The sequence below is a fragment of the Photorhabdus sp. HUG-39 genome (assembly GCF_963878365.1).
In the GTDB taxonomy this organism is placed as follows: Bacteria; Pseudomonadota; Gammaproteobacteria; order Enterobacterales; family Enterobacteriaceae; genus Photorhabdus; species Photorhabdus kayaii.
Window position 1 is genome coordinate 57672 of record NZ_CAWNWY010000014.1, and the last position, 53071, is coordinate 110742.

50 protein-coding genes, 2 pseudogenes and 1 other annotated feature are annotated in these 53071 nt (G+C 41.8%); of the genes and pseudogenes, 18 read left to right on the forward strand and 34 right to left on the reverse strand.

The window, feature by feature from the left end; all coding sequences use genetic code 11:
* Positions 1-307 precede the first annotated feature (307 nt).
* Together AAC155_RS11135 and AAC155_RS11140 are read right to left on the reverse strand one after the other, a co-directional pair.
* The gene (locus AAC155_RS11135) at positions 308-928 is read right to left on the reverse strand and encodes a beta/gamma crystallin domain-containing protein (RefSeq protein WP_113042195.1); all 621 of its coding nucleotides are present in this window, start codon (positions 926-928) and stop codon (positions 308-310) included.
* Positions 929-1421: 493 nt separating this feature from the next.
* Positions 1422-1913, reverse strand: coding sequence for a YbaK/prolyl-tRNA synthetase associated domain-containing protein (locus AAC155_RS11140; protein ID WP_113042196.1), 492 nt, complete (start codon positions 1911-1913; stop codon positions 1422-1424).
* A gap of 546 nt (positions 1914-2459) precedes the next feature.
* Here AAC155_RS11140 and yiaY point away from each other — a divergent pair.
* A complete protein-coding gene (yiaY, locus tag AAC155_RS11145) occupies positions 2460-3611 on the forward strand; it encodes an L-threonine dehydrogenase (protein ID WP_113042197.1) in 1152 nt (383 codons plus the stop codon).
* 76 nt (positions 3612-3687) lie between these two features.
* Complete coding sequence (locus AAC155_RS11150) at positions 3688-3918, forward strand: hypothetical protein (RefSeq protein WP_125026222.1); 231 nt, start codon at positions 3688-3690, stop codon at positions 3916-3918.
* On the opposite strand, the gene hisIE is transcribed toward AAC155_RS11150, so the two are convergent.
* From hisIE to hisL, 9 genes and pseudogenes are all read right to left on the reverse strand, one after another.
* Entirely contained in the window at positions 3893-4498 is a 606-nt protein-coding gene (hisIE, locus tag AAC155_RS11155) for a bifunctional phosphoribosyl-AMP cyclohydrolase/phosphoribosyl-ATP diphosphatase HisIE (protein ID WP_113042198.1), read from the reverse strand. The genes AAC155_RS11150 and hisIE overlap by 26 nt on opposite strands.
* Positions 4492-5268: an imidazole glycerol phosphate synthase subunit HisF gene (gene hisF / locus AAC155_RS11160; protein ID WP_113024900.1), complete on the reverse strand. Its 777-nt coding sequence runs from the start codon at positions 5266-5268 to the stop codon at positions 4492-4494. Before hisF ends, hisIE begins: the two co-directional genes overlap by 7 nt.
* Positions 5250-5987 carry a 1-(5-phosphoribosyl)-5-[(5-phosphoribosylamino)methylideneamino]imidazole-4-carboxamide isomerase gene (gene hisA, locus AAC155_RS11165; RefSeq protein WP_113042199.1) on the reverse strand — a complete coding sequence of 246 codons (738 nt, stop codon included), beginning with the start codon at positions 5985-5987 and terminating at the stop codon, positions 5250-5252. Before hisA ends, hisF begins: the two co-directional genes overlap by 19 nt.
* A gap of 5 nt (positions 5988-5992) precedes the next feature.
* Positions 5993-6598 carry an imidazole glycerol phosphate synthase subunit HisH gene (gene hisH / locus AAC155_RS11170; protein ID WP_113042200.1) on the reverse strand — a complete coding sequence of 202 codons (606 nt, stop codon included), beginning with the start codon at positions 6596-6598 and terminating at the stop codon, positions 5993-5995.
* Positions 6598-7665, reverse strand: a complete 1068-nt coding sequence (hisB, locus tag AAC155_RS11175) for a bifunctional histidinol-phosphatase/imidazoleglycerol-phosphate dehydratase HisB (RefSeq protein ID WP_113042201.1) — start codon at positions 7663-7665, stop codon at positions 6598-6600. The genes hisH and hisB overlap by 1 nt, the downstream gene beginning before the upstream one ends.
* On the reverse strand, positions 7665-8768 hold the full coding sequence (hisC, locus tag AAC155_RS11180) for a histidinol-phosphate transaminase (RefSeq protein ID WP_223121427.1): 1104 nt from the start codon (positions 8766-8768) through the stop codon (positions 7665-7667). Before hisC ends, hisB begins: the two co-directional genes overlap by 1 nt.
* Positions 8769-10088 (reverse strand): annotated as a pseudogene (hisD, locus tag AAC155_RS11185) (histidinol dehydrogenase); the annotation flags it as partial.
* 6 nt (positions 10089-10094) lie between these two features.
* Positions 10095-10994 carry an ATP phosphoribosyltransferase gene (hisG, locus tag AAC155_RS11190; RefSeq protein ID WP_113042202.1) on the reverse strand — a complete coding sequence of 300 codons (900 nt, stop codon included), beginning with the start codon at positions 10992-10994 and terminating at the stop codon, positions 10095-10097.
* 26 nt (positions 10995-11020) lie between these two features.
* Positions 11021-11144, reverse strand: a sequence feature (His leader region).
* Entirely contained in the window at positions 11120-11167 is a 48-nt protein-coding gene (gene hisL / locus AAC155_RS24475; RefSeq protein WP_109791964.1) for a his operon leader peptide, read from the reverse strand. Its footprint overlaps the feature before it by 25 nt.
* A gap of 278 nt (positions 11168-11445) precedes the next feature.
* On the opposite strand from hisL, the gene AAC155_RS11195 reads away from it, so the two are divergent.
* Positions 11446-12273: an SDR family oxidoreductase gene (locus tag AAC155_RS11195; protein ID WP_113042203.1), complete on the forward strand. Its 828-nt coding sequence runs from the start codon at positions 11446-11448 to the stop codon at positions 12271-12273.
* A gap of 7 nt (positions 12274-12280) precedes the next feature.
* Here the strand turns inward: AAC155_RS11195 and AAC155_RS11200 are convergent, their stop codons facing one another.
* Together AAC155_RS11200 and AAC155_RS11205 are read right to left on the reverse strand one after the other, a co-directional pair.
* Positions 12281-12901: a glutathione S-transferase family protein gene (locus AAC155_RS11200; RefSeq protein WP_113042204.1), complete on the reverse strand. Its 621-nt coding sequence runs from the start codon at positions 12899-12901 to the stop codon at positions 12281-12283.
* Positions 12902-12937: 36 nt separating this feature from the next.
* Complete coding sequence (locus AAC155_RS11205; RefSeq protein ID WP_146748090.1) at positions 12938-13180, reverse strand: hypothetical protein; 243 nt, start codon at positions 13178-13180, stop codon at positions 12938-12940.
* A 26-nt stretch (positions 13181-13206) separates the two neighbouring features.
* On the opposite strand from AAC155_RS11205, the gene AAC155_RS11210 reads away from it, so the two are divergent.
* On the forward strand, positions 13207-14412 hold the full coding sequence (locus AAC155_RS11210; RefSeq protein ID WP_191214838.1) for a serine hydrolase: 1206 nt from the start codon (positions 13207-13209) through the stop codon (positions 14410-14412).
* A 130-nt stretch (positions 14413-14542) separates the two neighbouring features.
* Here AAC155_RS11210 and AAC155_RS11215 read toward each other — a convergent pair whose 3' ends face one another.
* The 4 genes from AAC155_RS11215 to AAC155_RS11230 all read right to left on the reverse strand — a co-directional run bounded on the left by AAC155_RS11215 (position 14543) and on the right by AAC155_RS11230 (position 18231).
* Positions 14543-15160 carry a hypothetical protein gene (locus AAC155_RS11215; RefSeq protein WP_229015728.1) on the reverse strand — a complete coding sequence of 206 codons (618 nt, stop codon included), beginning with the start codon at positions 15158-15160 and terminating at the stop codon, positions 14543-14545.
* Positions 15161-15497: 337 nt separating this feature from the next.
* Positions 15498-15836, reverse strand: coding sequence for a hypothetical protein (locus AAC155_RS11220; protein WP_113042206.1), 339 nt, complete (start codon positions 15834-15836; stop codon positions 15498-15500).
* 1145 nt (positions 15837-16981) lie between these two features.
* A complete protein-coding gene (locus AAC155_RS11225; RefSeq protein WP_112894822.1) occupies positions 16982-17296 on the reverse strand; it encodes a Cro/Cl family transcriptional regulator in 315 nt (104 codons plus the stop codon).
* Positions 17297-18063: 767 nt separating this feature from the next.
* Positions 18064-18231: a hypothetical protein gene (locus tag AAC155_RS11230; RefSeq protein ID WP_158536552.1), complete on the reverse strand. Its 168-nt coding sequence runs from the start codon at positions 18229-18231 to the stop codon at positions 18064-18066.
* Between the two features lie 116 nt (positions 18232-18347).
* Here AAC155_RS11230 and AAC155_RS11235 point away from each other — a divergent pair, with 116 nt between their 5' ends.
* On the forward strand, positions 18348-18956 hold the full coding sequence (locus AAC155_RS11235) for a hypothetical protein (RefSeq protein WP_146748091.1): 609 nt from the start codon (positions 18348-18350) through the stop codon (positions 18954-18956).
* 77 nt (positions 18957-19033) lie between these two features.
* Here AAC155_RS11235 and AAC155_RS11240 read toward each other — a convergent pair whose 3' ends face one another.
* The 3 genes from AAC155_RS11240 to AAC155_RS11250 all read right to left on the reverse strand — a co-directional run bounded on the left by AAC155_RS11240 (position 19034) and on the right by AAC155_RS11250 (position 22769).
* Positions 19034-20332 (reverse strand): HAAAP family serine/threonine permease, encoded by a 1299-nt coding sequence (locus tag AAC155_RS11240; RefSeq protein ID WP_113042209.1) that lies wholly within the window; start codon positions 20330-20332, stop codon positions 19034-19036.
* Positions 20333-21363: 1031 nt separating this feature from the next.
* Complete coding sequence (ybjG, locus tag AAC155_RS11245) at positions 21364-21972, reverse strand: undecaprenyl-diphosphate phosphatase (RefSeq protein WP_113042233.1); 609 nt, start codon at positions 21970-21972, stop codon at positions 21364-21366.
* Positions 21973-22508: 536 nt separating this feature from the next.
* Positions 22509-22769 (reverse strand): GrxA family glutaredoxin, encoded by a 261-nt coding sequence (locus AAC155_RS11250; protein WP_113042210.1) that lies wholly within the window; start codon positions 22767-22769, stop codon positions 22509-22511.
* A gap of 190 nt (positions 22770-22959) precedes the next feature.
* Between AAC155_RS11250 and AAC155_RS11255 the strand changes: the two genes are divergently transcribed.
* From AAC155_RS11255 to rlmC, 3 genes are all read left to right on the forward strand, one after another.
* Positions 22960-23271, forward strand: coding sequence for a YbjC family protein (locus tag AAC155_RS11255; protein ID WP_113042211.1), 312 nt, complete (start codon positions 22960-22962; stop codon positions 23269-23271).
* A gap of 91 nt (positions 23272-23362) precedes the next feature.
* Positions 23363-23875 (forward strand): YbjN domain-containing protein, encoded by a 513-nt coding sequence (locus tag AAC155_RS11260; RefSeq protein ID WP_113042212.1) that lies wholly within the window; start codon positions 23363-23365, stop codon positions 23873-23875.
* Positions 23876-23899: 24 nt separating this feature from the next.
* Positions 23900-25033, forward strand: a complete 1134-nt coding sequence (gene rlmC / locus AAC155_RS11265) for a 23S rRNA (uracil(747)-C(5))-methyltransferase RlmC (protein WP_113042213.1) — start codon at positions 23900-23902, stop codon at positions 25031-25033.
* A gap of 53 nt (positions 25034-25086) precedes the next feature.
* Here the strand turns inward: rlmC and artM are convergent, their stop codons facing one another.
* From artM to AAC155_RS11290, 5 genes are all read right to left on the reverse strand, one after another.
* On the reverse strand, positions 25087-25755 hold the full coding sequence (artM, locus tag AAC155_RS11270; protein ID WP_113042214.1) for an arginine ABC transporter permease ArtM: 669 nt from the start codon (positions 25753-25755) through the stop codon (positions 25087-25089).
* Positions 25755-26471, reverse strand: coding sequence for an arginine ABC transporter permease ArtQ (gene artQ / locus AAC155_RS11275; RefSeq protein WP_113042215.1), 717 nt, complete (start codon positions 26469-26471; stop codon positions 25755-25757). Before artQ ends, artM begins: the two co-directional genes overlap by 1 nt.
* Before the next feature lie 14 nt (positions 26472-26485).
* Positions 26486-27220: an arginine ABC transporter substrate-binding protein gene (gene artJ, locus AAC155_RS11280; protein ID WP_113042216.1), complete on the reverse strand. Its 735-nt coding sequence runs from the start codon at positions 27218-27220 to the stop codon at positions 26486-26488.
* Between the two features lie 19 nt (positions 27221-27239).
* On the reverse strand, positions 27240-27968 hold the full coding sequence (artP, locus tag AAC155_RS11285) for an arginine ABC transporter ATP-binding protein ArtP (RefSeq protein ID WP_113042217.1): 729 nt from the start codon (positions 27966-27968) through the stop codon (positions 27240-27242).
* Positions 27969-28272: 304 nt separating this feature from the next.
* Positions 28273-29172 carry a lysine exporter LysO family protein gene (locus AAC155_RS11290; RefSeq protein WP_113042218.1) on the reverse strand — a complete coding sequence of 300 codons (900 nt, stop codon included), beginning with the start codon at positions 29170-29172 and terminating at the stop codon, positions 28273-28275.
* Positions 29173-29485: 313 nt separating this feature from the next.
* Between AAC155_RS11290 and macA the strand changes: the two genes are divergently transcribed.
* On the forward strand, positions 29486-30601 hold the full coding sequence (gene macA, locus AAC155_RS11295; protein ID WP_113042219.1) for a macrolide transporter subunit MacA: 1116 nt from the start codon (positions 29486-29488) through the stop codon (positions 30599-30601).
* Positions 30601-32544 carry a macrolide ABC transporter ATP-binding protein/permease MacB gene (gene macB, locus AAC155_RS11300; RefSeq protein ID WP_113042220.1) on the forward strand — a complete coding sequence of 648 codons (1944 nt, stop codon included), beginning with the start codon at positions 30601-30603 and terminating at the stop codon, positions 32542-32544. The genes macA and macB overlap by 1 nt, the downstream gene beginning before the upstream one ends.
* Positions 32545-32624: 80 nt before the next feature.
* Here the strand turns inward: macB and cspD are convergent, their stop codons facing one another.
* The gene (cspD, locus tag AAC155_RS11305; RefSeq protein ID WP_036814644.1) at positions 32625-32846 is read right to left on the reverse strand and encodes a cold shock-like protein CspD; all 222 of its coding nucleotides are present in this window, start codon (positions 32844-32846) and stop codon (positions 32625-32627) included.
* Between the two features lie 342 nt (positions 32847-33188).
* Here cspD and clpS point away from each other — a divergent pair, with 342 nt between their 5' ends.
* Entirely contained in the window at positions 33189-33509 is a 321-nt protein-coding gene (gene clpS / locus AAC155_RS11310) for an ATP-dependent Clp protease adapter ClpS (protein ID WP_113042221.1), read from the forward strand.
* Between the two features lie 32 nt (positions 33510-33541).
* Entirely contained in the window at positions 33542-35818 is a 2277-nt protein-coding gene (gene clpA, locus AAC155_RS11315) for an ATP-dependent Clp protease ATP-binding subunit ClpA (protein WP_113042222.1), read from the forward strand.
* Positions 35819-35902: 84 nt separating this feature from the next.
* Here the strand turns inward: clpA and infA are convergent, their stop codons facing one another.
* From infA to trxB, 5 genes are all read right to left on the reverse strand, one after another.
* Positions 35903-36121, reverse strand: coding sequence for a translation initiation factor IF-1 (gene infA / locus AAC155_RS11320; RefSeq protein ID WP_002211347.1), 219 nt, complete (start codon positions 36119-36121; stop codon positions 35903-35905).
* A 156-nt stretch (positions 36122-36277) separates the two neighbouring features.
* Complete coding sequence (aat, locus tag AAC155_RS11325) at positions 36278-36970, reverse strand: leucyl/phenylalanyl-tRNA--protein transferase (RefSeq protein ID WP_113042223.1); 693 nt, start codon at positions 36968-36970, stop codon at positions 36278-36280.
* Between the two features lie 6 nt (positions 36971-36976).
* Positions 36977-38725: a heme ABC transporter ATP-binding protein/permease CydC gene (gene cydC, locus AAC155_RS11330; RefSeq protein WP_113042224.1), complete on the reverse strand. Its 1749-nt coding sequence runs from the start codon at positions 38723-38725 to the stop codon at positions 36977-36979.
* A 2-nt stretch (positions 38726-38727) separates the two neighbouring features.
* Positions 38728-40497 (reverse strand): heme ABC transporter permease/ATP-binding protein CydD, encoded by a 1770-nt coding sequence (gene cydD, locus AAC155_RS11335; RefSeq protein WP_113042225.1) that lies wholly within the window; start codon positions 40495-40497, stop codon positions 38728-38730.
* Positions 40498-40631: 134 nt separating this feature from the next.
* The gene (trxB, locus tag AAC155_RS11340) at positions 40632-41591 is read right to left on the reverse strand and encodes a thioredoxin-disulfide reductase (protein ID WP_113042226.1); all 960 of its coding nucleotides are present in this window, start codon (positions 41589-41591) and stop codon (positions 40632-40634) included.
* A 498-nt stretch (positions 41592-42089) separates the two neighbouring features.
* Between trxB and lrp the strand changes: the two genes are divergently transcribed.
* From lrp to serS, 5 genes are all read left to right on the forward strand, one after another.
* On the forward strand, positions 42090-42584 hold the full coding sequence (lrp, locus tag AAC155_RS11345; RefSeq protein WP_011145896.1) for a leucine-responsive transcriptional regulator Lrp: 495 nt from the start codon (positions 42090-42092) through the stop codon (positions 42582-42584).
* 130 nt (positions 42585-42714) lie between these two features.
* Positions 42715-46116 carry a DNA translocase FtsK 4TM domain-containing protein gene (locus AAC155_RS11350; RefSeq protein ID WP_113042227.1) on the forward strand — a complete coding sequence of 1134 codons (3402 nt, stop codon included), beginning with the start codon at positions 42715-42717 and terminating at the stop codon, positions 46114-46116.
* A gap of 199 nt (positions 46117-46315) precedes the next feature.
* Positions 46316-46927 carry an outer membrane lipoprotein chaperone LolA gene (gene lolA, locus AAC155_RS11355; protein WP_113042228.1) on the forward strand — a complete coding sequence of 204 codons (612 nt, stop codon included), beginning with the start codon at positions 46316-46318 and terminating at the stop codon, positions 46925-46927.
* 7 nt (positions 46928-46934) lie between these two features.
* Positions 46935-48278 (forward strand): replication-associated recombination protein A, encoded by a 1344-nt coding sequence (locus AAC155_RS11360; RefSeq protein WP_113042229.1) that lies wholly within the window; start codon positions 46935-46937, stop codon positions 48276-48278.
* A 230-nt stretch (positions 48279-48508) separates the two neighbouring features.
* The gene (gene serS / locus AAC155_RS11365; RefSeq protein ID WP_112878978.1) at positions 48509-49798 is read left to right on the forward strand and encodes a serine--tRNA ligase; all 1290 of its coding nucleotides are present in this window, start codon (positions 48509-48511) and stop codon (positions 49796-49798) included.
* 95 nt (positions 49799-49893) lie between these two features.
* Here serS and AAC155_RS11370 read toward each other — a convergent pair whose 3' ends face one another.
* Complete coding sequence (locus AAC155_RS11370; protein WP_113042230.1) at positions 49894-50694, reverse strand: BPSS1780 family membrane protein; 801 nt, start codon at positions 50692-50694, stop codon at positions 49894-49896.
* A gap of 445 nt (positions 50695-51139) precedes the next feature.
* Positions 51140-51937 (reverse strand): BPSS1780 family membrane protein, encoded by a 798-nt coding sequence (locus AAC155_RS11375; protein WP_229015637.1) that lies wholly within the window; start codon positions 51935-51937, stop codon positions 51140-51142.
* A 303-nt stretch (positions 51938-52240) separates the two neighbouring features.
* Between AAC155_RS11375 and tssD the strand changes: the two are divergent.
* Positions 52241-52555, forward strand: a pseudogene (tssD, locus tag AAC155_RS11380) (type VI secretion system tube protein TssD); the annotation flags it as partial.
* 323 nt (positions 52556-52878) lie between these two features.
* On the opposite strand, the gene AAC155_RS11385 reads toward tssD, so the two are convergent.
* On the reverse strand, positions 52879-53010 hold the full coding sequence (locus AAC155_RS11385) for a hypothetical protein (RefSeq protein ID WP_262405141.1): 132 nt from the start codon (positions 53008-53010) through the stop codon (positions 52879-52881).
* Positions 53011-53071 lie beyond the last annotated feature (61 nt).

A 53071-nucleotide genomic window follows, 5' to 3' on the forward strand; every position in this document is an offset into this window, starting at 1 on the left:
TTTTTGACTTTTTGATTATAAATTTTTATAGAAAAAGGATAAATAACAATGAATGGCTAGCTAATGGTTAAGGATTTGTTGGCTGCACTCGCTCACCCTGGTCACATCGTTCGCTATGCTCCTGGGGATTCGCTCCCTTGCCGTCGCGATAATCTTGAAACCCATAGGGTATATAACCCCGAAATTTTTGCTGATTTATGAATACACCGTTGCGGTTTTTGATGATATTCCGCAACGGTGTTGCTTAAATTTTCAGAACGTAGCCTGTCTGAAAACGACGGTTAATTATTGTTACATTATGACCGGATTAGTGAGAAAAATCGGTACTGATAATATGAATATCAAAACGATTGCCACCTGCATTAACTATTCTGAGATTTTTAGGGAAATTAGCTTTCTCATCAATAGTAACAACACCATTTGCATCACGATAGAAATAGAATGATCCGTTATTGATATATACTCCAGTACTGGTATTTCTTATTGCAATGGCAGTGACTAACTCAGTCTCAAATGGCAATATACCAACCAGTGCATAATCATCATCAGTTGTTGTTTCAACTGGGCCCACGCAATGTGTATTCGTGAACATTGAGAATTTAATACCTGAATAAGTATCATCAATAAGTTTTAATGCAACCAAGCAGGTATCTTTTGGTGCCACTTTAAACTTAGATAATCCTCTAATTTCTCTATCAATATCTGGGTGATCGTATTCCCATTCACGATAGCGTTGACCTGGTTCACAATTACTCTGATGACGCCATGCATAGACTTTTGATAACGTTCCAATTCTTACTGAACGGAATCTATCGTTGAGATCATAAGGCAATGGAATAATGATATCGTTTTCTGGATAATAGTGCGCTTCACCCAGAAAGTATTTTCTATCGAAAAAAGTTGCACCTGTAACTAGCTTATTAGTCATATTTTTCTATTCCTTAAACTTTATTTTAAAAAAAACGTCATCTTTCTTGTTGAAAGCGATATGAGAATACAATGAGCGTGGGTTTTTGTATTTAATAAAATATAATGAATAGGCATATTAAATTGTTGTCAATACAACATTAATATAATTGACATGTCATTTTATACCGATATTTGAAATAAAGTTTCTGAAATTAAAAATAATTGAAAATTCCTATCAAGAAACACCTTTATTTGGGTGGTGAATTATCCCCTAATGTAATTGATAATTTTTTGTATATGGCTCAATAGTGAATAATTAGATATTCATGGTATTTGATAATTATACCTCTCTGTTTAATGTTTATATAATGTAGCAATAATAATGACTTTATCTAATGATATAAACTTATTGGGGCGGGATAGTTACTATTTAAATGAATATATTTTAAATATTATCTTAAATAGCCTATTTTTATAGGCTATTTGACAAATATCATTTTTCGCGATGGTATTTATTCTACCCGACGAAAACTCACCAATTCAGGTTGTGCAATTCGATGGTAATCTTGAGTGTTAAGAATCACTGAGCGTTCAAGGCTACCGGCATTAAAAGCCAGTTCATCAAAACGTTCAAATAATAAAGGGTCTGCAACCAGTTTCAGATCTGGATGAAAACTAAAAGGTGGAATAGCACCAAATACACATTGAGTCAGTTCAAAAACTTCTTTAGGACTTGCCAGTGAGGCGCGGCTGCCACCGATCTGTTTTGCCAGTGAAGAGAGGTCTGCTTGTTGATCCGCAGGCAGTACAGCGAGTACATATTGGCGGAATCCTTCCCCTTTAACATGGCAAACTAATCCTTTTGCCCCTTGTCCAAGTTGTGTACCACGGATTTTTGCAACTTCTTCAGAATGTCCGGCGGTTGAATGTTCCATCACCCGATAGCTAGCATGATGATTATCCAATAATGTGGTCAGGCGGTTAAATATTTCGTTAGAGGACAAAATAAACTCCTAAATAATGACTTGGTGAATTGATATATTAATCTTCTCGATTATTGTATTTATTATATTGCCAATGACATATATTACCAAGAGGAAAAATTATCAAATATCTATTTTAATAAACATTATCTAACTCTACCGAGATATATACCCTATGGATTTCAAGATGCATCGCGACGGCAAGGGAGTGAATCCCCGGGAGCATAGATAACTATGTGACCGGGGTGAGCGAGTGCAGCCAACAAAGAGGCAACTTGAAATATGACGGGTATATTTATATTTTTTGAATTGTATGGTTTAAATAGAGCTATTATTTATGTTTGTTGCAAGAGCAATGATCTGTAGTTCCATTAGGTGATTTTTCAAATTTTACTTTTTATACCTTAAGGATTTCAAGATGGATCGCGACGGCAAGGGAGCGAATCCCCGGGAGCATAGATAACGATGTGACCGGGGTGAGTGAGTGAAACCAACAAAGAGGTAACTTGAAAGACAACGGGTATATATATTTTCATTCTAAAACTATTTTAATATAAGGAATTATCAATGATGACTACGACTTTTTTTATGACATCGGTAAATATGTTTGGTGCGGGTTGTTTGGTTGAAGCGGTAAATACGATGAAAGGTGATGGTTATAAGCGAGCATTGATTGTGACCGATCGTGTTTTAAATGAAATTGGGGTGGCAGCAAAAGTTCAAGCTTTATTATCTGATGTTGATATTGAGAGTACGGTTTATGATGGTACTAATCCGAATCCGACGACAATTAACGTTGAGGAAGGTTTGGATATTCTGCGTCAGCATAATAGCGATTGCGTTATTTCTTTAGGGGGTGGTTCGCCACATGATTGTGCAAAAGCTATTGTGTTGGTCGCTGCTAATGGAGGCGATATCCGGGATTATGTCGGTATTGGGCGTTCATCTAAACCGTATTTGCCATTAATCTCAGTCAATACTACCGCGGGTACTGCGTCAGAAATGTCACGTTTCTGTGTTATTACCGATACTGAAAGCCATATTAAAATGGCCATTGCTGACAAGAAAATAACACCTGTTTTGTCTGTGAACGATCCGGAATTAATGGTAGGAATGCCGAAAGGGTTAACCGCCGCAACTGGAATGGATGCAATGACTCATGCGGTTGAAGCCTATGTTTCTCCTGAGGCTAGCCCAATAACGGATGCTTGTGCATTGAAAGCAATCTCAATGATTAGTCACTCTTTACGCCAAGCAGTTGCAGATGGGAGCAATATAGAAGCACGTGAAAACATGGCCTATGCACAATTCTTGGCGGGGATGGCGTTTAATAGTGCATTACTGGGGTATGTACACGCCATGTCTCACCAATTGGGCGGTACTTATGATTTACCACACGGCATATGCAATGCTGTTTTATTACCACACGTTCAAGAGTTCAACGCTAAAGCGGTTGCGGGTCGTTTGAAAGATATTGCCGCTGCGATGGGGGTAGATGTAAGCGCTATGAATGATCAGCAAGGGGCTGCGGCATGTATTGCTGAAATTCGTAAGTTGTCAAAAGATATTGGTATTCCGTCAGGTCTAGCGGAACTGAATGTCAAATTAGAAGATTTACCAGAGTTAGCAACTAATGCCTTGAAAGATATATGTTGTTTGACTAATCCCACTCAAGCTACCCATGAAGAAATTGTTTCGATCTTTAAAGCGGCCATGTGATTTATAAACGTTCATTTCGTGTAGATACCTATGCCTAATTGGGCGGGGAGCTGTCAAAAAGGCGACGTAGACGTCTATGTCGCCTGATAGTCGTTTTTCGTATGATTGGTTTTTGCCTTTTTATCTACCGGAAAAGCGCGGTGGATCACGGGCATATACCCAATGGATTTCAAGTTGCATCGCGGCGGCAAGGGAGCGAATCCCCGGGAGCATAGCAAACTATGTGACCGGGGGGAGGGAGTGCAGCCAACAAAGAGGCAGCTTGAAAGATGACGGGTATATCATCTTTCCCGTAATCGACGAATGACACAACTCAGATCCAGCTCTTGATCCTGTAGTAGAACCATCAGGTGATACATCAGATCTGCTGCTTCATTCGTTAGCTCTTCTCTATTATTCACTGCCGCGGCTAAAGCGGTTTCTAACCCTTCTTCACCCACTTTCTGAGCGATTCGTTTAGTACCGCTGGCATATAACTTCGCTGTATATGAATGGTCAGGGTCGGCTGTTTTGCGACTTGCCAGCAATTTTTCAAGCTGATAGAGAAATCCCCATTCAGTTTGTGCCGGAGCAAAACAACTGTGTGTACCAAAGTGGCAGGTAGGGCCGATTGGGTCTGCGAGTGCCAACAGGGTATCGTTGTCACAATCAGGATAGATATTGACCAAATTAAGAAAATGGCCGGAGCTTTCACCTTTGGTCCATAGACGTCGTTTACTGCGGGAAAAGAAAGTGATTTTGCCTGAACTGATAGTAATATTCAGTGCTTCTTTATTCATATAGCCCATCATGAGGACATCGCCGGATATAGCATGTTGCACAATAACCGGCATCATATAAGCGACTTTTTCCCAACCCAGTTTTTCGATTTGTTGTGCGGTTAGCAAGTTCTTATCTCCACGCCTTGTTGTGAAAGGTACTGTTTTAATTCACCGATATTAATAATGTGTTTATGGAATACAGATGCAGCGAGTGCACCATCGACATTTGCCTGTTTAAAGGCATCAAGAAAGTGTTCTGGTGCGCCTGCACCACCAGAGGCAATGAGAGGAACATGACAAACGTCACGCACCTGTTTTAGTTGAGTCAGATCGTAGCCATTGCGGACACCATCCTGATTCATCATATTGAGTACGATTTCACCTGCACCCCGGTGTTGCGCTTCTTTTACCCAATCGAGGGTTTGCCATTGAGTGGCCTTTGTGCGTTTTTCGTCACCGGTAAACTGATAAACTTGATAGCGGCCAGTGCTTTCATCAAACCAGGTGTCAATCCCTACGACAATGCATTGAACACCATAACGATCGGCCAAACGAGTAATTAAGGTTGGATCAGCCAGTGCAGGAGAGTTGATAGAGATTTTATCTGCCCCAAATGAAAGGATTTGCCCTGCATCTTCGACAGTTTTAATACCACCAGCGACACAAAAGGGAATATCAATCACCTCCGCAACTTTGGCGACCCAACTTTTATCGACTACCCGTCCATCAGATGAGGCAGTGATATCGTAGAAAACCAGTTCATCTGCACCTTCTGTTGCATAACGTTGGGCAAGTGGCACAATATCGCCGATAATTTCGTGATGACGAAACTGAATGCCTTTAACCACTTGCCCGTCACGAACATCAAGGCAAGGAATTATGCGTTTTGCCAGCATTGAATTGCCTCCTTCAGGGTAAATTTTTCATCAAGTAATGCGCGACCAATAATAACTCCGGCTACGCCGCTGGCGGGCAGAGAAGCGATATTATTCAATGTGCCGATGCCCCCCGAAGCCTGAAACGCGATTTGTGGATAGTATTGGCAAATTGCCCGATATAATTCGACATTTGAGCCAGTTAGCGTGCCATCGCGGGAGATATCTGTACACAGTACATATTTCAACCCGCAAGGCAGATATTGCTCAATAACCTGTTCCAGAGTGACGGAGGAATTCTCCCGCCAGCCATTGATGGCAACTTGTTTTATGCCTGTATTATTGATACGAACATCCAGCGCCAGCACAATATTTTCGGCACCATAACGTTTAAACCATTGGGTAACGAGTGCCGGTTGTTTTATGGCGATAGAGCCAATTACTATCCGGTTGGCACCCGCATCAAGCAATGTTTTCACATCTTCTTCTGTACGGATGCCGCCGCCGACCTGAACAGGTATAGAAACTGCTGCAAGTAATTTGCGCAGTAAAGGGATCTGGCGGGCGGATGGATCTTTAGCGCCGGTCAGGTCGACCAGATGGAGCAATTTTGCTCCCTGTTGTTCATATTGTTGAAAGTGGGACAAAGGATCGTGTTGATAATCCCGTTGTTGAGCATAATCCCCTTGATGTAACCGTACTACTTTGCCATCTATCAAATCTAATGCGGGTATAATCATTGTGCCTACATCTCCAGAAAATTCTTTAATAGTCTGGCTCCGGCAGCACCGGAACGTTCAGGGTGAAACTGTACGCCGAAGAAGTTATCTTTGGCGATTGCGCTGCTGAAAATATTGCCATATTCAGTTTGCGCAATGGTGTAGGTATTCAGCGGGATCGCGTAGCTATGGACAAAATAAAAATAGGCATGGTCTTCAATACCACGGAATAGCGGGTGCCCGGCTTTTGGCAGAACTTGGTTCCAGCCCATGTGTGGTAATGGAAGCCCATGCGTAGCCATTTTTTGGACGGGGGAAGCCATAACTTCGAGTAGGGTGACATTATTACCTGCAACATTATCGCTTTCTTCGCTGGTGGCAGCGAATAGCTGCATGCCAAGGCAAATACCTAACACAGGTTGGCTGAGTACTTTAATTAACGGTATAAGTTCCCGTTGTTTCAATTGATCCATTGCAGCACTGGCAGTGCCGACACCAGGTAAAAGTAGTTTATCTGCTGCCAGGATCGTTGCTGTTTCCTGACTGATTTCAGGTTGATAGCCTAATTTTCGGATGGCATAAGCTACCGATGACAAGTTAGCGCAGCCAGTATCAAGAATGACAACTTTCATCACAGAACCCCTTTGGAACTTGGCAATGTATCGCCTTCTACCCGAATTGCCTGACGTAGTGTTCGGCCAAAGGCTTTAAACAGGCTTTCTGCTCTGTGATGATCGTTGCTGCCTTTCGTTTTCAGATGCAGTGTACAGGCCATTGCATAAGAGAGTGAACGAAAGAAGTGCTCAATCATTTCAGTGCTCAGATCACCCACCCGCTGGTGTTTGAATTCAGCTTTATATTCCAGATGAGGGCGACCAGAAATATCGAGAGCACAGCGGGCAAGGCATTCATCCATTGGCAACACAAAACCAAAGCGACAGATGCCCCGTTTATCTCCCAAAGCCAGTTTCAATGCTTCCCCCAATGCCAGACCGGTATCCTCAACGGTATGGTGATCATCAATACAGAGATCGCCTTTAACCTGAACATGCATGCGGAAACCACCGTGGGTAGCAATCTGATCCAACATATGGTCAAAGAACCCGACACCGGTATTGATATCGCTGCTACCTTCATGATCAAGCCAAACGTCAATGTTGATGGATGTCTCTTTAGTGATACGTTGAACATGAGCGTGACGGTCTTGACGGGTTAGTTGTTCACAGATAGCGAACCAGCCAAGGTTTTTCGGATGATAACGTAACCCCTGAATGCCCATATTTTTGGCCAGTTGCAGATCGGTTTCCCGGTCACCAATCACATAGCTGTTCGCGGTATCCATCAAGCCTTCTGTTAGATATTTTTCCACCAGTTTTATTTTTGGCTTACGGCAATGACAGTTCTCTTCTGGCTTGTGAGGGCAGATTAAAACTTCATCAAAATGGATGCCTTGAGAACTGAAAATCTGCATCATCAGGTTATGTGGCGGTTCAAATTGTTCTAATGGAAAACTATCTGTGCCAAGACCATCCTGATTAGTGATCATAATCAGCCTGAACCCCGATTTTTGCAGGGCAAGCAGAGCAGGAATAACCTCGGTTTCCAGTGCCAGTTTATCCAGACGATCAACTTGAAAATCTGTTGGCGGTTCAGTGATCAGCGTACCGTCCCGATCAATAAACAGGAGTTTCTGGTTCATCAGTTTGCTATCTCCTTTGGTTGTTCATTTACAGTGGAAAGGGCGCTGATGGCTTCAACCACTCGCTCACACTCTTTACGGCTGCCGATGGTGATCCGCAGGCAACCCTCTAAACCGGGCTGTTTGCGTTGGTCGCGCAGGATGATGCCCTGATGCCATAATGTTTTGAAAACAGTTTCTGCGTCATAGAATTTCACCAATATATAGTTGGTTTCACTGGGGAATACTTTTTCTACGATGGCTAATTTATTCAGCGCCTGTTGCAAGTCATTGCGGTTTTCCCTGATCTCAACGACACGTTTTTGCATAATTGCGATACTTTCTGCTGTCAGTGCCTGTGCTGCAATATCTGCAACAGGCGTGGAAAGCGGGTAAGGTGCAATCACTTTTAACAATAGAGTGATGATATCCACAGATGCGAGAGTAAATCCACAGCGCAGACCGGCTAAAGCAAAAGCTTTCGAGAGGGTTCGCAAAATGACTAAATTTGGATAGTTTTTTAGCCAGCTTGCGATACTATTTTCCGGGCAGAATTCAATATAGGCTTCATCGATAGTGACAATTGCACGATTGGCGGTTAGTTCCAGAATTTTACGCAATGAATCAGGATTAATTGCGTTTCCTGTTGGGTTATTAGGGCTACAGATATAGATTAATTTTACCCGGTCGAGGTTATTTTCGATCGCTTCGATATCCAGTTGCCAATTTTCCAGTGTGGCAATTTTCTTTTGTTCGACACCAAAAGTTTCAGCGCTGACACTGTACATACCATAAGTCGGAGGGCAAAACAGCACCATATCTTGTCCGGGTTCACAAAATACGCGGATTAGAAGTTCAATGGATTCATCAGCACCACGACAGGCTAGTACTTGCTCAGGTTGTAAGCCGGCATAGGCGGCATAACGGCGGATAACCGAGGCTGGCTGGCAGTCAGGATAACGGTTTAATGTTTGCTCAGTGCATTGGAAATTAGGTGCTAGTGGGTATTCATTGGCATTCAACCAAACATCACCCTTGCCGCCAAGGCGACGAGCAGACATATAAGGGGTTAATTTGCGGATATTTTCTCGTGCCAACCGGTTGGCATCAAAAATGTTATTCATATTCACCCCTTGACCGGCAATATTCAGCGCCGCCACACGTAAAGTGACCGCGTTTTTATGAGCGGTCAGTTGTTCTGCTTGCGCCAGTGTTTCAATGGTCTGAGATAGGTTCAGTAGTCCTTGCGGCGTCAGTTGTTGAATTGTCATACGTTTTAGGAAATCTGCCAGACCAAGGCTGGAATAGGTTGAAGTGTAGCCATAAGTTGGTAGTACGTGATTGGTTCCTGATGCGTAATCTCCCGCAGATTCCGGCGACCAGTCACCGAGGAAAACAGAACCGGCGCTAGTGATTTTTTCAACCAGTTGTTCTGGCTGGCGGGTTTGGATAATCAGGTGCTCTGGGCCATAGCGGTTGCTGATTTCTACGCATTGTTGCAGGCTTGTTGTCACAATAATCCGGCTATGTGCTAATGCCTTGGCGGCAATCTGGTTGCGGGGAAGACGGGTAAGCTGTTTTTCGATTTCCGTTATCACTTTTTTGGCTAACGCTTCATCAGGTGTAACCAATATCACTTGTGAGTCAGGGCCATGTTCTGCTTGTGAGAGTAAATCGGCAGCTACAAAGACGGGGTTTGCTCCCGCATCGGCGATAATAAGCAGTTCCGATGGGCCAGCAGGCATATCGATGGTGGCACCATCTACGCGCTGACTAACTTGTCTTTTGGCTTCGGTAACATAAGCGTTACCTGGACCAAAAATCTTATCTACTTTGGGGATGGATTCTGTTCCGAATGCCATAGCAGCAATGGCTTGAGCACCACCAATCTGGAATATTTCCGTAATTCCACACAGTGTGGCTGCATAGAGAATTTCATTGGCAATCGGTGGCGGGGAACAAAGTACAACTTTATGGCAACCCGCTATTTGTGCAGGTATTCCGAGCATCAAAACGGTAGAAAGTAATGGTGCAGAACCTCCGGGGATATAGAGCCCGACAGAATCGATAGGCCGTGTTACTTGTTGACAATAGACCCCAGGTTGGGTTTCTACTTCGATCTTTATAGGCTTCTGCGCTTCGTGGAAAACGCGAATATTATTCATTGCCTGTTTCATTGCCTGTTTAATGTCGTCATTCAGGCTGTTTTCCGCGGCGGCGATCTCTTCCGGCGAAATACGGATATTTTTAATAACCGTTTTGTCGAAACGGCGGCTAAATTCACGCAGAGTGTGATCGCCAGACTCTTTTACCGCATGCAGAATGTGTTCCACGGTATGGGAGATTTCTACGGAAGCTGAAATTGCAGGGCGTGTCAGTAAAGCGTTTTGCTGTTCATCATGACATTCCTGCCAACGGATCAGGGTATCGAAATGGTCAGTCATTTTCGTTTACTCCATCATCTTTTCAATCGGCAAGACTAAAATGGAGCTGGCGCCAAGGGATTTAAGCTTCTCCATCGTTTCCCAAAACAGTGTTTCACTGCTTACCATATGCATGGCAACGCGGTTTTGATCCCCCGCCAGCGGTAGAATCGTTGGACGTTCCGCCCCTGGTAGCAGAGCAATCACTTCTTCAAGTTTTGCGCTTGGTGCGTGCAACATGATGTATTTGGATTCACGGGCCTGAATTACCCCTTGAATGCGGGTCAGCAGTTTCTCAATCAATTGCTGTTTATCGGCGGGCATTTCACCATCACGTTGAATAAGACAAGCCTTGGAACGGTAGATAATTTCTACTTCCCGCAGACCATTCGCTTCCAGTGTTGCGCCAGTTGAAACCAGATCACAGATGGCATCGGCTAACCCAGCGCGGGGAGCAACTTCAACTGAGCCATTTAGCAGACAGGATTTAAAGTGGATTTTTTTCTGATCGAGATAACGTTTTAGTAGGTGAGGGTAAGAGGTTGCGATACGGGCATTTTGTAAACATTCGACGCCGGTGTAGTTGTAGTCTAGAGGCGCGGCCAGTGAAAGGCGACAAGTACCGAAATCAAGGCGGCGTAAAGTGAAATAACGAGGATCTTCTCCTTGAGCGCGACGGCTTAATAGCGCTTCTTCCAGCACATTTTCACCGATAATACCCAGATCGACAACGCCATCCATAACCAGCCCTGGAATATCGTCATCGCGTACCCGCAAGATATCAATGGGCATATTTTCTGCGAATGCAATTAGGCGCTGTTGTTGCAGATTGATTTTAATGCCACAGCGAGCCAGTAATTCTCGTGAATCTTCGCTTAATCGGCCTGATTTCTGCATTGCGATACGTAAATGTGATTTATCTAACATTTTTATCCCCACTTAAAATCGGAAACATAAAAAAACCCTCGGAAGGAACCTTCCGAGGGTTTTTATCGCATTCATGCCACCGGAAGACCCGCTAAACGTCTTCCAGCACACAATCGCCTGAAAGACTAATCAGGATGATGATGGTGGTAATGGCTAAATTGAATGCGGATCATAATGGTTTCTCTTTGTTTATGATTGCGGACTGTTTACTGCCGGTTACTTTTATTCACTGACCAACAGAGGTTAAATTTTTTGCTTGCTATTCAACCTATACGATTTGACAGCCTAAAAGCAATCTATTTTTTTAACAATAAATTTATCTCATAATAATGTTTTGTTTTTACTTGAAATATTCTCTCCTATGGGAGAAATATAGGATCAATAATAACAGTGGCTTAATGTTCGAATTGTTTGCATAATCAAAATAATATCAGGCATAGAAGGAGTGGTGATGAAAAAAGTTTCCATTATCGGTCTGGGTTGGTTGGGGATGCCATTAGCCAAAGCATTGAGTCGCAGTGGTATGCAGGTTGTTGGCAGCAAAACGACGCCAGATGGTGTAGAGGCAGCACGTATGTCTGGTATCGAATGTTATTTGTTACAACTGGAACCTCAGATCAATTGCGCGCTTGATGATTTAGAGCAACTGATGGTAGCCGATGTACTGATCATCACTTTACCGGCAAGCCACACTGCGGGTGGCAGTTATAACTATGTTAGGGCAGTTCAGTTAATTGTCGATACTGCTCTTTCATACTCTGTGCCAAGGATTATTTTCACCAGTTCTACTTCTGTTTATGGTTTTGTTGCTGGCAATCTCAATGAGGATGCGCCTTTTTATCCTGAAACATCGTCAGCTCAGGCATTGGTTGAATTAGAGAATTGGTTGCATAAACTGCCAAATATTTCCGTTGATATTTTACGTTTAGCTGGTTTGGTCGGCAGTGGCCGTCATGCTGGACGTTTTCTGGCGGGAAAAAAGGAAGTTAAAGGGGGTAATCAGCCGGTCAATTTAGTTCATCAGGATGATGTTATTTCAGCCATTAACCTATTAATTCAGAGGACTGAAGGTGGGCATATTTATAATTTATGTGCGCCTGTTCACCCAACCAAGGCTGAATTTTACCCTAAGGCCAGTAATCAGCTTGATTTAGTTCCACCTGAGTTTTCCAGAAAAGAAACTCAGGTGAGAAGCAGAATTGTTGATGGCAGCCGTATTTGTCAGGAATTAGGATTTAAGTATCAATATCCTGATCCCAGATGGATGCCAATGAGCTGATTTTTTTTCAACTTAACTCAATCATGACAATTTCTTTGAACGCTGGTCTTTCTGCCATTAATTGATACCAGCGTTCAATATTTGGCAGAGAGGGGCGTTTGATTGGAATATTAAGCCAAGGATAAATCATAGGCCCTAATGCAATATCCGCCATGCCAAATTTATCGCCGGAAAGATATTTCTGTTCTGCCAGAGTATTCTCAACCATTTTCATCAGCTTCTCGATTTCAGCCAGGGTCTGTTCTATTTGCTTTTGATCCCGTTCTGCTTCGGGTGTACGAATAAAACCTATCACGAATTGCCTGATATGAGGAAACAGATGTGAACCAACCCAATCCATCCATTTATCTGCATTTGCTCTTTCCTGTAGGTCTTGTGGATAAAGTACCTCTTTACCAAATTTTGCTGCAAGATAACGAACAATTGCGTTAGATTCCCACAAGATAAAATCGCCTTCCTGTAAACAAGGGATTTTTCCATTCGGATTCATTTTTAGATATTGCGGGTCATCCAGTTCGCCAAATTTACTGCCAATATCTACTTGATTATACGGTACACCAAGTTCTTTCAGACACCAGAGCACTTTTTTTACATTGGAAGAGTTTTTACGGCCCCAAATGGTCAGCATGAGTTTCTCCTTGAATCGGGATGATAAGAAAATCGTCTATTTGTTACCAATAACTTTTATCAGATTAAATGAAAACCTATGATCAGCACAATCTTTACACTGTTTATGTTGGTTTCTTGTCGTACAACATTTTATATTAATATACCCGTCATCTTTCAAGTTGCTTCTTTGTTGGCTGCACTCACTCACCCCGGCCACATAGTTATCTATGCTCCCGGGGATTTGCTCCCTTGCTGCCGCGATGCATCTTGAAATCCATAGGGTATAAGAATTTGACATTTTTTCTTATTAAGTAAAGGGGAACGATGATGAAGAAAAGTCTGGCGATGACGATGAAATGTGTGATTGCGGTGCTGACAGTGGCATCAATGGTAAGTGCTCGTGTTTATGCATCGGATGAACCTGTTGTTCCACCCGTGGACGCTAGAGCTTATGTGTTAATGGATTATGACAGCGGTAAAATTCTGGCTGAGGGTAATCCCGATGAGCGGCTTGATCCAGCCAGTCTGACAAAAATTATGACCAGTTATGTTGTCGGTCAGGCGATAAAAGCAGGAAAAATTACGTCGGAAGATGTCGTTACTGTGGGAAAAGATGCTTGGGCGACGGGAAATCCCATACTGAAAGGTTCTTCGCTCATGTTTCTTAAACCCGATGACAGGGTAAAAGTGATCGATCTGAATCGTGGTGTTGTTATTCAATCTGGTAATGATGCCAGCATCGCTTTGGCTGATTATGTGGCGGGCAGTCAGGATGTATTTGTTAGTCTGATGAACAATTATGCAAAAGCCCTTGGGTTGACTAACACCCATTTTCGTACAGTTCATGGATTGGATGCTGAGGGCCAATTTAGTACTGCTCGTGATATGGCGGTATTGAGTCAGGCGATGATCCGTGATGTTCCTGATGAGTATGCCTTGCATAAAGAGAAAATATTTACCTTCAATAAAATCCAACAGCTTAACCGTAACCGATTGTTATGGAATAAAAATATGAATGTCGATGGTGTGAAAACAGGATATACCAGCGGTGCCGGTTATAATCTGGTTGCTTCAGCGACAGAGGGATCTATGCGGCTGATTTCTGTAGTGTTAGGTGCGCCAAGTGATCGGGGTCGTTTTGCTGAAAGTGAAAAATTACTTGCATGGGGATTCCGTTTTTATGAAACGGTAACCCCTATTAAAGTTAGTGAGCCGTTTGTTTCAGAAAAGGTTTGGTATGGCAAGCGTTCAGATGTTGCTCTCGGCGTAGAAAAAGACGCGGCGATCACTATTCCTCGTGGGCAGTTAAAAAATTTGAAAGCCAGTTACATATTAAATCAGACGCCATTAACAGCGCCTTTGACGAAAAATCAGGTTGTTGGTGTGATTAACTTCCAATTAGGGGATAAGGTCATTGAACAACGTCCTTTGGTGGTGAAAGAAGTGGTAGAGGAAGGTAACTTTTTTAGCCGTATTTGGGATTTGATTGTGATGAAAGTTAGTGGTTGGTTTAAGGCGATTTTTGGTTGATTTGACGTCAATATAAGGTTTATGTGGCAGGTTGGGTGAAGTTATATTCTTTCTGATTTAGGGCGCGGCATTTTGCCGCGCACGTTTTACACTTATTTTTTTCCATCTAGAGAGCAACGTTTGCTATTTTTTACAGCAGATCCGTTATACCGGCCTTTGAATAACAAAATACCATCAGGTTTATCTTGCCAGTAAGCCCATAATTCGATCTCAGTTCTACATGATGGCCGATATTTTCGTAACGAATATGCGTAGGTGATAAACCTCGATAGTTTCGGATTGATGTTCCTTCATATCGGAGTTCATAGCTAGTAGCGAATCCTGTTAAATCGCCATATTCAACCCCATTGACGCTGGCTGTATAATTGGGAAAACGACTAACATTGCCTCCGCCGAAAATAACAAGAGGTTCCTGAGGATTTGAAACATCAAGTTCACCGGCAAAGGGTCGGACAGCATCACCGTCAGAAAAAATCTTTTCGCTTTCTCCAGTGCCAATAGCGCCATATATTTCTATTTTACTGTTCCAGGCAACTTCATCTTTTGCTATGGGAACAATAATGAGGTTCTCAGAAACTAAGATTGGTGGAGATTGGTAAGTAATCCCCTCAAAGATAACATCGTAAACATCAAAAAATTCAACACTGCCCTCAACAGATTTGACGGCCCTATGCCATGCTCCATCGTAGAAATGATCTGTTGCATAACCTGAGGATGGCTTTTTAATACGTTGGCTTTCTTCTGACATTTTATCATCTATTATGAAGAGTAATGAGTGAGAGAAAATAGGTTTTTATTTTCTATTTTAAATGATTTTTAAGTTCATTGAATATAGATTAATGACACCGAAATAGCATTATTGAAATAAGATATTATTTATTAATTATCGTGAATTTAAAGCGGTGTTGTTAGAACAGTCAGAACCTTGTGATTAAGGTTCTGACTGGAGAAGGAAGTAACTGGTAGAAAATATTTTTTAGCTTTTACTCAACATCAGCTTTGTTCTACCAGAGAAATACTACACTCAATTTCTATTGTAACAATAAGGAATTAGGTGGAGCTATTTAGCAATTTATGATTTTATCTTAAGAAGCCAGTAATGTTGCGTTGTAAATATAATTGTAACCACCAGGAGAAACCGCTGATGAGGAAGTTATATTTACACGTTTGTTATTACTGCAAGCGCTCAGAAGAAGATGATACAGTGCTGCACCTCTGTAGTCCTGAGCATTCCACCATAACAAATAGTTAAATTTGCCGTTAGGGAATTGCATAGTGACAGTCACTTGCAATTGGTTTTGATCAGGTGCAGCCTGAATTGAAGTTACTGTACCAACAGCGAAATAGTAATTAGGGTTTGGAGAAGTTTGTTCAGGCTTATTTTCTGTTACCACTTCATTAGAAGAAGGATTTGTATAGTTCATCGTGTTAACCTTTTAATTTAACGTAATTGAAAAAGAGAATTTTTTACTAAAATGTACGGAGCAGTCATTTGTCCGCCGAAGAAATATAAGGTAATTTGTAATTGTAATCTATATTAAAAGTTTATCTGTATTATATAATTATTGATGCTGTTAAAAATTCGCCAATAATATATTTCCTCTAAATGGTTATAATAATCAAATGCATCACTCTAATCAAAAAATAATATTGATATTTATTTTCTGCCGTTGAAATGGAGAAATTACAATCCGTTCCAGCGGGAATTATTTATGCAGGATGTTCTTATTAATAGAGTATGGATAAGGAAGGGGTGGCAGGAATTGAAGCGTACTGGCAGTATGTGGTGAATGATTTAAATTTTAATTTTCTAGTTGATATTTAAATAAAACATTATGAAATTATTCTTATCCTATAGTATTTCGCATGGATATATATGACTGCAAGCTTTGAAATTAATTTACTTAAATCTATTTAAGATTTAATAATACCTAGGTGTATAATATTTTATTAACAATTACAATGTGTAAATATTATTGATGTAATTATCTATACCCAATGGATTTCAAGATGGATCGCGACGGCAAGGGAGCGAATCCCCGGGAGCATAGATAACGATGTGACCGGGGTGAGTGAGTGCAGCCAACAAAGAGGCAACTTGAAAGATGACGGGTATATGTTGTTAAGTATTTACGGGGTGAAATAAAGAGATGTTGTTCTACCCTGTTTTTAAAGATTGAATAGATGGTATGTGCTATTATTAAAATAATTTCTAAAAGAAATTTTTTTGAGTGAAATTAAATTTTAATAATGATATATTGATATTTTTGTGTGAAATAGATAACTAAGTTAATTAATTTTAATTTTTTGAAAATTTGTTTTCTGTTATTTTATGAGTTTCTTTTTTTATTAAATGTAACTATTGCAGGCAGAACGTTAATATTACGCTCTGCCTTAGATAGGGTAGAATGTGCTGTTATAAAAGTCAGCTTCATTATACCAGAGAAATGTTGTGCCAAGTTCCTATCACAACAGTACTGTATTTTGCGATCAATGAGATCGCTTCAATCAAATTGAGTTTCTATTAGGAGTCTATTATTTGGCCCAAGCATTTCAACAAGCAATTATTTTACATAGAGATTTCTACGCAATTAATGTAATCGCAGCCGAGAGGACCAACTTTTCCTACGGTGCCTATTTTCACATCTTTCTTAGCGCAAAGCGCTTCCATCAGGACTTTATAAATCGCCATGCCTCTATTGTCTAGCAGATTCCATTTCAAAAGCATTTCTTCACATGTGCCATCATGCATTAATACAGTCACCATAACTTGCATAACTTTGTCTGGCATAACTTTCATTGCAATGATTTTACAGCTACGTAGCATTACGTCATCTACTATATTAGTATCTTTAATTAAAGAAGGATGCATGTCATTAATCATAATATAAACTCCAAAATATAATGTAATTAATTGGTAAATAAGCCTATATTATCTCAGAATAAAGAACGGAAAACCGTCCGTTTGAGAAATATAAGGTGGTTGGTACTTCTACTATAAAAGCAATCTACATAAGAAATTTTTTTTGCGCTAAAAATATAGGACAGTTAACATTTTTAATTGGCATATAACATTTTCTCTAACACATATAACTATAGGTGCCATTTATAGGTTGTCAAATAAATTTGAAAAAATAATGTAATTATCTGATATATGGAGTCATTTTATTAAAAAATGGAAAATAGATTGTTGATATGAGAAATATAAAATAACTGGAATTTTTCACATTGTATATAATTATATTAAATTAAAATATAATTGAAAATTTATTTGTTTTGAATGATTAGTTTGATAATTAAAATTTTAAATTATATTTTTGATTGTTGTAAATAAACATGGTTAATTTATTTGTTTGAAATTTATATAATTATTAATTTAAATGAGATATTACATGTGTTTTTTATAAAAAAAACTTTTTTTTATGAAGTGTTCGTCTATTATTTAAAAAAATCAATAGTGCATAAAATAGCAATGTAACTAACTATTTCAATATTAAGGTTAAATTGTGTTAGAGTGATTTTATATTTATCAATAAATTAATGTTATTAGAAATAAAATAATTAGAATTCATTATTCTATGATGAAAAGGTGGTTATATGTCATATCTTGATCCGTTAGCGCTTTCTATCCGTTTTGGAAATCGCAATAATTTAGGTGATGACAAACGGTGGACGGATAAACCTAATCCTCTCCATAAGCTTAATCAGGAGCAATTTACTTACATTTATGAGGATAGTCTGCACTTTCTTTATGGCCGATATATACCCGTTATCTTTCAAGTTGCCTCTTTGTTGGCTGCACTCACTCACCCCGGTCACATAGTTATCTATGCTCCCGGGGATTCGCTCCCTTGCCGTCGCGATGCATCTTGAAATCCATTGGGTATAGATTCAATCCAAGTAATGGACGAGATAATATTTTGACAGATATGCAGGTGTCGAAAATCAAGACGGGAAAATATATTGATCAATATGGTCATGATGAACAGTATGAGGTTCTTGGTCTCCTTGGTGGCATGGGAACATTTCCTTTACATTCAATATTCGGTACGTTTAGAACAGAAGAAGTAGATCTGATTAGTTACTATTTTTATATTGCATATGTATTGACGGGTAATTATTCAATTCATAATCGTTATTTTTACCAAGGTTATCCAATGGGGCCTAATAACGATGAGGGGCTAGATTATCTTCTTATGTGGAACGCCGTTGATATCATTCCACCACCGTATAAGCCGGGTTTGCCCCGATATTTCCCGCTGATTAATGGTTATATTCTCTTTCCTTCAGCAACTGAGGCTGTAGTTATCTCTAATATTTCTACCGATGCCAAGTTTATCCGTCTTGAGGAGACTGGCTATGGGTTTCCTTTTACTGGAGAGATTGCGACCAAGACGCCTTATATCCTGACAGATAAGTTGTGGCAACAATGGGACGAAGAAGAACAGCAGGAGGTACCAATAGACGAACGGGGATATTTTAACGAAGACGATTTGTGGCAATATGATGAACAGCAGGGGGATTGGGTGAAGTGGGTCGTGTAGTTTGAATTTTTCCGCTAGCTAGCTCATGTCATTATTCGGTTGCTGCCCGCTTGAAGAGAACAGCAACCAAATATTTATTATGCAAACAGTGAGTAGAGGACAGCAGAGATAGCAACTAACCCCATAAAGACGATAAACAGATTACTCAGCTTGCCGCTATATTTGCGCATTGCAGGAACTTTGCTGATTGCATACATTGGCATAAGGAACAGCAACATTGCGATAATAGGACCACCTAATCTTTCGATCATTTCCAAAATACTTGGATTCAGAGTAGCGACAATCCAAGTCGTTACTAACATGAAAATGGACGTGATACGATTCAGCTTTTTAGGCTCAATAGTTTTACCTTGGTCACGCAATGCCTTAACCACGATACCATTAAAACCTTCACGTGCACCCAGATAATGACCAAGGAAAGATTTGGTAATTGCTATGAATGCAATAAACGGAGCAATGTAGGCAATCACGGGTGTATTAAAGTGGTTAGCCAGATAAGACAGAATAGAAATATTTTGTGCTTTGGCTTCTGCCAGATTTTCTGGAGACAGGCTCAATACGCAGCTGAATACGAAGAACATCACGGTTACAACCATCATGATATGGGCGTAAGCCAGAATGCGGGAGCATTTTTTCTCAGCATTTTCACCATATTCTCCACGTTTTGCCACAGCAAACGCCGAGATAATTGGCGAGTGGTTGAAGGAGAACACCATTACTGGGATCGCTAGCCATAGAGTGATGAGTAGCCCATGACTTGCACTCGATGCAGAAACGCTGATGTTTTCGAAGATTGTGGTATTCCAGTTAGGGATCAGATAAAACGCCAGTAGCATCAAAACGGCAACAAATGGGAATACCAGCACGCTCATTGCTTTAACAATAGCCTGTTCACCGAAACGGATGATGGTCATTACACCAATAATTAGGATCAGAGCCAGCAGAGCACGGGGAGGTGATGGCAAATGTAATTGGTGAACAATAAAGCTGTCTACGGTGTTGGTAATAGCAACGCTGTAAACTAAGAGAATCGGGTAGATAGCGAAGAAGTAGAGCAGGGTGATAAGTTTACCTGCCAGGCTGCCAAAGTGTTCTTCTACGACTTCGGTAATATCTTCGCCAGGGTTTTTACCGGATAGAACGAAACGACACATCCCGCGGTGGGCGAAGAAAGTCATTGGGAAAGCCAGTAGCGCCATCACCAAAAGAGGTAGTAGGCCACCAATACCGGCATTGATGGGTAAGAATAATACACCGGCACCAATCGCAGTACCATATAAACCAAGCATCCATACTGTATCTGATTTACGCCAGGTTTTATAATCGCTTGGGCTGGTCGCCTGTGATGCGATCGTACCTGTTTGAGTCATATCCATAGTTATCTCCGAGAATAACGCGGTAAATTAAAAAATGAAATTACAATGCCGCAAGTATGCAATAAATGCAAATACATGTGGTCTAATTCTTTCTTTATAAAAAATAAATTTTTTAAATATCTCTGGTGGTTATTTAAACGTTTTTATTACCACATTAACATCTTGTTCGAAAATTGGACTTTAAATTAACAAGCCAAAATTTTCGCTTTACTTTCTTTTTTGAAAGAAAGTCTGGAAATTTTAAGACCAGACTTTTGATAGTGGAAAGATAGCGATTTTTAGTGAATAGTACCGTGATCATAGTCTCAAATGCAGAATATATCTCGAAAAGTCATCATGCTACGAGATTTAGTGTAATTGTTGCCTAAATATTGCGAATTTTAATAAGTTCAAATTGTAACCTCAATTTGCCCATTATTCAACTCTTATTATTCTCTTATGTTTTTGTTATTTCCTGTCTATTTATTTACATATTAATGAATAAAAATGGCAAATAGAGTGAATGGTTAATAAATTGATAAATATCAATTTTTTACCAGATTTTAAAATAGATATCTCTTATGTAATGCTTGTATCTTTGTGAAAGATATAGATAAAATCAGAATAATAGATTAATAGCACCAATAATATGAATGAAAGATGTGCTAGCCATTCTTTGATCAAGTTTTAATAATCTCTTTCGTTATATATCTATTTACATAGTGATTTATATATACCCGTCATCTTTCAAGTTGCCTCTTTGTTGGCTGCACTCGCTCACCCCGGTCACATAGTTATCTATGCTCCCGGGGATTCACTCCCTTGCCGTCGCGATGCATCTTGAAATCCATAGGGCATAGATTTATTGATTTATATGAAAATCGTTGAGTTGAATTTAAGCGCAAATAAATGCTAAATAGGGTACAGGATATTACCCTGCTGGTTAACTCATGTCCATTTTGGTATGTAAAATTAGCCAATAATTTCTAATAAAAAGACTTTGGTTGAAATAGCGTTCGTTTATCTTAAGTCGCTAAGTTGCATTTATGTTGCTAGCTTTTTATCCATCCTTTACGGATAGGAAAAGCGCAGCAATGCTGGTACAGACTGTTCAATCTTTTTTGTAAACGTTCACCAGACAGGCTCCATATTATTTGTGCAAAAGTGCATCCCATTAGGCTGACGATAAATGCCCCGACCATATCCATCGGCCAGTGAACGCCTAAATAGACTCTGGCCCATGCAATTGCCAGTGCAATTGCCATCATGCATAAGCCCGGCCAAATCCTATACCAGAATAAAAAGGATAAAGCGAAAGTGAAGACGGTTGTTCCATGATGACTTGGGAATGAGGTTGTTGGCGCGTGAGGAAGAAAGTTATAACCAAAACCTTCTGCAAAAGGGCGGTCGTGAGGGCAGAGTAAACCGATACAGTATGAGGTTAGCATAGCAAAACAGAAGGCAATGGTGGTTTTACTGACGATAACCCGATGATAAGGGCGAGTACGCTCTGAACCCCAGAACCAGAAACTAGCCAATATTAGAGGGAAAATAATAACCAGGTATTTTGCAATGAACGTCGCTATTGCAATCATGGCTGGTGATGATTCAGGCGTAGCATTGAAAAAGGTAAACAGATCATGATTTATTTGTTCTAACAAATCGGGCCTCACATATAGTCACTTATGTATATCATGATAGTCGGACGCAAGAGAGTAAAGTTGGCTGACCTGAGAGTAAAGCGTAATTCTCTTAATTGTTGGTGTTATTTATTTTTGGTTTATATTTCCACCAAGGGAATATTTGGCAGTCATCCTGACAAAAACTAATCAATTCATTGATATTTATGATGATAATCTCTAGATCAGCGCGTTGATAGTATCGGTGGTTGATAGGTTGATCATCTGTAGAATCGGTTATGTGTTTATGAACGGTATACTTTTCAGGCAATAAAAAAACCCGATAGTCTTGAACCAAAGTGGATTAACTATCGGGTTCCTCAATATGGGGATATCAAAGAAAAGCAGTGGCATTAATTCAGACTACGGTTTGGCAAAAAAGTTCTTCGTGATAAGAAAAAAAACAGATTTTTTTCAATTTGATGAAAATAACATTTTTTGCACAAATCAACCGAGACCACTGTGACGAATAATCAATGGCGGTTTTTACCGCAGCGAAAGTAAAACAGGAAGTTCGATTATTGTAGTAATTGGTGTTCTTTTACATACGCTTCGAAGTCAGTGCAGCCACCGATATGTTTCTCATCAACAAAAATTTGCGGGACAGTTTCTACGGGTTTACCAACCGTTTTTTCCAGATCAGCTTTAGCGATACCTTCTGCGTGAATATCAACATAACGGAAGTCAAAGTCATCACGCTGCTCTTTCAGTCGTTCTGCCAGCTCTTTCGCGCGGACACAGTACGGGCAGCCAGGACGACCGAAAATCACAGTAAACATATAAACTCCTCTTGGTTATATTAAAGTAATGCGGTTTGATGTGTTACTCATGCTTATTTGATAGCTACTATGCCTGTATCGATCGGTAAAAAAAAGCAGAAATTGCCTTTTGCTTTAATTCATCATACCAATTTTGGTAACAGTGTTTCCGGTAGTATAATGTAGCATCAGGTTGTTAAGAGAGGATGCGATGAAAAGTCATCAAGGCAATATGAGTTCATTGGCAGATATGCCAAAACAGGTTATCCTGCTAGAAATTGTCGGAATTTTGTGCTTAATCCTGTCATATTTGACTATTAATGATATTGTCATCTTAACAGATTTACTAATGACGCCAGAAGCACATGTTGTTATGATTTTCATCGGCATAGGTTGTTTGGTTCCTGCTGCGGTTAATATCATTTGGCGTGCAGTGTATGGTCTCTCTTTTTTGGGAGTTGATCATGTTGATCATAAAAAAGAGAGCAAAAATAAGGTAGAAGGTAGTGATAACGGTAAGTAAAAATAATTTATCAGTTATTGGTGATGGCGCGATAAAGAATTATTTCGTAAGCTATAGCGCTTTTTCATTTTCCGTTGTATGGGGTTGTTAGATGAGTTCACTTGTCATTCCTGACTTATCAGTATTGCGTGAGTGGTTGGATCAGCTCAAAATTTCCTACTTTGAGTGCGATTCATGCCAGGCGCTGCATCTACCTCATATGCAGAATATTGATGGTTTATTTGATGCTAAAATTGATCTGTTGGACAATGTAATCTTGTTTTCTGCGTTGGCTGAAGTTAAACCAACCGCCATTATTCCTTTGATGGCTAATCTAAGCCAGATTAATGCCAGTTCGCTGACAATCAAGGCTTTTCTTGATATTCAGGATGAAAACCTACCGAAATTGGTGGTGTGCCAATCTTTCCTTGTTTCAGCCGGGCTGACTTTTTCCCAGTTTTCTCATTTCTTGCAACAAAGCGAAGAGCAGATTGCGGGAGTGATTTTTGAAATTCACAGTAATAACTTGTTGTATATTAATCGTGATATCGAAATCGAGAGTGACATTGAAGAGGAAGAGGAATCACAAGTTTCTGCTAAGGCGCCGACTTTTACTTTGCACTAATATTTTCAACACGGTTATCCAACAATGCAATGTACGCATTATTCTGCGGGGCACTGTCACTCTTGTCAGTGGCTCGAAAAACCCTATTCTCAGCAGTTAGAAGATAAGCAGCAGAATTTAAAGCAGTTATTACCTCAAGCTATTGTGAAGCAATGGTTACCTCCAATTGCCAGCCAACAAGATGCCTTTCGTAATAAAGCTAAAATGGTCGTCAGTGGCAGTGTAGAACGCCCATTGCTAGGCATGTTGTATCGTGATGGCACGGCGGTTGATCTGTGTCATTGTCCTCTCTATCCAGCGCATTTTCAGCCTGTATTCGATGTTGTTAAATCGTTCATTGCTTGTGCCGGGTTGACGCCATATAACGTTGCTCGTAAACGGGGTGAACTGAAATATTTGTTGCTGACAGAAAGCCGTCATAGCGGTGAAATGATGTTACGTTTTGTACTGCGTTCTGAAACAAAAATTGCTCAACTGGAGCGTGCTTTACCTCGGTTGTGTGAGCAATTGCCACAGCTTACGGTGATCTCTGCCAATATTCAGCCAATCCATATGGCGATTTTGGAGGGGGAAAAAGAGATTCTGTTTACTGAACAAAAGGCGCTGAAAGAACAGTTCAATGGCATTCCTCTTTACATCCGTCCACATAGCTTTTTCCAAACTAACCCGAAAATGGCTTCTGAATTGTATGCAACAGCAGGGCGTTGGGTTCGTGAACTGAAAATCAGTAGCATGTGGGATCTATTCTGCGGTGTTGGGGGTTTTGGTCTGCATTGCGCAGATAAAAATACCTGTTTAACCGGCATTGAAATCAGCTCAGAAGCCATTGATTGTGCCCGCGATTCGGCGAAAACACTAGGTTTGGAAAACATCGAGTTTCAAGCTTTGGACTCAACACATTTTGCTGTAGCAAAAGATCAAATTCCGCAATTGGTTTTGGTCAATCCGCCTCGTCGGGGAATTGGTAAGGTGTTGTGCGATTATCTCAGTAAAATGGCTACGAATTATATTCTTTATTCAAGCTGTAATGCTCAGACAATGGCGAAAGACATTGCTGCGCTAGCTAACTATCGTGTAGAAAAGGTACAGTTGTTTGATATGTTTCCTCATACTGAACATTACGAAGTTTTAGCGTTATTGATATTAAATCATAACTGAATAACGAAAGGATGTGTGGGGATGGGGTTCCAAAAGAGAACGCCCTATCCCGTTTAGTCATGGCGCTCAAAAGCAAGTGCACGACGTTCAATCATCCGCATCAGCAAAGTCAGGATACCGTTGACACATAGATAAATCACCCCTGCGGCCATAAAAGCCATCACATCATAATTGCGGCCAAATAGAAGCTGACTGTATCCCATTACTTCCAGCAAAGTAATCGTACTTGCGAGAGAAGTACTCTTGAAAATCAATACAACTTCGTTGGAATAGGAAGATAACGCCCGTTTAAAAGCATAGGGCAGCAGGATCTGCATAGATTGTGCTTTAGACATGCCCAATGCTTGACAGGATTGCCATTGACCAGCAGGAATTGCCTTTACTGCGCCATAGAATAGCAGAGTAGAATATGCCGCACTGTTAAGCGCTAGCGTTACCATTGCGCACAGCCAGGGTTCAGACAGTAATTGCCAAAGCCACGGGTACGCTTTTATGGAAGGAAACTGCCCAGGCCCGTAATAAATCAGAAAGAACTGTACCAACAAAGGCGTACCGGTAAACAGAGTAATGTAGGTTTTTACCAGTTGTGTCAGTACTGGCAGTTTCATGGTCAGAACCATAGTGAACAGGACGGACATCATGAAAGCAACAAAAAGCGCTGTGACGGTCAGGCTTAGACTGGTTTGCAGACCTGGTAAAATTTGTTGAATATACTCAAACATCAGGGAGCACTCCGATCAAAGCGAGTGGTATGCATCTCAATTTTCTTTAGAATAAACTGACTGATCAGAGTGATAGCCAGATAGATAAGCGCCACAATCATATACCAGGTAAAGGGTTCCTGAGTGCGTGTGGCAATACTTTTGGTTTGTTGCATGAGATCATTCACACTGATAAGCGATACCAGCGCGGTATCTTTCAACAAAACTAACCATTGGTTACCGAGCCCTGGTAGAGCATGTCGCCACATTTGAGGCATGATCAGGCGGAAAAATATTTCAGCGCGACCAAGACCTAATGCTTGACCGGCTTCCCATTGGCCGGCCGGAATGGCTTTTATCGCACCACGGAGTGTCTGGGATGCATAGGCAGAGTAGAGTAGGGAAAGTGCAATGACACCACAAAGGAATGGGCTGACATAAAAGTCTTGAATATCTATCTGAATTCTGGAGTGCCAGAAGATAAGATTAATGTCAAAGCCATCAGCCAGTGTCATGAGAAGTTGTGATGCGCCGAAGTAAACGAACAGCACGACCAAAATTTCTGGCAATCCTCTGAACAGAGTGACCCAACAGGTGCCAAGTATGGCGAAGGGTTTCCAACGGGCTGATTCCCAAGCAGCAAATAGCATAGCTAAAATCAGACCAAGCACTAATGCAGACACGGCAAGGCCGACGGTGATGCCGGCGGCGCTTGTTAGAGATTGGAATTCATTCATAGAGATTCGGCTACTTATTTAAACCATTTTTTATAAATGATGTCATAAGTACCATCTCGTTTGATGTCAGCGAGTGCTTTATTCAGCTTATCTTGTAGATCTTTGTTACCCTTACGAACTGCAATACCTAAGCCGATACCAAAGTAATTTTTGTCAGTGACTTTGTTACCTACGGTACTTAAGTTTTCATTCTTTTTCAGCCACTCGTTAACAACGGCAGTGTCACCGAAAACGGCGTCCAGACGGCCATTTTTCAGATCCAGAATCGCATTTTGATAGCTGTCATAAGGAACGGTTTTAATCTCTTTTCGTTGTTCCATCAGATATTTTTGGTGAGTTGTACCATTCTGGATACCCACAAGTTTGCCTTTCAGCTCTGCGGTGTTGGAGACTTTGCCTTTAACGGAGATAAAAACCGCGGAGTTATCGTAATAAGTGTTAGTAAAATCAACCTGCTTTTGGCGTTCAGGGGTAATATCAATACCTGCGGCTAAAGCGTCGAAGCGACGGAATTTCAGGCTAGGGATCAGGCTGTCAAAGGATTGGTTAGTGAAGGTACATGTTGCATTGATTTTCTCACAGATGGCATTGGCCAAATCGACATCAAAACCCTGAATTTTATTATTTGCATCGATGAACTCAAACGGAGGGTAAGTGGCTTCTGTGGCAAAACGAATGGTCTCTTTTTCCGTGGCGGTTGCAGATAAAGCTACTGTGCCTAAGAGGGCTGCAAAAAGTAGTTTTTTCATCGCTATATCCTATTAATAGTTAGTGTGATAGATAATTAGCAAAGGCTTTGGTTTGTGGTTGCGTAAAATGGCTGATATCACCTTGTTCTATAATGTGGCCGTTTTCCATATATACGACATGGCTTGCGGCCTTGCGGGCGATTTCCACTTCATGGGTAACGATAATCTGTGTAATACCCGTAGCGGATAATTCATGGATGATATTGACAACCTGTGCTGTAATTTCTGGGTCCAGCGCTGCCGTTGGTTCATCAAATAATAAAACTTGGGGTTCCATCATTAATGCTCGTGCAATAGCAACCCGTTGCTGTTGCCCACCAGATAAATGTTGTGGGAAGCGGCCAGCAAAATCATCTAAGCGCAAACGGGAAAGGAGCTTATCCGCTTTTTCCCGCGCTTGTTGCTTGGATAAACCCAGTACGCGACAAGGCGCTTCGATCAGGTTATCCATAACAGTAAGGTGTGGCCACAAGTGATATTGCTGAAAAACCATACCTACATTCTGGCGTAGAGAATGAATCTCCTTTGTTCCTGGTGTTTGTTCGAAATCGAATTGATGATTAGCAATATGCAACTGGCCGGATCGTGGTATTTCCAGCAGGTTTAGTACTCGTAACAATGTACTTTTACCTGCGCCACTTGGCCCTAGCAAAACCATCGTTTCCCCTGAAGAACACTCAAGATTAATATCAAACAGTGCCTGATGGATACCGTAATAGCAATCAATGCTTTTTAATTGAATACTCATGCTTTAATTCTGAATAGTCAGTGATTTAGTTCGATGCTAAACCCGTTAGCATAATTATGCAATATCTTATGTACAGAATATTATTAATTGATATTTCAATTACATGTCTGATTAACGTGCGCTATTCTCTCCTTAGTGCAATTTGTCAACAAAGGCTTATTTATTCTATTGGCATACTGCGAAAAGATGAATAGGTCACAAATGGGCCAGCATTAGGATAAGTAACCACTGTTGACGATTTATGACCATGAAACGCCCGAACGGTTATTTATGACATCAAGTATTATTGTGGCTCAAATTCTGGTTAAGTAAAGAATGCGATCAGTAAAGGTGCGAGCAAACTCAGGACGAAACCGTGAACTATCGCTGCTGGAACAATACTGACGCCCCCGCACCGTTGTAATACTGGCAAGGTGAAATCCATCGAAGTGGCACCACTTAATCCTAGAGCGCTTGAGCGATATCGATTGATTAGAATCGGAATTAGCATAATTGCTGCCAGTTCGCGTGCCAGGTCATTAAAGAATGCAGCACTACCGATTACCGGCCCGTAAGCATCAGAAAGTAAGATGCCAGAAAGGGAATACCAACCATAACCGGAAGCCAACGCTAAACCTGTTTTCACTGGCAGCCCAAGAATAAGTGCTGCGATAGCCCCGCCGGTAAGCGCACTGACAGCAATGACAATTGCAATAATGGTACCGCGGCGGTTTAGCAATATCTGTTTCAGGCTCATACCGTTATTACGTAATTGAATTCCGACGAGCAACAGTAAAACGATTAAGGCAATTTCACTGGCATGATTGGAGAAGTGCAGCCATGACCAGCCAGTGAGCCCAAATAGGAAACCTAAAATCAGTACACCACATAATTTCAGTGATTCAAAAATCATATGTAAACGGGAAGGGGGTTTTTCCTGTTTATGCGGACTAATAATCCAAGGATCGTGTTTTTCAAGCAGGAATAACGCTAGCATATTAGCTGTAAAAATACATAAAAAAAATGTTATCGCATATTGAAAGATAGAGAAGAGGTTACGGCCTAAATCGTCCAACAAAGCCAAGCTGATTCCCATTAAAAACAGGATGATATAGACCATTGCGTTAAGAAGGTGATGAACAGCACTTAACAGTGTCTTATTATTCAAATGGGTAAGATAGCCTAGCGTTAACGGCAAAAGAATGATCAGCAGCCCAGAGTACATAATTAACATCCTTTAAAACAATTAACGTCTTTTTATCCAAATTCAGTATAAAAATCGATTGTAAAGACTATAAAAATAAAAGATAACAATTTTTTTACATTAAGAGAATAGCCAGGATAGAGTGAAATGTATTGTTGCTCAAAGAATTTTTTATTCTTAAGGTGGGTGTGTTATTAATAACTTTCAGTGGATATAAAACGTAAAGGGAACGGTAACTATCTGGAATGAGTGGAAATCTCAGGTTTTCGTGGTATTGCAAGAAATAAGTTTTTACTATTTTTCTGAATCCAATGCTTAATATGGTGATATTTAAATGAATTTTATTCGTTCGAAACGTCGATGGGTTGTATTGTTAGCTATTGTGACCGTTATCACATTGGTTCTGGGATATTTTCTGTATAGGCCAGAAGCGATTAAATATCAGACAGTCTCTATTATTAAAGGCGATTTGGAAAAAAATGTACTGGCAACGGGGAAATTGGATGCGGTCAGAAAAGTGGATGTGGGCGCACAGGTAAGTGGTCAGTTGCAGAATTTGTATGTTGAAGTGGGTGATAAGGTGACAGAAGGCCAATTATTGGCATTGATTGATCCTAAACCTGCGCAAAACCAGGTCAAAGAAGTTGAAGCCACGATCAAAGAATTGAGTGCTTATTTGATAGAAGCCAAGGCACAATTGGCATTGGCGCAGGTGACATTACAGCGTCAGAACAATCTGGCAAAAGTACAGGCGGTCTCACTCCAGGAATTGGATCAGGCTAAAACGGATGTTGAAGTAAAAAGAGCGAAGGTAGAAACTTTATTGGCGCAAATCAGTAAAAATCAGGCCAGCCTTGATACTGCTCAGACTAATTTGCAATATACCCGGATTACCGCGCCAATGGATGGTATCGTTGTCAATATCAAAACCCTTCAGGGGCAAACAGTCATTGCGGCACAGGAAGCCCCGACTATTCTGACGCTGGCTGATCTGGGAACGATGTTGGTAAAAGCGGAAGTGTCAGAGGCCGATGTTATTTACCTGAAACCGGGCCAGAAAGCCTCTTTTACTGTATTAGGCGCACCGGATAAAAATTTTCCAGGGGTGTTGAAGGATATTTTGCCGACGCCAGAAAAGATTAATGATGCCATTTTCTTCTATGCCCGTTTTGAGGTAGCTAATCCTCAGCAACTTTTGCGTTTGCAAATGACCGCCCAAGTGAAAATTCAGCTTGATTCCCATCGTGATGTGTTAATGATCCCGATCTCTGCTCTGGGTAAACAGATTACGCCAACTCGCTATGAGGTGGATATCTTGAATGGCGATAAAGAAGAGAAACGAGAAGTGACCATTGGTGTGCGCAATGATGTAAATGTACAGATTCTATCTGGCCTGAAAGAACATGAGCAGGTGATCACTGGTCATAGTGAAGAAGTCGAGGATGAGTAATGGATGCGTTACTTGAGCTGAAAGGTATAGAGCGCAGCTATCCCGCTGGTGAGCAGCAGGTAAAAGTACTGGATGATGTCACCTTGTCTATTCATGCCGGTGAGATGGTTGCCATTATCGGCGCGTCAGGTTCGGGTAAATCGACACTGATGAATATTCTTGGTTGTCTTGATAAACCCAGTCAGGGTGAATATCGGGTTGCAGGACAGAATGTTGCTGAACTGAGTGATGATGAACTGGCAGCACTAAGGCGGGAACATTTTGGCTTTATTTTTCAGCGTTATCATTTGCTAACTCATTTGACCGCTGAACAGAATGTGGAAATTCCTGCTATCTACTCAGGAGCCTCTAAAGCGGTACGTCGCCAGAGAGCCATAGAATTACTTGGTCGTTTGGGGCTTGAAGAGAGAATCTGCTATCGTCCGGGGCAGCTCTCTGGTGGACAGCAGCAGAGGGTCAGTATCGCCAGGGCGTTGATGAACGGTGGTCAGGTCATTTTGGCCGACGAACCAACGGGAGCGTTGGATAGCTATTCTGGCGAAGAGGTGATGTCGATCCTCAAACAACTGTGTGAACAAGGGCATACCGTCATTATTGTCACTCATGATCCGAAAATCGCAGCGCAGGCACAGCGGGTTATTGAGATCAAGGATGGTCATATTATGAGTGATTCCGGCACGCAAAGGGGTAGAAAAGTCACTCAAACTCCGTCGTTAACATCAAAAATATCTTCGATACGCCAGACCCTTGGGCGGTTTAATGAAGCTTTATTCATGGCATGGCGGGCGATGGTTGCCAACAAGATGCGAACGTTACTGACCATGTTGGGGATCATCATTGGTATTGCTTCTGTCGTGACTATTTTGGTTATCGGAGATGCTGCCAGGGCATCGGTGTTATCCGATATTAAAGAGATTGCGACGAACACCATTGATATTTATCCGGGAGAAGATTTTGGCTTTGATGATCCGGTCAGTATGCAAGCGCTGAAAATAGAGGATGCAGACGCGATTAAAGCGCAACCCTATATTTTGGCGGTTTCACCAGAAATTGAGGGGCAAATGCGCCTTCGTAAAGGGAACATTGATGTTGCTTCGAGAGTGACTGGCGTTGGTGATGAATTTTTTCAGGTTTATGCTCTGCGTTTTGCTCAGGGAATGGGGTTTTCATTGGATATGATACGCCGTCAGGGGCAAGTTGTGGTTATTGATAAAAATACTCAGCGTAAATTGTTTCCTCACCAGAAAAAGGTGATTGGGGAGGTGATTTTGGTGGGTAATATGCCGGCCACAATTGTGGGAGTGATATCTGATAAGAGAGCTGCATTTGGCAGTAGCAAATCATTGCATGTCTGGTTGCCTCATAGCACGATGACTAGCCGTCTGATAAACCGGCATTATCTGGATTCAATTACTGTCAGAATAAAGGATGATTATAACTCTAAGGATATAGAAAAGAAGATAGTTCAATTGCTCACTTTGCGCCACGGCAAAAAGGATGTTTTTACCTATAACGTGGACATGATGGTAAAAGCAGCGGAAAAAACAGCCCATACTTTACAACTGTTTTTGACGCTGGTGGCGGTTATTTCACTGATAGTTGGCGGTATTGGTGTCATGAATATTATGTTGGTTTCAGTAACTGAACGTACAAGAGAGATCGGCATCCGTATGGCAGTAGGCGCAAGAACCAGTGATGTGATGCAGCAGTTTCTGATAGAAGCTATTTTGGTTTGTCTGGTTGGTGGCGTTTTGGGCATTGCACTCTCTTATATGATTGCATTTATCGCTCAATTAGCGCTCCCTGGCTGGAGTTTTGTTTTCCAGCCTGTTGCTTTACTCAGTGCTTTCGCCTGTTCTACCGCAATTGGGGTGATATTTGGATTTCTGCCGGCCCGTAATGCTGCTCGTCTTGATCCAATCGAAGCGTTGGCAAGAGAATAAGCGGAAATAATATGACGCCGCAGGTAATTGCCTGCGGCGTATGAAAATAATACCTGGTTATGACCCACAGGCCAGGCTATTTAGCCTTTGGGTTCGTTTTCAAGAGGAACAATAATACTGGCATGATTTCCCTTTGGTCCTTGGTGAACGCTGAAATTCACCTTTTGGCCCGCTTTCAGCGTCCGGTAACCGTCCATCTGAATGGTTGAGTAATGAGCGAATATATCTTCTCCGCCGCTTGCCGGGCAAATAAACCCAAAACCCTTAGCATTATTGAACCACTTAACAGTACCTGTCTCCATACTTCTACATCCCTCGTTTAATGATTTCGGTTGAGATGAGCCATTAATATAACAGTCGTAAACAATCACATGTAAACAGTGACATTATCTATGTTTGTTCACAAAACATACTGTAGTAAAAATCAAATTCTCGTCAAGCACAGAACAAATGTCTGGTTGTTTTGAATGACTAAAGTTTGATATAGATAACGATATGAGTTTCGTTCATGCACTTTTATGCCGAGTTTTCATAGGGGAATAGTCTGTGGTAAAAGGAGTTGCCCAGATAATGATAAGATAAATGGCAACATAATTTATTTGCTGGCAGTGGCTGGTTTTAGAGATTAATCCGTTGGGAAAATAATGAACGAGTATCATAATAGTTTGAAAAGTAAGGAATCTATTAAGGATGAGCGACAGCAAAAATTGCAGCCGCCGTCGATGTATCAGGTCATTCTTAACAATGATGATTACACTCCGATGGAGTTTGTAGTTGACGTATTACGAAAGTTCTTTTCTTATGATATTGAACGGGCAACGCAATTAATGTTGGATGTCCATTATCAAGGGAAGGCTGTTTGTGGGGTTTATACTGCTGAGGTGGCAGAAACTAAAGCAGCCCAGGTAAATATGTATGCCAGGGAGTATGGGCATCCATTACTTTGTACGCTGGAAAAAGTTTGACCAGGTATACTGATTTTTAGGGGGAGGTGCTTATGCTCAATCAAGAGCTTGAACTTAGTCTTAATATCGCCTTTGCTAAAGCACGGGATAACAGACACGAGTTTATGACCGTGGAGCACTTATTGCTGGCGTTGTTAAGTAATTCATCAGCGCGTGAAGCATTGGAAGCCTGCAAGGTCAATCTGGCTCAATTGCGTAAGGAGCTGGAGAATTTTATTTCACAAACGACACCGTTGTTACCTGAAAATGATGAGCGGGAGACTCAGCCAACGTTGAGCTTCCAACGTGTTCTTCAGCGCGCGGTATTTCATGTTCAATCCTCTGGGCGTTCAGAGGTCTCTGGTGCTAATGTGCTGGTGGCTGTTTTTAGCGAACAGGAGTCTCAAGCGGCTTATTTGCTGCGTAAACATGATGTGAGTCGTCTGGACGTGGTTAATTTCATTTCTCACGGAACTCAAAAAGAGGACTCGGAATCGGATCATCAGGAGACAGGCACGCAATCAGCAGAAGAGCAGCTTACAGGAGAGGATCGGTTGGAAAATTTTACAACTAATCTTAATCAACTCGCTCAAAGAGGACAGATTGATCCATTGATTGGCCGCCAGGATGAGTTAGAAAGAACAATTCAGATATTGTGCCGCCGTCGAAAAAACAACCCATTGTTGGTCGGAGAATCGGGGGTTGGTAAGACAGCTATTGCAGAAGGGCTGGCGTGGCGGATTGTGCAAAAAGATGTACCGGAAGTGATGGCAGATTGTACGATTTATTCGCTGGATATTGGTTCATTGCTAGCGGGAACTAAATATCGTGGCGATTTTGAGAAGCGCTTCAAAGCATTGTTAAAAACCCTTGAGCAGGATAGAAAAAGTATTCTATTTATAGATGAAATCCATACCATTATCGGTGCGGGGGCTGCGTCAGGGGGGCAGGTTGATGCGGCTAATCTGATTAAGCCATTGTTATCCAGTGGACGTATCAGAGTGATTGGTTCTACGACCTATCATGAATTCAGTAATATTTTTGAAAAAGATCGGGCATTAGCGCGTCGTTTTCAGAAGATTGATATTGTTGAACCTTCACCCGAAGAGACGGTACAGATTATTAGAGGGTTGCGGCCAAAATATGAGGCGCACCATGATGTACGTTATACCACGAAAGCTATCCGTGCTGCGGTTGATTTATCGGTGAAATACATTACTGATCGCCACTTACCGGATAAGGCGATCGATGTGATCGATGAAGCTGGGGCGCGTACTCGTCTGGTGCCGATTAGTCGCCGTAAAAAAACGATTAATGTGTCGGATATTGAATTCGTTGTTGCCCGGATTGCCCGGATTCCTGAAAAAACCGTTTCTGCCAGTGATAAAGATGTCCTAAGAACGCTGGATGAGCGGCTGAAAATGTTGGTATTCGGTCAGGATACCGCGATTGCGGCATTGACCGAAGCCATTAAGATGAGTCGTGCAGGGTTGGGGCAGGATAATAAACCGGTGGGTTCTTTCCTACTTGCAGGTCCGACAGGCGTAGGGAAAACGGAAGTCACCGTACAGCTTGCTAAGGTGTTGAATATCAAATTATTGCGTTTTGATATGTCAGAATATATGGAACGCCATACAGTAAGTCGTTTAATTGGCGCACCACCGGGATATGTTGGTTTTGATCAAGGAGGATTGCTGACGGATGCTGTGATTAAACATCCTCATTCAGTATTGCTGCTTGATGAGATTGAAAAAGCACATCCAGATGTATTTAACCTGTTATTGCAAGTCATGGATAACGGTACTCTGACTGATAACAACGGGCGCAAAGCGGATTTTCGTAATGTCATTTTAGTCATGACAACGAATGCGGGTGTACGTGAAACACAGCGCAAATCCATTGGATTTAAGCAGCAGGATAACAACTCCGATGCAATGGAAGAAATTAAGAAAGTGTTTACACCGGAATTCCGTAACCGTCTTGATGGTATCATCTGGTTTAATACGCTTTCTATTGAAGTCATTCAACAGGTAGTTGATAAGTTCATTGTCGCCTTGCAAGCACAATTGGATGACAAAGGCGTTTCGCTGGAGGTCAGTGCGGATGCTCGTCAATGGCTATGTGATAAAGGCTATGATAAAGCAATGGGTGCTCGTCCAATGGCGCGGGTTATTCAGGATAGCTTGAAAAAACCGTTGGCAAATGAACTCCTATTCGGCTCATTAGTTCACGGTGGCTCGGTGAGTATTGGTTTGGATAAGGCAAAACGCATACTGACCTACGATTTCAGCAATGCTTATAAGCAGAAGCCGGAAGATGTAGTGCACTAATAGAAGAGCGACACCACAGGTGAATACAACGTTGTTAAATACAAAGTTGCTACCTGTGGTGTAATATCTGAAAACGGTAATGAATCAGCGGCTACGGAAGACGATACGGCCTTTGCTCAGGTCATATGGGGTCAGCTCAACTGTAACCTTGTCGCCTGTCAGGATGCGAATATAGTTTTTACGCATTTTACCTGAAATGTGAGCAGTGACTACGTGCCCGTTTTCTAATTCAACGCGGAACATAGTGTTTGGTAGTGTGTCTAGCACAGTACCTTGCATTTCAATATTGTCTTCTTTGGCCATCTAATCCTCTAAGTTTAATAACCATCGTTTTTAACGGGCAAGATAATGCCGAAAAACCCTCATTATGTAAAGGAATGTTGTATTTTAACCCGTTATTTTGCAAATAGTGCATAGTGATATTTATGTTATCAGCAACATGAATCGGTCAAATGTTGATTATAATTCCAGTACTTGTTGTAACCAGCAACCAGGTTTTAATGACCGATTTCTGAATTGATAAAGATACTGAATAAATTCTTCCCTAGGGATCTCTTTTGCACCCAGTGAAGCTGTGTGATGGTTAAGCACTTGGCAATCCAGTAGTTCACCACCGTGTCGCAGAAAATGGCGATAGAAGGCAATGAACGCACATTTGGATGCATTCTCCATTCTGCTGAACATAGACTCACCGCAGAATAGTGTGCCAACGCTGACACCGTACAAACCACCAACAATCCGCTCATTGTGCCAGACTTCTACTGAATGCGCTTGTCCTATCTGATATAATTTTTTATAGCCTTGTTGAATATCCTTGCCTATCCATGTTCCTTCCTGCCGTTGAGCACAGAAATGAACCACCTGTTCAAAAGCATGATTCACCGTAATATGGTATGGGGGATTGCGCAGAAACCGGCGTAGGGTTCGGCCGATATGCAATTCACCCGGAATGATCACCGCACGCGGATCAGGGGACCACCAAAGTGGCATTTCACTGGGTAAAAACCAGGGAAAAATACCTTGATGGTAGGCTGCATTTAATCGCTTAGCGGATAAATCTCCCCCGACTGCCAGTAGGCCGTTAGGCTCCGTTAGTGCTTCTTTCGGGTGAGGAAAATCATATGAATCAGTATTCAGTTGAATTATTGGCATCGTGTGTTACTGCCCCGGTTCAAGACGAATCTGATGTGGCCGCTGATAAAACTGATAATAGCGACCTTGCTGAGCCAGTAATTCATTATGCTGCCCTTGTTCAATAATAGTGCCGCCATCCATGACGTAAATACGGTCCATATGGTCAAGCCCGTACAGGCGGTGGGTGACAATAATCAGTGACTTATGCTGACAATGCTGACGCAATAGAGATAGAATTTGTTGTTCAGTATCCGCATCGAGTCCTTCCGTAGGTTCATCCAGTAACATCAGTGGCGCCGAGTGCAGTAGCGCTCTGGCAATTCCCATGCGGCGCTGTTCACCGCCTGACAACTGACGACCGCCTTCACCCATCCAGCAGTTTAGTCCCTCATTGGTTTCCAGTAGATTGCTTAAACCTACCTGTTTCAGCACAATTTCTAGTTCATTATCGGTTGCATTTGGTTTTGCCAGTAATAAATTCTGTCGTAAAGTATGACTGAACACATGAACACGTTGTGAAACAACCGATATCATACTGCGCAGAGTTGATTCGTCATAAGCAGTAATAGAATGCTGATTCAGACAGATTGATCCTGAATCAATATCCCAGGCCCGGGTCAATAATTGTAGCAAGGTAGATTTACCACAACCGGTTTTGCCTAACAGCGCGACATGTTCCCCTGCTTTCAAGCAGAGAGAAACATTTTTCAGGACGGCCATTGGCTGATCAGGATAAGTGAAACTGATATTTTTGATATCAATACTGGCTTGAGCTGAACTTTCCGGCCCTGATGTAGGAAACGTTACTTCCGGTTCTTGTTGCATCAATTGAGAAACCCGGGTTGCAGAGGTAATGACCTGACCTAGATGTTGGAATGCAACAGTGACAGGGCCCAGAGTTTCAAATGCGGCAAGAGAACAGAAGACGAACAGTGCGATTAATGCCCCCGGCTGGTTGTTTCCTCCCACACCGTTCGCTGCCAGCCATAAAATCAATGTAACGGTCATACCGGTGGCAAAAATCATGACTGCCTGTGACAAGCCGGTTAGGTTCGCTTGCTGTTGCTGATGTCTTAACCAACGTGACTCAATATCAGCCATTGACTTGCGGAAACGGCCAGCAGCACCGAATACCATCAATTCAGCTTGTCCTTGCAATGCCGCTGTGAGTTGGGTGCGGTATTGACCACGCAGAATAGTCAGATTGCGGCCAACGGATTTACCTGCGTTATAAAATATTGATGGCAGCAGGATCAACAGAGCCAGCATAATACCGCCAAGGGTATAGGCTAATGTGAGATCCAGAAAGCCAAGGCCGAAAGTGAGGACCATGATAACGATAAGAGCTGATAATATCGGCGAAATCACCCGTAAATAGAGATGATCCAATGTTTCAACATCAGCAACTAGTCGGTTTAATAATTCTCCTTGGCGAAAACGAGCTATTCCTCCCGGTGAAAGTGGCAAAATTTTCTGAAAGGCAAAAACCCGTAAATGTGCCAATACCCGGAAAGTGGCATCATGGCTAACCAACCGTTCAGCATAGCGCCCGGCAGTTCGAAGAATGGCTGAGCCACGGACACCGGCCGCCGGTAGCATATAGTTGAATGTATAACCGGTAAGACCTGCTAGTGCTGCGCCTGCAAGGAACCAGCCAGAGAGGGTCAGCAAACTTATGCTGGCGAGTAGTGTAACAATGGTCAGAACCATGCCTAAACTGATAAGAAACCAATGACGGCGATAGAGCGCCAGAAAAGGAAGCAATACCCGCATAATTACAGCTCCTCACTTCGATGGGATAACAGGCGGGTGAATACCCCTTGAGATTGGCTTAGCGATTGGTAATCTCCCTGTTCAATAATCAACCCCTTTTCCATGACCCAAATCTGATCATATTCCAGCGTTTCTTCCAATTGATGGGTAACTAACAGGGTCATCTGATGATGAGATGCCTGATTGAGTGTTTTCATCACCTGTTGTTCGCTATGCGCATCCAGGCTAGCGCCAGGCTCATCCAGTAATAATAACCGGCAAGGTTTCAATAGGGCACGGGCAACAGCGATACGTTGGGCCTGACCAACGGATAATCGTGCTGCATTATCACCGATGATGGTATTCAGTCTATCGGGTAAATCGTGAATAAATTCAGTGACGTATGCTTGTTCCATAACCTGATGGATTTGTTGTTGATTGGCATTAGGTTGGTTCAGACGAATATTATCAAGCAAAGTCTGCTCAGGCAGATGTGGATTTTGTCCAACCCAGCTCAGTTGATCACGCCATCTCTGTTGATCCAACTCACACAGTTCAGTGCCATTAATTTGTATTGAACCACGATAGGGCAGGAACCCTAACAATAAATTCAAGAGGGAACTTTTACCTGCTCCACTTTGACCAACTAATGCCACTCGTTGATTTTTCTCTATAGTAAAATTCAACGGGCCAGCAAGCCGGTTGCCGTCGTGGGCCAAAATTTCCAGATTATTAGCAATGATGGTCAACGGATCTTGGGGGGGAAGTGTTTTATCACCACCGGCAGGCGCATATTCACCATCACTGCTCAATAAAGTCACTAATGCTTCGGCGGCCCCAATCGCCTGTGCTTTAGCGTGATAATAAGTACCCAGATCGCGTAATGGCTGAAAAAATTCTGGGGCGAGGGTTAACACCAGAAAACCGGCAAACAGGGTAACGCCCATCCCGTAACTGCCAAAATTAAGCTCCCCCAAATAGGAGAAACCGAAATAGACAGCGACAACGGCAATAGAAATGGCAGCAAAGAACTCCAGCACCGCAGAAGAAAGGAACGCTAATCTCAGCACTTCCATCGTTCTGCAACGGAAGTTTTCGGTGGATTCGTTGATTTGTTGTGTTTCTACTTTGCCGCGATAAAACAAGCGCAACGTTTCTAACCCACGTAACCTATCAAGAAAATTACCGCTTAATCGCCCTAGTGCGACAAAATTACGCCGATTAGCGTCTGCGGCGCCTAAACCAACCAGCGCCATAAACAGCGGGATCAGGGGAGCAGTAGCGAATAAAATTAGCCCGGCAGCCCAGTTAACAGGGAATAGGGTGATCAGAATAAGAATAGGGATTATGACGGCGAGAGACATCTGTGGCAGATAGCGGGAATAATAATCCTGCATATCTTCTATCTGCTCAAGAATAATGGTTGCCCAGCTACCGGCTGGTTTACCTTTAACCCACATTGGGCCAAGTTGTTCCAGCTTATCCAATACCATAGCGCGGATTTTCTGACGCACGACTTTGCCACAGATAAAACCGATTCGTTCCCGAATGGCACTGATGATAGCTCGTAACACAAAGGCGGCTGCTAGCAACCAAAATTCGTTCGTGATGTGCTCGCGTGGAAGATTATCCATGATTAAAGCTTGCAGAATTGAGGCCAGTAGCCAAGCTTGAGCAATAATCAATAATCCATTGATTAAGCCAAATAACATGGACAGGCGGAGCCAGCGTTGGGCCGGGGCACTTTGCTGTTTCAGCCAGCGAACTAATTCATACTGTCTTATTTTGTCCATAAGGAAAAATTCTAATTTAACAGGTGAGGGTAATGGTGTACCAAAAGGCTGGACATATCCTATGTGTCAACATCCTGCTGATATGTTACATGTTAAAAAGCGCTACCGAAATAGCGCCTTGAAAGAAAAAGAATTTATTTAGCGGCTAGCCCATCCAAGAAACGTTCTGCGTCAAGGGCTGCCATACAACCTGTACCGGCGGACGTAATTGCCTGTCGGTAGGTATGATCCATGACATCACCGGCGGCGAATACACCGGGAATGGAGGTCTGAGTGGCGTTACCCTGTAAACCGGATTGAACTTTGATGTAACCATTATCCAGTTCTAATTGGCCTTCAAAGATAGCGGTATTGGGAGTATGGCCGATAGCAATGAAGGTGCCGGTAACCGCCAATTCTTCTGTAGCGCCACTTTGGGTATCGCGTAGGCGAACACCGGTAACGCCCATATCATCACCGAGTACTTCATTCAGAATACGATCGGTGTGCAGGATGATATTGCCATTTTTGACTTTATCCATCAGGCGACTGATCAAGATCTTCTCTGAACGGAATGTATCACGGCGATGAATTAGATGAACTTCCGCTGCAATATTTGCCAGATATAAGGCCTCTTCTACCGCAGTATTACCACCGCCAACAACGGCGACTTTCTGGTTACGATAAAAGAAACCATCACAAGTTGCACAGGCTGAAATACCACGCCCTTTGAATGCCTCTTCAGAAGGTAAACCTAAATAACGGGCAGAAGCACCTGTTGCGATAATCAGTGCGTCACAGGTATATTCTTGTTCATCACCATAAAGGCGTAAAGGCCGGTTTTGCAGATCAACTTTTTGAATATGGTCAGAAATGATTTCAGTTTGGAATTTTTCAGCATGTTGGTGCATGCGCTCCATTAACCCTGGGCCGGTCAAATCTTCAGGATCGCCCGGCCAGTTTTCGACCTCGGTGGTTGTAGTCAATTGACCGCCTTTTTCAACCCCGGTAATAAGAACCGGATTTAAATTTGCTCGGGCAGCATAAACCGCAGCGGTATAGCCTGCTGGACCGGAGCCAAGAATAATGAGTTTGTGGTGTTTGGCGGCGCTCATGAATACCTCATTTCCATTTATCACCTATCGAATATCGAACGATTGTAGGAGAAATAGGAGGGTAAAAAAAGTTAAAAGACTCATGTTACTAACGATTTTACCGATAGATATTAACTAACAATGATTTTAACCTGAGAAAAGTGTCCTTTTAGTGCTGTTTGGGTTTTATTTGCTCGTTTTTAATTAATGATAGACTATCGAAACGATTAACTGAAAATTTGTTCCACAGGTTGTTCTGATTTTTGCTCATTTACTTTGACAATCGGCTGTGCATTTGCGAAAACATCACTGTAAGAGATAATTATCCACCTCGCTAAATTCGTTTCTATAAAAATCGACATGCGGATAATTCCCTCTAGTGTAGCATTAAAAAAATGGCCTGTGGGTTGCTTTACGCTGATAGAGCGAGGCTTTAACTTTAAGACATCTTTTCCAACTCAAACTCAAGAGATAGGGGAAAATGTTATGGGTGTAGGAAAATAAAGAGAGATCAACAAAATGATAGATAATAAAAAACGTCCGGGAAAAGATCTTGATCGCATAGATCGTAATATCCTAAATGAGCTACAGAAAGATGGGCGAATTTCTAATGTAGAACTGTCTAAACGGGTAGGTTTGTCTCCAACTCCGTGTCTGGAGCGTGTTCGTCGTCTGGAACGCCAAGGGTTTATTACTGGATACACGGCATTGCTGAATCCTCACTATTTGGATGCATCTTTGCTGGTATTTGTTGAAATTACCTTAAACCGTGGTGCTCCAGATGTTTTTGAACAATTCAACGCTGCTGTACAAAAATTGGAAGAGATTCAGGAATGCCACTTAGTTTCTGGTGATTTCGACTATCTATTGAAAACTCGCGTACCAGACATGTCAGCTTATCGTAAGTTGCTAGGCGAAACTTTGTTGCGTTTGCCAGGTGTTAATGACACCCGCACATATGTTGTGATGGAAGAAGTTAAGCAGAGCAATCGTCTGGTCATTAAGACTCGCTAAAATCTTACCAAAAATGTACAGGTGCAAAACTGGAAAAATTTAGGTACACTCCTGTTTATGCATACAGTTTCAACGCTGAGCTATCTCGGCGTTGTTCCGTTAAATCAACAGGAAACCTGGAGAGCCTTTCTTGAGCCAGGAATATACAGAAGATAAAAATATTAAATTAAAGAGACTGAGTAGTGGGCGCAGGCTGTTAGAAGCTGTATTGCTTGTCATTGTTATCCTAGCGGCTTATCTGCTGGTCGCACTTGTCAGTTTTAACCCTTCTGATCCCAGTTGGTCTCAGACTGCATGGCATGAGCCAGTGCATAATTTGGGTGGTGGTGTGGGTGCATGGCTGGCCGATACGCTGTTTTCTGCATTTGGCATTCTAGCTTATGTCATCCCCCCAGTGATGATATTGGGTTGCTGGACTGCTTTTAAGCAACATGATGACCGAGAGTATGTCGATTTCTTTGCGTTGGCTTTGCGCGTTATTGGCGCATTGGCAATCGTTTTGACTTCATGTGGATTAGCGGCACTGAATGTTGACGATCTCCATTACTTTGCTTCCGGCGGTATTATTGGCAGTCTGTTTAGTCGTGCGATGTTGCCTTGGTTTAATGAATTAGGCGCAACTTTGGTCTTGCTGTGTATTTGGGCAATTGGGTTGACGTTATTTACTGGTTGGTCATGGTTAACCATTGCTGAAAAAACGGGAGCAGTAATTCTGGGAGCAATAGGATTTATTACCAATCGTAGCCGTAATGAACAGGAATATATGCCATACGGTGAAACGGCTATTGAGAGGGAAGATCCCGCCGATGATAAAACAGAATTTGAATTTACAGCGGCTGATATTGATCATGATGATGTACTATTTACAGTACCTTCAGCCGTAGAGTTAGCAAAAGCTGAACTGGACGAACCAGAATTGGTGAAAGCAGAAATCGAACAAGAACAGCCAATAGATATTCCTACCACTAATATGGCTGATATTGATGCTGAACCTGAAATTCTGGTTAATACATCCGATGATATTGCACGGCCTCAGTCATTAGTAGAAGAGAGCGAAAAGAATAATGACGAACCTGTTCGTTATGTATTTGAAACGCCTGCTGAGTACCATTTTGAACCTATATCTGAATTTAATCGTGAAGCGACGCCAACATTTGAGCCCGTCGAAAATAGCCGGAATAGCAGCGACACCTTCACTTTTATGCCTGAAACAGAACCAAAAAATGTTGTAGCAGCAACCTCAACCTCTGCAACGGTTATAACAGGCAACTCTCAGGTTAAGCAAGGAATCGGGCCAGAACTACCCCGTCCTAATCCTGTCCGTATTCCAACCCGCCGTGAACTGTATGGCATTAAAGTGCCTTCACAACGTCTTGCAGAACAACAGCGTGAAGAAGAGGTCAAACAACAAGCAGGTGGAGCGGATGATGATATTGAGTCTGATAAACAGCAAGAAGCGTTGCTGAGTCAGCAGTTTCTTGAACAACAGCGCGAGCGTTATCGTATTACGACGGATACAGAAGAACAGGCCCCAATCCAGCCTCAGATAAGACAGAATCCATTTGAGCTGGAAAATGAGCCTTCGGTGGAAAAACGGGCTCAAACAGCGACAGAGACTGTCAAACAGACAGTTGAGCAGCCGCAATATAAGCGTTATCAGGCGCAAGGTCACCAGGAGAAAAAAGAGCTTTCTGCTCTGGAGAGTTTATCGATTTTAAATAACTTTTCACCGGTTGAAGATTTAGTTGAAAAAGAGCCGGCAGAGCCGTTATTTATGCCTTCTGCTCAATCAGCACCGGAAAATCAATCAGAACGACCCACAGAAATTGCTTTTGTGTCAGCATCTGTACACAATGTTGTACAGCAACCGCAGCAACCGCAGCAACCGCAGCAACCGCAGCAACCGCAGCAACCGCAGCAACCGCAGCAACCGCAGCAACCGCAGCAACCGCAGCAACCGCAGCAACCGCAGCAACCGCAGCAACCGCAGCAAGATAGCTTATTCCATCCGTTTTTAGTTCGTAACGATCAACCGTTGCCAAAACCAACGACACCAATGCCTTCGCTCGATCTGCTAACCAGTCCTTTAGCGGAAGAAGAACCCATTGATATGTTTGCCCTTGAGCAAACGTCCCGTTTGATTGAAGCGCGTCTGAGTGATTATCGAGTTAAAGCTGATGTTGTGGGTTTTTCACCCGGTCCGGTGATTACCCGGTTTGAACTGGATTTGGCTCCGGGTGTTAAAGCCTCACGTATTTCTAACTTATCAAGAGATTTAGCACGTTCTCTATCAGCGGTCGCTGTGCGTATTGTTGAAGTGATTCCGGGTAAACCTTATGTTGGCTTGGAATTGCCGAATAAAAAGCGCCAGACGGTCTATTTGCGTGAAGTATTGGATTGTGAAAAATTCCGCGATAATCCGTCACCACTGACAATTGTGTTGGGTAAAGATATTGGCGGCCAGCCGGTTGTCGCTGATTTAGGTAAAATGCCGCACTTGCTGGTGGCGGGTACAACCGGTTCGGGTAAATCTGTTGGTGTCAACGCCATGATCCTCAGTATCCTCTATAAAGCAAAACCAGAAGATGTCCGCTTTATTATGATTGACCCAAAAATGTTGGAGTTATCGGTTTATGAAGGTATTCCGCATCTGTTAACCGAAGTTGTTACTGATATGAAAGATGCTGCTAATGCACTGCGCTGGTGTGTCAGTGAAATGGAACGCCGTTATAAACTGATGTCTGCATTGGGTGTGCGTAATTTGGCGGGTTATAACGAAAAGGTTAAGCAGGCAGAAGAGATGGGACGCCCAATTCCTCATCCATTCTGGAAGCCGGGTGACAGCATGGATGTTACTCATCCGGTGCTGAAAAAAGAACCGTATATTGTTGTTATGGTAGATGAATTTGCTGACTTAATGATGACCGTCGGTAAAAAAGTTGAAGAGCTGATTGCCCGATTAGCACAGAAAGCGCGTGCGGCTGGTATCCACTTGGTTCTGGCGACTCAACGCCCATCTGTCGATATTATTACCGGCTTGATTAAAGCGAATATTCCGACTCGTATTGCCTTTACGGTTTCCAGCAAAATTGATTCCCGCACTATCCTTGATCAAGGCGGCGCTGAATCCCTGTTGGGCATGGGGGATATGCTTTATCTGGCGCCAAACTCCTCAATTCCGGTGCGTGTACATGGTGCATTTGTTCGGGATCAGGAAGTTCATGAAGTGGTTAATGATTGGAAAGCTCGTGGTCGTCCAGAGTATATTGATAGCATTCTCAGTGGTGGTGATGATGCTGAAGGTGGCTTAGGCATTGACAGCGATGAAGAGCTAGACGCCCTGTTTGATCAGGCAGTTCAATTCATAACGGAAAAACGACGAGTTTCGATTTCTGGTGTCCAGCGCCAATTCCGTATTGGTTATAACCGAGCGGCGCGTATTGTGGAACAGATGGAGGCACAGCAGATTGTCAGTGCTCCGGGTCATAATGGTAATCGTGAAGTATTAGCTCCACCGCCACATGAGAGCTGATATACCCGTTATCTTTCAAGTTGCCTCTTTGTTGGCTGCACTCGCTCACCCCGGTGACATAGTTCGTTATGCTCCCGGGGATTCGCTTCCTTGCCGTCGCGATGCATCTTGAAATCCATAGGGTATAGTGAATATTGAACGTTGAAGACCCTGATAATAAATCACGTGAAGTAATAACATTGAGAAAGGTATCTCTGATATGAAAAAGCTGATATTGATTGGTTGTTTAATGGCTGGCATGAGTATCAATGCGGTATGGGCAAATGCCAGCCAGGATTTGCAGGAGCGTTTGGGTAAAGTAAACAGTTTTCATGCCAGCTTTACTCAAACCGTCACCAGTGATGATGGAGCAACAATTCAGGAAGGTGAAGGGCAATTGTGGGTTAAACGACCAAACCTATTTAACTGGCATATGACATCACCTGATGAAAGCGTCTTGGTATCGGATGGTAAAACATTGTGGTTTTATAATCCATTTGTTGAGCAGGTAACGGCTAATTGGTTGAAAGATGCTACAGGTAACACGCCGTTTATGTTAATTACTCGTAACGATGCTAAAGATTGGTCCCAATATAAAATTAGCCAGCAAGGGAATGATTTTGAACTGACGCCGAATAATGTCACTGGTAATCTGAAACGTTTCTCGATTACCGTCACGACGGATGGCACTATCCAAAAATTTTCTGCTATTGAGCAGGATGGACAAAAGAGTGCTTATCAATTAAAAGAGCAGCAAAATACCCATGTGGATGCGGCAAAGTTCAGTTTTACGCTACCGAAAGGTGTTACGCTGGATGATCAGCGCCAGTGAGGTTTAAGTGAACAACCTGTCACTCGATTTTTCTCAAAATGAATTTCAGCCATTGGCCGCGCGTATGCGGCCGATAACATTAGAGCAATATATCGGGCAGCGGCATTTACTCGCTGAGGGAAAACCTCTGCCAAGGGCTATCCGGGCTGGACAACTGCACTCCATGATTTTATGGGGGCCACCGGGGACGGGCAAAACAACATTAGCTGAAATTATTGGGTATTATGCTCAGGCTGATGTTGAACGGATATCTGCGGTCACTTCCGGTATCAAAGAGATACGTGAATCGATTGAAAAAGCGCGTCAGAACCGGAATGCAGGGAGTAGAACTATCTTGTTTGTTGATGAAGTACATCGTTTTAACAAAAGTCAACAGGATGCTTTTCTGCCACACATTGAAGATGGCACGATCACCTTTATTGGTGCGACGACAGAAAATCCCTCTTTTGAACTGAATTCCGCATTACTTTCACGAGCGCGTGTTTATCTACTTAAGTCATTGACAACAGAAGAGATTGAGCAGGTTCTTGAGCAGGCCATGAATGATAAAGAGCGTGGTTATCGTGGACAGAATATCGTTTTGCCCGAAAACACCCGTCGTATGGTGGCGGAACTGGTTGCAGGCGATGCTCGTCGCTCACTGAATCTGCTTGAAATGATGGCGGATGTGGCAGAAACCGATGCTCAGGGGCTGAGGGTTTTGACACCGGGGCTATTGAAAGAAGTCAGTGGAGAGAGAAGTGCGCATTTTGATAATAAAGGTGATCGTTATTACGATTTGATTTCAGCACTGCATAAATCTATTCGTGGTTCTGCACCTGACGCTGCGCTTTACTGGTATGCTCGAATTATTACTGCCGGTGGTGATCCGTTATATGTTGCCCGTCGTTTATTGGCTATTGCTTCCGAAGATGTTGGTAATGCCGATCCTAGGGGAATGCAGGTAGCGATTGCTGCATGGGATTGTTTTACCCGTGTTGGGCCGGCAGAAGGTGAAAGGGCGATTGCTCAGGCTATTGTTTATCTTGCTTGTGCACCGAAAAGCAACGCTGTTTATACCGCTTTTAAAGCAGCAATAGCTGATGCGAAGGAAAAACCTGATTATGATGTTCCTGCACATTTACGCAATGCATCGACAAAATTGATGAAAGGGATGGGGCTTGGCGAGGAATATCGTTATGCCCATGACGAACCTAATGCTTATGCGGCGGGTGAAGTTTATTTTCCGCCTGAGATGGGGGAAACCCGCTATTATCATCCGACTAACCGAGGGCTAGAAAGTAAAATAGGCGATAAACTCGCCTGGCTTGCTGAACAGGATCAAAATAGCCCGATAAAACGCTATCGCTAACATTATTGTTGCGGTAAGGTTGGCAGGTAAAATATCTTATGGCCCATCAACTTGTGTGGGCCTATTCACATCATCTATACCTAATGGATTTCAAGATGCATCGCGACGGCAAGGGAGCGAATCCCTGGGAGCATAGCGAATTATGTGACTGGGGTGAGTGAGTGCAGCCAACAAAGAGGCAACTTGAAAGATAACGGGTATAACTTAATAACGACAAGCACAGGACTAGCATGCTCGATCCAAACATACTGCGTAATGAGCTAGACGCAGTCGCCGAAAAACTGGCTCGCAGGGGTTATACCCTTGACGTGGATACGCTGCGCAAACAAGAAGAGCGCCGTAAAGTTTTACAAGTTGAAACTGAAACCCTGCAAGCAGAACGTAATTCCCGATCGAAAGCTATTGGTGCAGCAAAAGCCCGTGGTGAAGATATTGATCCGCTACGTCAGGAAGTGAACCAGTTAGGTGAAAAGTTGGATACAGCGAAAGCCGAACTGGAAAAACTTCAAGCTGAAATCCGTGATTTGGCTTTAAGTATCCCTAACATTCCAGATGACTCTGTACCGGTAGGTAAAGATGAGAACGATAATTTGGAAGTGAGCCGTTGGGGTGAGCCAGGTAAATATGATTTTGAAATTCAAGATCATGTTTCATTAGGTGAATTGACCAATGGTCTGGACTTTGCCGCCGCGGTTAAACTAACCGGTTCACGCTTTGTGGTGATGAAAGGGCAAATTGCCCGTCTGCATCGGGCCTTGGCGCAATTTATGCTAAACCTTCACACAGAACAGCATGGCTATTTGGAAACTTATGTTCCCTATTTGGTAAACCATGAAACCTTATATGGTACGGGTCAATTGCCGAAATTTGGTGAAGATCTTTTCCATACTAAGCCGCTGGAAGAAGAGGCGGAAAGCCATTACGCGCTGATCCCAACTGCTGAAGTTCCGATAACCAACTTGGTTCGTGGTGACATTCTGGATGAAAATGAACTGCCATTGAAAATGACCGCTCATACCCCTTGCTTCCGTTCAGAAGCGGGTTCTTATGGTCGTGACACTCGTGGCCTGATCCGTATGCACCAGTTTGATAAAGTTGAGTTGGTTCAGATTGTTCATCCTGATGAATCAATGGATGCATTGGAAGCATTGACAGGACATGCAGAGAAAGTACTGCAATTACTGAACCTGCCATATCGTAAAGTTTTATTGTGTACCGGTGATATGGGTTTTAGCGCATGCAAAACTTATGACTTGGAAGTGTGGTTACCAGCTCAGAACACATATCGTGAAATCTCTTCCTGTTCTAACATGTGGGATTTCCAGGCGCGCCGTATGCAAGCACGTTTCCGCGGTAAAGAGGATAAGAAAACTCAATTACTCCATACTCTGAATGGCTCTGGTTTAGCTGTAGGCCGTACTCTGGTTGCCATTATGGAAAACTATCAGCAAGCCGATGGTCGTATTGAAATACCCGAAGTATTGCGTCCATATATGGGTGGTTTGGAATATATTGGTTGATTATTGTATTAATGAAAAGCGCCAGATTTGGCGCTTTTTGCTTCTTCTCTATTGATTTTTTTGTTGAAAATAAAGTTATTAGATTTAGTAAAGATTTAACTAATTAAAGAAGATAATTTTTCCTTTCCGATAAAAATGCTACGGTAAGAGGAATAATAGCTGACTAAAAATAGGGGAATGGTTATTAAAAGACCTAAACCTAAAGTCATGATAGAAATTATGAACATTATTGCCATGACCATGAAGAATAGGAAACCGGGTAATAAATTCTTCTTCACAACTTCTAGGCTCATTGATATGGCAGCACCAAATTTCAAATTATGGATAACAATTAATGCTGGTGCGAACCAGGTTAAAGCAGTACCAAAAATGTTAAAAATAAGCAGAACAAAGGCACCAAGGTATAATGGAGATAGATCATTTGGAAATACTTCAACCGGGATCTCGTCATATTGGCTATCTAACAATATATGAGCCATTGTATTACTGCTGATAATAAACATTGCGACAATTCCAAGAAGAATGATGCCAAATGATAAAGCACCCACGCCAAGCAGTGATACAAAGTTTTTCTGAAATCCGTTGAATAGTAGCTTTATTTCGAATTGTCCAGTTGTTCTTTGTTTTTCGCACACGGCAATAATACCACCAAAAAATACCGGACCAAAAAGTACAGTAAATATCCCAAGGAAAGGAATAAGCTGTAAACCAGATATGATAATGAAATAAATGATACCAAGTAGTATCCACATACCCAATTTACGTTTGACGATATCCCATGCTTGACTAATCCATTCCATGCCTTCTGTGCTACTGAGGGATTGACCACCAGGGATAAATACCTCCTGATTGTTGTATATAGCGTTGGAATTAAAACTTAGGTTCTTATTATCCATGTATTTTCCAATTTAATTATTGACTTGTAATTTATTGAATCGCTTTTTCTGTCTGCATCTTCAAAGTTACAATCATCCGTAAAAAGCTGGTAAGTATAATATATTAAATTTGTTAATCAACAAGCACTAAATAGGAGTAATTAACTAACAATGTGGTGGATTTATAAACAATGTTTTGCTATTTATTTTTTAACTTGATCAAATGGTTTTATCATTATCTAAATAACTAAGATATTTATGTAATATATTGTAGTTTCTATCATATAACTTAATTAATATCGATATTTCAATACCGATCTTTTATCATGAAAAAACAAACCTCATTTTGAAATATCGAGATTTGTTCATGATCTGAATGCCAAATTGGCACTTTTTTGTCTTCGTTATATTTTGCTGAAAATAAAGTAATTATTTTCAGCAAATAGTAGATGTATCTTCTAGCTAATTAAAATGTAAATGATTTCTCCTTACCGATAAAAATGCTGCGGTAGGAGGAATAATGACTAACTAAAAGTATTGGTATAGAGATTAGAAAACCTAAACCAAAAGTCATTACCGAGATTATGATAATGATGGCGGAGGTGATAAAGAATAATAAACCAGGTAATAGATTCTTTTTCACTGCTGTCAGGCTCATTGATATGGCAGCACCAAATTTCAAATTATGAATAACAATTAGCGCTGGTGCAAACCAGGTCAATGCGGCATTCACAATTGATAAAACCATCAAAATAAAGAGACTAAGAAGTAATGAGGACAGGCCATTTTGAAGTATTTCGGTTGGGATTTCACCATGTTGAGCGACTAATAGAAGATGAATTACGGCACTACCTCCGACAATAAACATTGCGATAACACCGAGGAGTATAATACCAATCGTTAAAGCACCAATGCCAAGCAGTGATGCAAAGTTTTTCTGAAATCCGTTGAATAACAGCCCTAGTTCGAATTCTCCGCTAGTCCTCTGTTTTTCGCACACGGCAATTATACCGCCGATAAATACTGGGTTCAAAAACCAGGCAAATATTCCGATAAAAGGAATAAGCATGAAACCAGCTATACATATAGAATAGACAATATAGAGTAGTATCCACATGCCCCATTTGTTCTTGACAAGTTGCCATGCTTGACCAATCCATTTCACACCTTCTGTGCTACTGAGGGACTGACCATCAGGAATAAATACTTCCTGATGGTCATTAGACATAGCGTTGGAGTTAGAATTTAAGTTTTGATTATCCATATAATTTTCCAATTAATTTTGTTGATTCATAATATTTTAAACCGCTTTTTTGGCTGCATCTTGGAAGATGTAGTCAGATTGAGAGATTAGGTAAACATATTATATTAATTCCATTGTTCAACAAGTATTAAATATAAGTGAAGACCAGAAAATATAAATAATTTTCTACAAATTGTTGCTAAATATTTTTAATTGTATCAAATTGATAATAATTGTAATAAAGTGTTTCAATGTTAACTGATGGCTAAATTTAATTAATTTCTAACCTATAAAATCGGAATGATTTTAATTCCATTGGGTAAACACCATCCCATAACATTTAAAAAACCTGTTGATAAATCGTCACCGCTTTTGGGAATAGCGATGTCAGAAAATGAAGTATTGGACGGTATGTTTGATATTTATCGAACGAATCAATCCGGGATTCAGGAGTTATATTATACTATAAAGGTAATTGAGGCGACGATAGTTGATTTAGCTGTTTATCACCCCCATTCGATAACACATGCTGGCGCACAGCCGCAGGAAACGATATCTTTACGTTATAAGAGTATCACATGGACTCATCATATAGCAGGGACAAGTGCTTATAGTATTTGGGATGATCGCGTTTATTAATTTATTTGCCGGTAAAATAGTGTTGTTTTACCGGCAAAATTACCACTTGTTTTTCCTATAATGCCTGCTGTGTGCGATCATAAATGTGATATTACATAATATGGCTAGTACAATAGAACTATAAAATACAAAATCATTATATGAAGTAGACACGCCAAAAAATGGAATGCATCCGGTATGAAAAACATGTAGATGGAAAAGATCAGATGCCATCATAAGTAATATAGCTAATAAATTAATATATACCCGTCATCTTTCAAGTTGCCTCTTTGTTGGCGGCACTCGCTCACCCCGGTCACATAGTTTGCTATGCTCCCGGGGATTCACTCCCTTGCCGTCGCGATGCATCTTGAAATCCATAGGGTATAAACATCATAGGGAATTAAAAGTTTCTTAAAAGCAAAGTATAGAGGATAAAGTGAAAATAAAGAAAAAATAATATATATGTAACCCATTTTTTACCCCCTAATATGACTTGTATTGTCCATATATTATTAGAATCTATCTTTCATATTT

Bases quoted from the DNA above. Each gene is read 5' to 3' on its own strand.
- AAC155_RS11255 (WP_113042211.1), top strand. From the start codon at position 22,960: ATGAAAAGTCATCAAGGCAATATGAGTTCATTGGCAGATATGCCAAAA.
- lolA (WP_113042228.1), top strand. From the start codon at position 46,316: ATGAAAAAGCTGATATTGATTGGTTGTTTAATGGCTGGCATGAGTATC.
- hisF (WP_113024900.1), bottom strand. From the start codon at position 5,268: ATGCTGGCAAAACGCATAATTCCTTGCCTTGATGTTCGTGACGGGCAA.
- AAC155_RS11205 (WP_146748090.1), bottom strand. From the start codon at position 13,180: ATGTCAAATTCTTATACCCTATGGATTTCAAGATGCATCGCGGCAGCA.
- hisG (WP_113042202.1), bottom strand. From the start codon at position 10,994: ATGTTAGATAAATCACATTTACGTATCGCAATGCAGAAATCAGGCCGA.
- AAC155_RS11210 (WP_191214838.1), top strand. From the start codon at position 13,207: ATGATGAAGAAAAGTCTGGCGATGACGATGAAATGTGTGATTGCGGTG.
- hisH (WP_113042200.1), bottom strand. From the start codon at position 6,598: ATGAAAGTTGTCATTCTTGATACTGGCTGCGCTAACTTGTCATCGGTA.
- clpS (WP_113042221.1), top strand. From the start codon at position 33,189: ATGAACGAGTATCATAATAGTTTGAAAAGTAAGGAATCTATTAAGGAT.
- AAC155_RS11215 (WP_229015728.1), bottom strand. From the start codon at position 15,160: ATGTCAGAAGAAAGCCAACGTATTAAAAAGCCATCCTCAGGTTATGCA.
- hisB (WP_113042201.1), bottom strand. From the start codon at position 7,665: ATGAACCAGAAACTCCTGTTTATTGATCGGGACGGTACGCTGATCACT.
- artQ (WP_113042215.1), bottom strand. From the start codon at position 26,471: ATGAATGAATTCCAATCTCTAACAAGCGCCGCCGGCATCACCGTCGGC.
- AAC155_RS11200 (WP_113042204.1), bottom strand. From the start codon at position 12,901: ATGCTGACCATTTGGGGCCGTAAAAACTCTTCCAATGTAAAAAAAGTG.
- trxB (WP_113042226.1), bottom strand. From the start codon at position 41,591: ATGAGCGCCGCCAAACACCACAAACTCATTATTCTTGGCTCCGGTCCA.
- AAC155_RS11135 (WP_113042195.1), bottom strand. From the start codon at position 928: ATGACTAATAAGCTAGTTACAGGTGCAACTTTTTTCGATAGAAAATAC.
- AAC155_RS11240 (WP_113042209.1), bottom strand. From the start codon at position 20,332: ATGGATATGACTCAAACAGGTACGATCGCATCACAGGCGACCAGCCCA.
- hisA (WP_113042199.1), bottom strand. From the start codon at position 5,987: ATGATTATACCCGCATTAGATTTGATAGATGGCAAAGTAGTACGGTTA.
- AAC155_RS11250 (WP_113042210.1), bottom strand. From the start codon at position 22,769: ATGTTTACTGTGATTTTCGGTCGTCCTGGCTGCCCGTACTGTGTCCGC.
- artM (WP_113042214.1), bottom strand. From the start codon at position 25,755: ATGTTTGAGTATATTCAACAAATTTTACCAGGTCTGCAAACCAGTCTA.
- AAC155_RS11150 (WP_125026222.1), top strand. From the start codon at position 3,688: ATGTCGCCTGATAGTCGTTTTTCGTATGATTGGTTTTTGCCTTTTTAT.
- rlmC (WP_113042213.1), top strand. From the start codon at position 23,900: ATGCAATGTACGCATTATTCTGCGGGGCACTGTCACTCTTGTCAGTGG.
- clpA (WP_113042222.1), top strand. From the start codon at position 33,542: ATGCTCAATCAAGAGCTTGAACTTAGTCTTAATATCGCCTTTGCTAAA.
- hisC (WP_223121427.1), bottom strand. From the start codon at position 8,768: ATGAATAACATTTTTGATGCCAACCGGTTGGCACGAGAAAATATCCGC.
- AAC155_RS11260 (WP_113042212.1), top strand. From the start codon at position 23,363: ATGAGTTCACTTGTCATTCCTGACTTATCAGTATTGCGTGAGTGGTTG.
- aat (WP_113042223.1), bottom strand. From the start codon at position 36,970: ATGCCAATAATTCAACTGAATACTGATTCATATGATTTTCCTCACCCG.
- macA (WP_113042219.1), top strand. From the start codon at position 29,486: ATGAATTTTATTCGTTCGAAACGTCGATGGGTTGTATTGTTAGCTATT.
- serS (WP_112878978.1), top strand. From the start codon at position 48,509: ATGCTCGATCCAAACATACTGCGTAATGAGCTAGACGCAGTCGCCGAA.
- artJ (WP_113042216.1), bottom strand. From the start codon at position 27,220: ATGAAAAAACTACTTTTTGCAGCCCTCTTAGGCACAGTAGCTTTATCT.
- cydC (WP_113042224.1), bottom strand. From the start codon at position 38,725: ATGCGGGTATTGCTTCCTTTTCTGGCGCTCTATCGCCGTCATTGGTTT.
- cydD (WP_113042225.1), bottom strand. From the start codon at position 40,497: ATGGACAAAATAAGACAGTATGAATTAGTTCGCTGGCTGAAACAGCAA.
- cspD (WP_036814644.1), bottom strand. From the start codon at position 32,846: ATGGAGACAGGTACTGTTAAGTGGTTCAATAATGCTAAGGGTTTTGGG.
- lrp (WP_011145896.1), top strand. From the start codon at position 42,090: ATGATAGATAATAAAAAACGTCCGGGAAAAGATCTTGATCGCATAGAT.
- AAC155_RS11370 (WP_113042230.1), bottom strand. From the start codon at position 50,694: ATGGATAATAAGAACCTAAGTTTTAATTCCAACGCTATATACAACAAT.
- artP (WP_113042217.1), bottom strand. From the start codon at position 27,968: ATGAGTATTCAATTAAAAAGCATTGATTGCTATTACGGTATCCATCAG.
- yiaY (WP_113042197.1), top strand. From the start codon at position 2,460: ATGATGACTACGACTTTTTTTATGACATCGGTAAATATGTTTGGTGCG.
- AAC155_RS11385 (WP_262405141.1), bottom strand. From the start codon at position 53,010: ATGGGTTACATATATATTATTTTTTCTTTATTTTCACTTTATCCTCTA.
- AAC155_RS11290 (WP_113042218.1), bottom strand. From the start codon at position 29,172: ATGTACTCTGGGCTGCTGATCATTCTTTTGCCGTTAACGCTAGGCTAT.
- AAC155_RS11375 (WP_229015637.1), bottom strand. From the start codon at position 51,937: ATGGATAATCAAAACTTAAATTCTAACTCCAACGCTATGTCTAATGAC.
- AAC155_RS11195 (WP_113042203.1), top strand. From the start codon at position 11,446: ATGAAAAAAGTTTCCATTATCGGTCTGGGTTGGTTGGGGATGCCATTA.
- macB (WP_113042220.1), top strand. From the start codon at position 30,601: ATGGATGCGTTACTTGAGCTGAAAGGTATAGAGCGCAGCTATCCCGCT.
- AAC155_RS11225 (WP_112894822.1), bottom strand. From the start codon at position 17,296: ATGATTAATGACATGCATCCTTCTTTAATTAAAGATACTAATATAGTA.
- AAC155_RS11220 (WP_113042206.1), bottom strand. From the start codon at position 15,836: ATGAACTATACAAATCCTTCTTCTAATGAAGTGGTAACAGAAAATAAG.
- infA (WP_002211347.1), bottom strand. From the start codon at position 36,121: ATGGCCAAAGAAGACAATATTGAAATGCAAGGTACTGTGCTAGACACA.